Annotated in this window: 54 protein-coding genes (1 of these 54 cut by a window edge); 24 read left to right on the forward strand and 30 right to left on the reverse strand. The window is 67.8% G+C overall.

Annotated elements, in window-relative coordinates:
• A protein-coding gene (locus DWF00_RS07950) for an ABC transporter permease (RefSeq protein WP_114831821.1) crosses the window boundary here: on the reverse strand, positions 1–777 show its start. Its footprint begins 1815 nt before the window's first position; only the first 777 of its 2592 coding nucleotides appear in the window; the start codon lies at positions 775–777; its stop codon lies beyond the left edge, outside the window.
• Positions 778–787: 10 nt separating this feature from the next.
• Positions 788–1489 (reverse strand): ABC transporter ATP-binding protein, encoded by a 702-nt coding sequence (locus DWF00_RS07955; protein ID WP_114831822.1) that lies wholly within the window; start codon positions 1487–1489, stop codon positions 788–790.
• A gap of 177 nt (positions 1490–1666) precedes the next feature.
• Here DWF00_RS07955 and DWF00_RS07960 point away from each other — a divergent pair, with 177 nt between their 5' ends.
• The 4 genes from DWF00_RS07960 (at position 1667) to DWF00_RS07975 (ending at position 4572) form a co-directional block, all read left to right on the forward strand.
• The gene (locus DWF00_RS07960) at positions 1667–2254 is read left to right on the forward strand and encodes an arylesterase (RefSeq protein ID WP_245973790.1); all 588 of its coding nucleotides are present in this window, start codon (positions 1667–1669) and stop codon (positions 2252–2254) included.
• Between the two features lie 219 nt (positions 2255–2473).
• Positions 2474–3529: an aldo/keto reductase gene (locus DWF00_RS07965; protein ID WP_114831824.1), complete on the forward strand. Its 1056-nt coding sequence runs from the start codon at positions 2474–2476 to the stop codon at positions 3527–3529.
• Positions 3530–3703: 174 nt separating this feature from the next.
• A complete protein-coding gene (thpR, locus tag DWF00_RS07970) occupies positions 3704–4282 on the forward strand; it encodes an RNA 2',3'-cyclic phosphodiesterase (protein ID WP_114831825.1) in 579 nt (192 codons plus the stop codon).
• A 5-nt stretch (positions 4283–4287) separates the two neighbouring features.
• A complete protein-coding gene (locus tag DWF00_RS07975; RefSeq protein ID WP_114831875.1) occupies positions 4288–4572 on the forward strand; it encodes a 4a-hydroxytetrahydrobiopterin dehydratase in 285 nt (94 codons plus the stop codon).
• A 6-nt stretch (positions 4573–4578) separates the two neighbouring features.
• Here the strand turns inward: DWF00_RS07975 and DWF00_RS07980 are convergent, their stop codons facing one another.
• From DWF00_RS07980 to DWF00_RS07990, 3 genes are all read right to left on the reverse strand, one after another.
• Positions 4579–5754: a GNAT family N-acetyltransferase gene (locus DWF00_RS07980; protein ID WP_114831826.1), complete on the reverse strand. Its 1176-nt coding sequence runs from the start codon at positions 5752–5754 to the stop codon at positions 4579–4581.
• Between the two features lie 2 nt (positions 5755–5756).
• Positions 5757–6392 (reverse strand): DUF6875 domain-containing protein, encoded by a 636-nt coding sequence (locus DWF00_RS07985; protein WP_114831827.1) that lies wholly within the window; start codon positions 6390–6392, stop codon positions 5757–5759.
• Positions 6393–6499: 107 nt separating this feature from the next.
• On the reverse strand, positions 6500–7213 hold the full coding sequence (locus DWF00_RS07990) for an RluA family pseudouridine synthase (RefSeq protein WP_114831828.1): 714 nt from the start codon (positions 7211–7213) through the stop codon (positions 6500–6502).
• 70 nt (positions 7214–7283) lie between these two features.
• On the opposite strand from DWF00_RS07990, the gene ftsY reads away from it, so the two are divergent.
• The 4 genes from ftsY to DWF00_RS08010 are packed head-to-tail and all read left to right on the forward strand — an operon-like array spanning position 7284 to position 10256.
• Positions 7284–8459, forward strand: a complete 1176-nt coding sequence (ftsY, locus tag DWF00_RS07995) for a signal recognition particle-docking protein FtsY (protein ID WP_181832836.1) — start codon at positions 7284–7286, stop codon at positions 8457–8459.
• A complete protein-coding gene (locus tag DWF00_RS08000; protein WP_114831830.1) occupies positions 8456–9076 on the forward strand; it encodes a septation protein A in 621 nt (206 codons plus the stop codon). The genes ftsY and DWF00_RS08000 overlap by 4 nt, the downstream gene beginning before the upstream one ends.
• Before the next feature lie 56 nt (positions 9077–9132).
• Positions 9133–9546, forward strand: coding sequence for an MbcA/ParS/Xre antitoxin family protein (locus DWF00_RS08005; RefSeq protein ID WP_114831831.1), 414 nt, complete (start codon positions 9133–9135; stop codon positions 9544–9546).
• Positions 9543–10256, forward strand: coding sequence for an RES family NAD+ phosphorylase (locus tag DWF00_RS08010; RefSeq protein ID WP_114831832.1), 714 nt, complete (start codon positions 9543–9545; stop codon positions 10254–10256). Before DWF00_RS08005 ends, DWF00_RS08010 begins: the two co-directional genes overlap by 4 nt.
• A 220-nt stretch (positions 10257–10476) precedes the next feature.
• Here the strand turns inward: DWF00_RS08010 and DWF00_RS08015 are convergent, their stop codons facing one another.
• Positions 10477–11328, reverse strand: a complete 852-nt coding sequence (locus DWF00_RS08015) for an SDR family NAD(P)-dependent oxidoreductase (protein ID WP_114831833.1) — start codon at positions 11326–11328, stop codon at positions 10477–10479.
• Positions 11329–11440: 112 nt separating this feature from the next.
• Between DWF00_RS08015 and DWF00_RS08020 the strand changes: the two genes are divergently transcribed.
• The gene (locus DWF00_RS08020) at positions 11441–12334 is read left to right on the forward strand and encodes a LysR family transcriptional regulator (protein WP_114831834.1); all 894 of its coding nucleotides are present in this window, start codon (positions 11441–11443) and stop codon (positions 12332–12334) included.
• 6 nt (positions 12335–12340) lie between these two features.
• On the opposite strand, the gene DWF00_RS08025 is transcribed toward DWF00_RS08020, so the two are convergent.
• Entirely contained in the window at positions 12341–13126 is a 786-nt protein-coding gene (locus DWF00_RS08025; protein WP_114831835.1) for an SDR family NAD(P)-dependent oxidoreductase, read from the reverse strand.
• 85 nt (positions 13127–13211) lie between these two features.
• Between DWF00_RS08025 and DWF00_RS30045 the strand changes: the two genes are divergently transcribed.
• The gene (locus DWF00_RS30045) at positions 13212–13670 is read left to right on the forward strand and encodes a YkvA family protein (protein WP_342769085.1); all 459 of its coding nucleotides are present in this window, start codon (positions 13212–13214) and stop codon (positions 13668–13670) included.
• A 6-nt stretch (positions 13671–13676) separates the two neighbouring features.
• On the opposite strand, the gene DWF00_RS08035 is transcribed toward DWF00_RS30045, so the two are convergent.
• A complete protein-coding gene (locus DWF00_RS08035; RefSeq protein ID WP_114831837.1) occupies positions 13677–14651 on the reverse strand; it encodes an NADPH:quinone oxidoreductase family protein in 975 nt (324 codons plus the stop codon).
• A 205-nt stretch (positions 14652–14856) separates the two neighbouring features.
• On the opposite strand from DWF00_RS08035, the gene DWF00_RS08040 reads away from it, so the two are divergent.
• The 3 genes from DWF00_RS08040 (at position 14857) to DWF00_RS08050 (ending at position 17433) form a co-directional block, all read left to right on the forward strand.
• Positions 14857–15426, forward strand: coding sequence for an invasion associated locus B family protein (locus DWF00_RS08040; protein ID WP_114831838.1), 570 nt, complete (start codon positions 14857–14859; stop codon positions 15424–15426).
• Positions 15427–15653: 227 nt separating this feature from the next.
• Positions 15654–16880 carry a dual-specificity RNA methyltransferase RlmN gene (rlmN, locus tag DWF00_RS08045; protein ID WP_114831839.1) on the forward strand — a complete coding sequence of 409 codons (1227 nt, stop codon included), beginning with the start codon at positions 15654–15656 and terminating at the stop codon, positions 16878–16880.
• Between the two features lie 61 nt (positions 16881–16941).
• Entirely contained in the window at positions 16942–17433 is a 492-nt protein-coding gene (locus DWF00_RS08050; protein ID WP_114831840.1) for a hypothetical protein, read from the forward strand.
• Between the two features lie 7 nt (positions 17434–17440).
• Here the strand turns inward: DWF00_RS08050 and DWF00_RS08055 are convergent, their stop codons facing one another.
• Together DWF00_RS08055 and ggt are read right to left on the reverse strand one after the other, a co-directional pair.
• Positions 17441–18133 (reverse strand): acid phosphatase, encoded by a 693-nt coding sequence (locus DWF00_RS08055; RefSeq protein ID WP_114831841.1) that lies wholly within the window; start codon positions 18131–18133, stop codon positions 17441–17443.
• Between the two features lie 83 nt (positions 18134–18216).
• A complete protein-coding gene (ggt, locus tag DWF00_RS08060) occupies positions 18217–19989 on the reverse strand; it encodes a gamma-glutamyltransferase (protein WP_114831842.1) in 1773 nt (590 codons plus the stop codon).
• Positions 19990–20341: 352 nt separating this feature from the next.
• On the opposite strand from ggt, the gene DWF00_RS08065 reads away from it, so the two are divergent.
• From DWF00_RS08065 to DWF00_RS08075, 3 genes are read left to right on the forward strand one after another with little or no spacing between them, the layout of a single operon-like run.
• On the forward strand, positions 20342–20950 hold the full coding sequence (locus DWF00_RS08065) for a LemA family protein (RefSeq protein WP_114831843.1): 609 nt from the start codon (positions 20342–20344) through the stop codon (positions 20948–20950).
• Between the two features lie 13 nt (positions 20951–20963).
• On the forward strand, positions 20964–21785 hold the full coding sequence (locus tag DWF00_RS08070; RefSeq protein WP_114831844.1) for a TPM domain-containing protein: 822 nt from the start codon (positions 20964–20966) through the stop codon (positions 21783–21785).
• Entirely contained in the window at positions 21785–22390 is a 606-nt protein-coding gene (locus DWF00_RS08075) for a TPM domain-containing protein (protein ID WP_114831845.1), read from the forward strand. The genes DWF00_RS08070 and DWF00_RS08075 overlap by 1 nt, the downstream gene beginning before the upstream one ends.
• Before the next feature lie 99 nt (positions 22391–22489).
• Here the strand turns inward: DWF00_RS08075 and DWF00_RS08080 are convergent, their stop codons facing one another.
• From DWF00_RS08080 to acnA, 11 genes are all read right to left on the reverse strand, one after another.
• Positions 22490–23245: a DUF1223 domain-containing protein gene (locus DWF00_RS08080; protein ID WP_114831846.1), complete on the reverse strand. Its 756-nt coding sequence runs from the start codon at positions 23243–23245 to the stop codon at positions 22490–22492.
• Positions 23246–23312: 67 nt separating this feature from the next.
• Entirely contained in the window at positions 23313–24248 is a 936-nt protein-coding gene (locus tag DWF00_RS08085; protein WP_114831847.1) for a lipid A biosynthesis lauroyl acyltransferase, read from the reverse strand.
• Between the two features lie 137 nt (positions 24249–24385).
• A complete protein-coding gene (locus DWF00_RS08090; protein WP_114831848.1) occupies positions 24386–25408 on the reverse strand; it encodes a zinc-binding dehydrogenase in 1023 nt (340 codons plus the stop codon).
• Between the two features lie 16 nt (positions 25409–25424).
• The gene (locus DWF00_RS08095; protein ID WP_114831849.1) at positions 25425–25709 is read right to left on the reverse strand and encodes a type II toxin-antitoxin system RelE/ParE family toxin; all 285 of its coding nucleotides are present in this window, start codon (positions 25707–25709) and stop codon (positions 25425–25427) included.
• The gene (locus DWF00_RS08100) at positions 25706–25960 is read right to left on the reverse strand and encodes a CopG family ribbon-helix-helix protein (RefSeq protein ID WP_114831850.1); all 255 of its coding nucleotides are present in this window, start codon (positions 25958–25960) and stop codon (positions 25706–25708) included. The genes DWF00_RS08095 and DWF00_RS08100 overlap by 4 nt, the downstream gene beginning before the upstream one ends.
• A gap of 95 nt (positions 25961–26055) precedes the next feature.
• The gene (locus tag DWF00_RS08105) at positions 26056–26802 is read right to left on the reverse strand and encodes an SDR family oxidoreductase (RefSeq protein WP_114831851.1); all 747 of its coding nucleotides are present in this window, start codon (positions 26800–26802) and stop codon (positions 26056–26058) included.
• The gene (locus DWF00_RS08110) at positions 26799–28079 is read right to left on the reverse strand and encodes a beta-ketoacyl-ACP synthase (RefSeq protein WP_114831852.1); all 1281 of its coding nucleotides are present in this window, start codon (positions 28077–28079) and stop codon (positions 26799–26801) included. The genes DWF00_RS08105 and DWF00_RS08110 overlap by 4 nt, the downstream gene beginning before the upstream one ends.
• Positions 28080–28086: 7 nt before the next feature.
• Positions 28087–29217: a beta-ketoacyl-ACP synthase gene (locus DWF00_RS08115; protein WP_114831853.1), complete on the reverse strand. Its 1131-nt coding sequence runs from the start codon at positions 29215–29217 to the stop codon at positions 28087–28089.
• A gap of 2 nt (positions 29218–29219) precedes the next feature.
• A complete protein-coding gene (locus tag DWF00_RS08120; RefSeq protein ID WP_114831876.1) occupies positions 29220–29687 on the reverse strand; it encodes a 3-hydroxyacyl-ACP dehydratase FabZ family protein in 468 nt (155 codons plus the stop codon).
• A 111-nt stretch (positions 29688–29798) separates the two neighbouring features.
• The gene (locus tag DWF00_RS08125) at positions 29799–30080 is read right to left on the reverse strand and encodes an acyl carrier protein (protein ID WP_114831854.1); all 282 of its coding nucleotides are present in this window, start codon (positions 30078–30080) and stop codon (positions 29799–29801) included.
• 232 nt (positions 30081–30312) lie between these two features.
• Entirely contained in the window at positions 30313–33024 is a 2712-nt protein-coding gene (acnA, locus tag DWF00_RS08130) for an aconitate hydratase AcnA (protein WP_114831855.1), read from the reverse strand.
• 227 nt (positions 33025–33251) lie between these two features.
• On the opposite strand from acnA, the gene ccmA reads away from it, so the two are divergent.
• From ccmA to DWF00_RS08155, 5 genes are all read left to right on the forward strand, one after another.
• Positions 33252–33878, forward strand: a complete 627-nt coding sequence (gene ccmA, locus DWF00_RS08135) for a heme ABC exporter ATP-binding protein CcmA (RefSeq protein WP_245973791.1) — start codon at positions 33252–33254, stop codon at positions 33876–33878.
• A gap of 145 nt (positions 33879–34023) precedes the next feature.
• Entirely contained in the window at positions 34024–34692 is a 669-nt protein-coding gene (ccmB, locus tag DWF00_RS08140; protein WP_114831857.1) for a heme exporter protein CcmB, read from the forward strand.
• Positions 34693–34780: 88 nt separating this feature from the next.
• Positions 34781–35542 (forward strand): heme ABC transporter permease, encoded by a 762-nt coding sequence (locus tag DWF00_RS08145; RefSeq protein ID WP_114831877.1) that lies wholly within the window; start codon positions 34781–34783, stop codon positions 35540–35542.
• Positions 35539–35709 (forward strand): heme exporter protein CcmD, encoded by a 171-nt coding sequence (gene ccmD / locus DWF00_RS08150; RefSeq protein ID WP_114831858.1) that lies wholly within the window; start codon positions 35539–35541, stop codon positions 35707–35709. The genes DWF00_RS08145 and ccmD overlap by 4 nt, the downstream gene beginning before the upstream one ends.
• Positions 35706–36302 (forward strand): DsbE family thiol:disulfide interchange protein, encoded by a 597-nt coding sequence (locus DWF00_RS08155; RefSeq protein WP_114831859.1) that lies wholly within the window; start codon positions 35706–35708, stop codon positions 36300–36302. Before ccmD ends, DWF00_RS08155 begins: the two co-directional genes overlap by 4 nt.
• A 6-nt stretch (positions 36303–36308) precedes the next feature.
• On the opposite strand, the gene DWF00_RS08160 is transcribed toward DWF00_RS08155, so the two are convergent.
• From DWF00_RS08160 to purC, 6 genes are all read right to left on the reverse strand, one after another.
• Positions 36309–36593 carry an addiction module antidote protein gene (locus DWF00_RS08160; protein ID WP_114831860.1) on the reverse strand — a complete coding sequence of 95 codons (285 nt, stop codon included), beginning with the start codon at positions 36591–36593 and terminating at the stop codon, positions 36309–36311.
• 1 nt (position 36594) lies between these two features.
• A complete protein-coding gene (locus DWF00_RS08165; protein WP_114831861.1) occupies positions 36595–36885 on the reverse strand; it encodes a type II toxin-antitoxin system RelE/ParE family toxin in 291 nt (96 codons plus the stop codon).
• A gap of 62 nt (positions 36886–36947) precedes the next feature.
• Positions 36948–37640, reverse strand: a complete 693-nt coding sequence (purQ, locus tag DWF00_RS08170; RefSeq protein ID WP_114831862.1) for a phosphoribosylformylglycinamidine synthase subunit PurQ — start codon at positions 37638–37640, stop codon at positions 36948–36950.
• A gap of 4 nt (positions 37641–37644) precedes the next feature.
• Positions 37645–37887, reverse strand: a complete 243-nt coding sequence (purS, locus tag DWF00_RS08175; RefSeq protein WP_114831863.1) for a phosphoribosylformylglycinamidine synthase subunit PurS — start codon at positions 37885–37887, stop codon at positions 37645–37647.
• Between the two features lie 143 nt (positions 37888–38030).
• Positions 38031–38603: a hypothetical protein gene (locus tag DWF00_RS08180; protein ID WP_114831864.1), complete on the reverse strand. Its 573-nt coding sequence runs from the start codon at positions 38601–38603 to the stop codon at positions 38031–38033.
• Between the two features lie 41 nt (positions 38604–38644).
• A complete protein-coding gene (gene purC, locus DWF00_RS08185) occupies positions 38645–39439 on the reverse strand; it encodes a phosphoribosylaminoimidazolesuccinocarboxamide synthase (RefSeq protein WP_114831865.1) in 795 nt (264 codons plus the stop codon).
• A 330-nt stretch (positions 39440–39769) separates the two neighbouring features.
• Here purC and DWF00_RS08190 point away from each other — a divergent pair, with 330 nt between their 5' ends.
• Both DWF00_RS08190 and DWF00_RS08195 read left to right on the forward strand, forming a co-directional pair.
• Positions 39770–40093: a DUF1476 domain-containing protein gene (locus tag DWF00_RS08190; RefSeq protein WP_114831866.1), complete on the forward strand. Its 324-nt coding sequence runs from the start codon at positions 39770–39772 to the stop codon at positions 40091–40093.
• 267 nt (positions 40094–40360) lie between these two features.
• Positions 40361–41146 carry an HpcH/HpaI aldolase family protein gene (locus DWF00_RS08195; RefSeq protein WP_114831867.1) on the forward strand — a complete coding sequence of 262 codons (786 nt, stop codon included), beginning with the start codon at positions 40361–40363 and terminating at the stop codon, positions 41144–41146.
• Between the two features lie 6 nt (positions 41147–41152).
• Here DWF00_RS08195 and DWF00_RS08200 read toward each other — a convergent pair whose 3' ends face one another.
• Positions 41153–41794: a DNA-3-methyladenine glycosylase family protein gene (locus DWF00_RS08200; protein ID WP_114831868.1), complete on the reverse strand. Its 642-nt coding sequence runs from the start codon at positions 41792–41794 to the stop codon at positions 41153–41155.
• Positions 41795–41908: 114 nt separating this feature from the next.
• Between DWF00_RS08200 and gluQRS the strand changes: the two genes are divergently transcribed.
• Positions 41909–42805 carry a tRNA glutamyl-Q(34) synthetase GluQRS gene (gene gluQRS / locus DWF00_RS08205; protein ID WP_114831869.1) on the forward strand — a complete coding sequence of 299 codons (897 nt, stop codon included), beginning with the start codon at positions 41909–41911 and terminating at the stop codon, positions 42803–42805.
• A gap of 136 nt (positions 42806–42941) precedes the next feature.
• Here the strand turns inward: gluQRS and DWF00_RS08210 are convergent, their stop codons facing one another.
• Positions 42942–43859 carry an AEC family transporter gene (locus DWF00_RS08210; protein WP_114831870.1) on the reverse strand — a complete coding sequence of 306 codons (918 nt, stop codon included), beginning with the start codon at positions 43857–43859 and terminating at the stop codon, positions 42942–42944.
• A 119-nt stretch (positions 43860–43978) separates the two neighbouring features.
• Complete coding sequence (locus DWF00_RS08215; RefSeq protein WP_114831871.1) at positions 43979–46015, reverse strand: M23 family metallopeptidase; 2037 nt, start codon at positions 46013–46015, stop codon at positions 43979–43981.
• Positions 46016–46466 lie beyond the last annotated feature (451 nt).

The raw sequence follows: 46466 nt of genomic DNA on the forward strand, positions 1-46466 counted from the left end.
CTCCCAGCCGGAATCGGGCTGGTCGCGGCCCACAGTGGTGATGAGCCCGTCGAGCGCCGCGTCGCTGGAGGCTGCGGCGGGCAGGATGAGGCGATAGGTCCAACGCACCAGGCTGCCGGGCTGGAGCAGGCCGGTGGCGCGCAGCGCCGCCTCGGAGATCAGCAGGCGCGGGCCGAAGCCGACGCCGGACGCGATCTTGTCGGGCTCGGAGGTCAGGCTGGCGCGCAATTGCACGCGCGCACCGCCGACCATGATGGTGTCGCCGGTCTTGAGGTCGAGCCGGCCGAACAGGACGGGGTCGGCGATCGCGCCGAAGACGCCGTCGCGCTCGACGAGCAGCTCGGCGATCGGGGCCTGCGGCTCGCTCTCGACCTGGCCGATGCTGGGATAGGCCGTGTCGACCGCCTTGATCTCGACCAGCGCCGCGCCCTTGTCGCCGGCATTGGCCATGCCGCGCATGGTGGCGATGGCGGAGACCGCGCCGCGCGCGTCGAGGAAGGCGCGCTCCTCCGGCGTCGCTTCGCGGTGGATCAGGCTGAAGGCGGCGTCGCCGCCGAGGATGCGCCGGCCCTCGCGATTGAGCCCCTCGGTCAGGCCGCGCGAGGCGGAGGCGACGGCGGCGATCGCCATGACGCCGAGCGCCAGGCAGGCGATGAAGACGCCGAAACCTCTGAGACCGCCGCGCAGGTCGCGCCAGGCCAGACGCAAGGCGAGCAGCAGGCCGAGCGGGCGAGGGGGTGAAGCGGGAGCCGCGATGGGCTTGACCGGTGCGTGCATCGGCCGGGCCTCAGGCGCTGACGAGGTCGGCGTCAGCCTCGATCCGCCCGGCGTGCAGGCGCACGGTGCGGTCGCAGACGGCGGCGAGCGAGAGGTCGTGGGTGACGAGCACCAGCGTCGCGCCGCGCTCGCGCCGGAGCGCGAAGATCAGGTCGACGATGGAGCGGCCGGTCGTCTCGTCGAGATTGCCGGTCGGCTCGTCGGCGACGAGGATCGCCGGATCGGGCGCGACGGCCCGCGCGATGGCGACGCGCTGCTGCTCGCCGCCGGAGAGCTGGGCCGGGTAATGGTCCATGCGGTCGCCGAGGCCGACATTGCGGAGTTCCGCCTCGGCGCGGCTGAAGGCGTCGTCGGCGCCGGCAAGTTCAAGCGGCAGGGCGACGTTCTCGCGCGCCGTCATGGTCGGGACGAGATGGAAGGACTGGAAGACGATGCCGATGCGACGGCCGCGGAAGATGGCGAGGTCATCTTCGCCGAGCAGGCCGAGATCCTGGCCGGCGACCTTGACCAGGCCTGAATCCGGGCGCTCCAGACCGGCCATGGTCATCAGCAAGGTCGATTTGCCGGAGCCGGACGGGCCGACCAGGCCGGTCGCCTCGCCCGCGGCCAGTGACAAAGAAACGCCCTTCAGGATATGGACGCGCGCGGCGCCACGCCCCAGACTAAGATGCACATCCTGCAATTCGATCGCCGGGGCGGATACGTCGCTCATCGCCAAATGATCCTGACCTTGCTTCAATCGACCCCGCCCACTCGCATCGCATCGCGGCCCGAGTGGGGCAGAACCCTGCCGCGCCCCGCCGCGGGATATGGGCGCGTGCAACGCTTTGTCCAATCTCTCGCGCCGGCTTTTATGGCCGCGCTCGCGCTCATTTTATCGGCTGGTGGCATGGCCCAGGCGCAAACTCCCGCTCGCACGCTCAAGCTCGTCGTGCTCGGCGACAGCCTCAGCGCCGGCTACAACCTGCCCGGCAATGCAGCTTTTCCGGCCGTGCTGGAGCAAGCCTTGCGCCAGAAGGGCGTGGCGGTCGAGATCGCCAATGCGGGCGTCTCCGGCGATACGGTGCAGGGCGGGCTCGATCGGCTCGACTGGTCGGTGCCTGACGGCACGGACGGCGTCATCGTCGAGCTCGGCGCCAACGACGCGCTGCGCGGCTTCGATCCGGCTGCGACCGAGAAGGCGCTGGAGGAGATCCTCACCCGGCTCAAGGCGCGCAACGTCCCGGTTCTGCTCGCCGGCATGTACGCGCCGCGCAATCTCGGGCCCGACTACACCACCCGCTTCGACGGCATCTTCAAGCGGCTCGCCGACAAGTACGGCCTCGTCTTCTACCCGTTCTTCCTCGACGGCATCGCGGGCGACCGCGTGCTGAACCAGGCCGACCTGCTGCATCCGACCGCCGAGGGGGTCCGCGTCATCGTCGCGCGCATCCTGCCGACGGTCGAGCGCTTCCTGGAGACGCTGCGCAAGCCCTGATTCTGATTTTTGCGAGTTTTTTGAGCCCTCATCCTGAGGAGCCGCGTAGCGGCGTCTCGAAGGATGCTCCAGAGAGCACTGGAGCATCCTTCGAGACGCGGGCTACAGCCCGCTCCTCAGGATGAGGGCTGAGTTTCCAAACCACCGGGCTTCCCGGCCTGACTTTCGCTTTCACCACGTGGCGCCTCTCGGCGCGCCTTCCCCTGGAGTTGTACCGCTATGCACTACCGCCGTCTCGGGCGCACCAATCTCAAGGTCTCCGCCATTTGCCTGGGCACCATGACCTGGGGCCAGCAGAACACCGAAGCCGAAGGCCACGCGCAGATGGACTACGCGCTCGACCATGGCGTGACCTTCTTCGACACGGCCGAGCTCTACTCGATCCCGCCCAAGGCGGAGACGCAAGGCGCGACCGAGCGCTTCATCGGCAACTGGTTCAAGGCGCGCGGCACCCGCGACAAGGTCGTCCTCGCCACCAAGATCGTCGGCCGTGGCAACAACACCTGGTTCCGCGACGATGGCGGGCCGACCCGCGTCAACCGCAAGCAGATCCAGGAAGCCGTCGACAAGAGCCTGAAGCGGCTGCAGACGGATTACATCGACCTCTACCAGCTGCATTTTCCGGAGCGGCCGGTGCCGTGGGGCTCGAATCCGACCCGCTTCAACAAGGCCACCTACGAGCCGCCCGCGGACGAGACGTCGATCGCCGAGCAGCTCGACGCCTTCGGCGAGATCGTCAAGGCCGGCAAGATCCGCCATCTCGGCCTCTCCAACGAGAGCGCCTGGGGCGCGATGAGCTTCATCCGCGATGCGGAGGTTCGCGGCGGCCCGCGCGTCGTCTCGATCCAGAACGCCTATAACCTGCTCAACCGCACCTTCGAGACGGCTTTGGCCGAGGTCGCGATGCGCGAGCAGGTCGGGCTTTTGGCCTATTCGCCGCTGGCGCAGGGCTATCTCACGGGAAAATACCTCGATGGCGCCCGTCCCGCCGGCGCGCGCACGACGCTGTTCGATCGGGCCCAGCGCTACCAGACGGCTGGCACTGATGAGGCAATCAAGCGCTATATCACTGTGGCCAAGGAGGCCGGGCTCGACCCGGCGCAGATGGCGCTCGCCTTCGTGACCTCGCGCCCGTTCGTGACCTCGAACATCATCGGCGCGACCTCGATGGAGCAATTGAAGGTCGCGATCGGTTCGGCCGAGGTGACCATCTCCGCCGAAGTCGAAGCGAAGATCGACGCGATTCATCAGCAGGTGGGCAATCCCTGCCCCTGACCCCGTCATTGCGAGGAGCGTAGCGACGAAGCAATCCAGGGGGTTCACGCAGTCCCCCTGGATTGCTTCGCTACGCTCGCAATGACGGTGCTGCCGAGGGTCTGCGGAACGTGTTTTCCCGGCCCGCGAAACTTTCGTCTCGCCAGAGTCACAAAAACTTGGCACTGATTCGGAATGCCGAGGCTGTTCACAGCTCTGGAGATTCCCGCCGAGGTCGCCTCGGCGCTGACGCTGCACCGGGGCGGGCTCATCGGCGCGCGCTGGATCGAGCCGGCCGATTACCACATCACCCTGCGCTTCCTCGGCGATGTCGACCGGCGCACCGCCAATGACGTCTACAGCTTCCTCAGCGATCTCCAGACCCAGCCCTTCGAGGTGACGCTCGATGCGCTCGGCAGCTTCGGCGGCGACAGGCCGCGCGCCGTCTTTGCGAAGGCCCAGCCCTCACCGCGGCTGACCGAACTGCAGGGCGATCTGGAGCGGCTGCTGCGCCGGCTCGGCCTGCCACCGGAAGCGCGCAAATTCGTGCCGCACGTGACGCTGGCGCGGCTGCGCGACACTTCGCCGGTCGAGGTCGCGCATTACCTGGCGACGCATCCGATCATCCGGCCGATCAGCTTCACGGCGCGGCGATTCGCGCTGATGTCCTCGCGTGATTCGATCGGCGGCGGTCCCTACGTGCTCGAGGCCGCCTACCCGCTCGGGCCGTCCTATCCCAACCGTCTCTATCGCAACGACTTCCAGCGGAGATGATGACCATGCCCAAGCGACTGAGTGCCGAGGCTCGCGACGAGGCGCTGGTGACGCTGACGGGCTGGAAGCTCGCCGAGGGGCGCGAGGCGCTGACGAAGCGCTTCGTCTTCCGCGACTTCAACGAGGCCTTCGGCTGGATGACGCGGGTCGCGCTGATCGCCGAGAAGATGGACCACCATCCGGAATGGTCGAACGTCTACCGCACCGTCGAGGTGGTGCTGGCGACGCATGATGCCGGCGGGTTGACCGAGCTCGACGTCAAGCTCGCCCGCGCGATGGACGCGATCTAGGTCCCGTCACAGCCCGTTCTGGGCGCCCTCGCCCTTATTCCAGGCCGCGACGCGGCGCGCGATGCCGGGCGGCAGGCGCTTCGCCGCGCTCTTCAGCGCGGGGCGCCAATGCTGGATGCCGAGGCCGCAGACCAGCCGCCCCTTCAATGACAGAGGCAGCAGCAGGTCGCTGACGCCGACCCGCCCGTCGGAATGTTCGAGCTTGTAGGCATCGGCCGGCGCGAGTAGGTCGAAGATCGTGTTGCCGCGGGCCCGCGCGCTGGCGAAGGCGTGATGCACCAGGATCTTGCCGACGCCGCCGCGCTCATGGTCGGGGTGAGTGGCGATGACATGGCCGAAGCTGCGACCCTTGCAGTCGAGCGAGAGGTCGATGCCAACAGGCACGCCGTTGCAATGGATCGACGAGATCCGCAGCGAGGTGCCGCCGGCATCGCCGGCGAGATCCCTGAAGAAGGCGCTGAAGCGGGGATCGTCCACGGTCGGGGCGATGATGCCGTGGCGCGCCAGGGAGGCCTGCTTCATCGCCACCGCGGCGCTGGCGAGCAGCGATGCCTCCGGGCCGGGCGGCGGCGTCTGGAAGCCGACCACGCCGCGCTCCTCGAGCCGGCGCAGGCGGCGGCGGTGATTCGAGCGCTCGCGCGAGGGATAGGCCAGGCTCGGGCCCTTCTCGCCGACGCGCCAGGCGAGGTCGGCGAAGGGCGCCTCGACCTGCTCGGTCCGCGTCGCCTCATCGAGCAGGCCGGCGCGCGCCAGGACCGAATCGGTGCGCAGCTTGCGGGCCTCGAACAGATCGCCATGCAGTAGCAGGACCGCGCGCCAGCCGGCCTGGAGCAGGGCTTCGCTATCCTCGTCCTCGACCAGCACGTCGCCGAACTGCGCCACCGGGATGCCCATGAAGCGCAGGGTGTCGAGGCTGCACCGGCGCTGCCGGACCAGCGGCCAGACCATGACGAGCCGGCCGTGGCGGCGCGCGGTGACGATGCTGAGCGTGCCGTGCCGGTCGAGATAATGCGTCGCCCAGTGCCTGAGGAAGACGTGGCTCTGGAAGACCTGCTGCGGCAGGGCGGCGCGGGCAAAGAGCGCGTCCCAGTCCTGGCGCAGGGCGAGGAAGCCGTCGAGATCCGTGACGAGGCCGATCGTTACCGCCCCGTCGGCAACATGCGGGAAGCGCGTTTTCGCCATGCTCAGGCCCCGGCGCGCAGATGCGAGAACAGGCGTTTCGCCCCAGTGAGCGGAAAGCGCGCGAGATAGGGCAGCAGCAGGAGCGGGTGGCGCGCCGCGAAGGGCGCGTCATGTTCGACCATGTGTCTGACGGCGAGCACCGGCAGCGGCGCCCGCAGCGGCCGGAACTCCGGGTTCCACAGGCCGGGCGCGTCGGAATCGAGGTGCATCAGGCCGATCATGCGGTTGCGCCTGAGCGAGTAGAACTTGTGGCGCTTCTGGACGCGCTGGAGCATGGCGACGCCGGCAGGGCTCGCACAAGCCGGGAAGCCGATGATCACCGTGCGAAAGTGCTGCATGGTCGGTTTGGCGGGGATCGCGTCGAGTTCGGCGAAGCTGCGGCGAATCAGCGCAAAGGCGGTTTCCTCGTCCTGCGGGCCGGCGTTGGAGATCGCGAGGCGGGCGGTGTCGAGCTTCGCGGCCTGGCGGGTGAAGGGGCAAACGGCGCCGGTGCGGCCGAGATCGACATGGCCGCTCATCAGGTAGGTTTCGACCCAGTCGAGCAGGGTGGAGAGCGCGGTTTCACGTGAATCAACGCAGCGCGCGCGAGCTTCGGCCAGCGTCAGCAGGTCCGGTTCGATGGTCGCTGTCTCGGCCATGGCTGCACGCTCTGGTTGATCGAGCGCAGGGGATAGCAGGGTGTCGTTAGGGAAGGATTGATGCAGCCAGGAGCGCTCAGGGCTCGGCGTTAGGATTCTGGAAAGATTCAGGCCCAGCCGCAGCTTCGCAGGGCCTCGTGCATGTGGTCCGGCGGCGGCGCCTCGACATGGACCGGGTCGCGCTTGCGGTAGAGCGGCACCGTGATGGCGCGGGCATGGAGCTGGAGGCCGGGCCCGCCCTCGCGCGGTGCGCTGCCATAAATCTCGTCGCCGAGCATCGGCCAGCCCGAGGCGGCGCAATGCACGCGCAATTGATGGGTGCGGCCGGTCAGCGGCTCCAGCTCGAGCCAGGCCAGGCCGGCGCTGCGGCCGCGCACGGTGTAGCGCGTCTGCGAGGGCAGGCCGGCGGGGTCGACCTTCATCCACCAGCCGCGCTCGGGCGACTGCTTGCCGAGCGCAAGGTCGATCAGGCCTTCATCCTCGGCCGGGCCGCCTTCGACGATCGCCCAGTAGCTCTTGCCGATCCTGCCATCGCGGAACAACTGGTTGAGCTCGGTCATGGCGCGCGGATGGCGGCCGAGCACGAGGCAGCCGGAGGTGTCCTTGTCGAGCCGATGAGCCGCTTCCGGCCGGCGCGGCAGGCCGAAGCGCAGCGCGTCGAGATGGTCGGTCAGGACGGGGATGACCCGGCGCTTGGCCTGCGGGCCGCGATGGATCGGCAGGCCGGCCGGCTTGTCGATGACCAGCATCATCGCGTCGCGGTAGAGCAACGGAACAGGCGGCTCCTCGCGTGAATTTGCTGGTTGATCGGCAATGGTCATGGCATTGCGCTAGACAAGGCTGCCCGCCGACGCAACCTCCAAGGCGATGCGCGGGCGAACAGGACGAGTGATGAGCGAGAACGAACCGAAGAAGCGCGGCTTCCTTTCGAGGCTCTTCGGGCTGGAGCAGGAACAGCCGAAACCGGCGCCCGAGAGCGTGGAGAGCACGCCTGCCGCCGTGCCGGACACCGCCAGCGAGGCCCCGCCCGAAGCTGAGCCGGACGCGCCGCTGGCGCCCGAAATCCTGATGGGCGAGGCCGGCCCGCTGCCGATCACCTCGCCCGAGCCGGAGCCGCCAGCGCCAGTCGTCCCCCAGCCGAAGGGGAGCTGGTGGCGGCGGCTGACCGAGGGATTGTCGCGCACCTCCTCGGTGCTGGCGACCGGCATCTCCGACCTGTTCACCAAGCGCAAGCTCGACGCCTCCACGCTCGAGGATCTCGAAGACATCCTGATCCAGGCCGATCTCGGCATCGCCACCTCGGCGCGCATCGCCAAGGCGGTCGGCGAGGGCCGCTACGACAAGCAGATCGAGCCCGAGGAGGTGAAGAGCATCCTGGCGCGCGAGGTCGAGAGCATCCTGATGCCCGTCGCGGTGCCGCTCCGGATCGACGCCACGAAAAAGCCGTTCGTGATCCTGATGGTCGGGGTCAATGGCTCAGGCAAGACCACGACGATCGGCAAGCTCGCGGCAAAATTCCGCACCGAGGGGAAGAGCGTGATGCTGGCGGCGGGCGACACGTTTCGCGCGGCGGCGATCGAGCAGCTCAAGGTGTGGGGCGAGCGCACCGGGGCCGAGGTCGTCTCGGGCCAGCAGGGCGCAGATGCGTCGGGCCTGGCTTTCGAGGCACTGCAGAAGGCCAAGGCTGCCGGCACTGACGTGCTGCTGGTCGACACGGCCGGGCGGCTGCAGAACAAGACCGGGCTGATGGACGAACTCGCCAAGGTGGTCAGGGTCATCCGCAAGCTCGATCCGGAGGCGCCGCATGTCGCGCTGCTCGTGCTCGATGCGACGGTGGGCCAGAACGCGATCTCGCAAGTCGAGGCCTTCCAGGAGACGGCGGGCGTGACCGGACTGGTGATGACCAAGCTCGACGGCACGGCGCGCGGCGGCATTCTCGTTGCATTGGCGGCCAGGTTCGGCCTGCCCGTGCACTTCATCGGCGTCGGCGAGAGCGTCGAGGACCTCGAACCATTTTCGGCCCGCGATTTCGCGCGCGCCGTCGCAGGGCTTGGAGAAGCGGCATGAGCGAAGGCGTTGCGGTGCCGGGCAAGGGCATCAACCCGCTGGTCAAGCTCGCGCTTGAATTCGGGCCGCTGGCGATCTTCTTCTTCGCCAATTCCTATGGCGACCGGCTGTTCCACGTGGCCGAGGACCGACGCATCTTCGTCGCGACCGGCATCTTCATCGCCGCCTCGCTGGTGGCGCTGGTGCTGTCGCGGGTGCTGATGGGCTATCTGCCGCGCATGGCGATTGTCAACGCGGTGGTCGTGACGGTCTTCGGCGGGCTGACGCTGGCGCTGGACGACGCCTTCTTCATCAAGGTCAAGCCGACCATCGTCAACACGCTGTTCGGCTGCGTGCTGCTCGGCGGATTGTTCTTTGGCCGCTCGCTGCTGGCCTTGGTGCTGGAGACGGTGCTGCAGCTGGACGAAGAGGGCTGGCGCAAGCTGACCTTCCGCTGGGGCCTGTTCTTCTTCGTGCTCGCGGCGCTGAACGAGGTGGTCTGGCGCACCCAGACCCAGGATTTCTGGGTCGCCTTCAAGGTCTGGGGCGTGATGCCGCTGACCATGGCCTTCGCGCTGGCGCAGACGCCGCTGATCCTGAAGCACGAGATCAAGCCGGCGGAAACTCCTGCGGAGTAACGCCTCTTGCCATTTGGCATCAATTTTATTATTTGATGCCAAATGGAGATGCATCGATGACGGCCCTGCTGCGAGTCGATACCACCCAGCGCGATTTTACCGCCGCGCCGATCTCGGATGACGAGGCGGCTGCGATGTTCCGCGCGGCGCTCAACCTGTTCCGCCTCTGGGACATCACCGACGAGGACGCGGCGACGCTGCTCGACATGCCGCTGCGGAGCTATCGGCGCTGGAAGGCGGGCGAGATCGGCCGGATCAACCGCGACGGCAAGGCCCGGCTCTCCAACCTGATGGGTATCCACAAGGCGCTCCGGCTGATCTTCCGCGAGCCGCAACGCGGCTATGCCTGGATCAAGGCGCCGAACGAGGCTTTTGCCGGCAAATCGGCGCTCTCGATCATGCTCGGCGGCGAACTCACCGACCTGATGCGGGTGCGGCGCTATCTCGACGCCGAGCGGGGCTCCTGGTGAGCGATGGCGCTGCCGTGCCTGTCGCGGAGATCGAATGGCGCGGGGCGGTCAGGATCATCCGCAGCCTGTTCCCGCCGATCGACCTGTTCGAGGACATCGCCGACCCGGCCGACTGGCCGCTGATCCTCGCCGCCGAGCAGAAGACCAATCCGCGGCTGATGGAGACGATCGGCAATCTCGACCTCGTGCCGGCGGAGCGACGGGTCTCCGGCTCCGGCGCGAGCTGGCTGATGGCGCCCTTCACCCATGTCAGCCCGGACAGGCCGAGCCGTTTCAGCGCTGGCGGTTTTGGCGTGCTCTATGCCGGCAAGGCCTTTGAGGTGGCGCTGTTCGAGACGGTGCACCATCACGGCGGCTTCATGGCCGCGACCAAGGAAGCGCCCGGCTGGACCTCGCAGTTCCGCGAGATCGTGCTGGATGTGAGCGCGCGGCTGCATGATCTGCGTGGAGAGAGCGTAGGTGCGTCGCCGCTGCTCCAGCAGCAGGATTATTCGGCGAGCCAGGCGCTGGGCGCTCAGCTACGGGCGGCAGGCTCGGAGGGCGTGGCTTATCCGAGCGTGCGGTGTGTGGGCGGCGAATGCGTCGGGCTGTTCTATCCGGATTGCGCGTCGCATCCGGTGCAGGGCCGGCATCTCGACTACCATTGGGACGGGGCGCGGGTGGATTTGTATCGGGATTTGAGTTCGGGCGAGGTTTATCGGATCGTTTGAGAATGGCTCCACGCTGCGAATTGGAGCGAGGACGGCGCGGGGAACCCCTCTCCTGTAAGGAGAGGGGCAGGGGTGAGGTGTCGGCTGTTTGACGCTGCTGCCGTGACCTAACAGCGGCCCTGCTTCAGCCTCACTGGTGTTCTGGCCTACACCTCACCCTGCCCTCTCCTTACAGGAGAGGGTTCCCCGCGCCTCTGTCTGCGGGCGGTGACTTCGTGATTTAGGCTAAGCCACCGCCATCGATACCCACCACCTGCCCCGAGATGTATGCCGCCTGCGGGCTCGCCAGGAAGAGCACCAGTTCCGCCACCTCCTGCGTGGTGCCGAAGCGCTTGGCCGGGTAGGCGGCGGCCATCTGCTCGGTCGTGACCTTCCACTGCTCGCGCACGCGCTCGATCATCGCCGTCTCGATCGGGCCGGGCGCGATCGCGTTGACGCGGACGTCGCGGCCATATTCCTGCGCCGCGCTGCGGGTCATGTGGATCACCGCCGCTTTCGCGGCGCCATAGCCGATGATGTTCGGGAAGGCGTGGCGGCCGCCGATCGAGGCGGTGTTGATGATCGCGCCCCTGCTCTGCACCAGATGCGGCAATTCGTGCTTCATGCCGAGGAAGACGCCGCGGAGGTTGGTCGAGATCAGGTCGTCGAAGCTCTCAGCGTCGGTCTCGGCGATCGGCGCTGGCGGCTTGTCGATGCCGGCATTGTTGAAGGCGATGTCGAGCCGGCCGTAGCGGGTCACGGTCGCATCGACGAGGGCCTTGACCTGCTCCTCCTCGCGGACATCGGCGCGCATGTAGAAGGCCTCGCCGCCCGCCTTGCGGATGCCGGCCTCGACCTCGCGGCCGAGCGCCTCGCGCCGGCCGCAGAAGGCGACCCGCGCACCCCGGCTGGCGAAGAGTTCGGCCGTGGTGCGGCCGATGCCCGAGGTCGCGCCGGTGATCAGCACGACCTTCCCGGCGAAGGGGCCGGGGGCGGCGCTTTGCGCGCGGGCGCTGGCGATCGCGCCGATGCTCAGGCCGGCGGCCGTGGCGGTGCGGATGAAGTTGCGGCGGTTGTCGTTGTCGATGGTCATGGTCTTCGCTCCCGTTCGCGGGCTCGGCAAGCCCGATGGGAGGACGCTAAGACAGCGCGACTTCAGGGATAATCCGATGTATTCTGTACGCATCAGTTAGCAGGAGTTACAAATGCGCCGGAACGACCTCGATGGGCTGATCGCGCTGCTGAAGGTGGCGGAGAGGCGCTCGTTCAGCGCGGCGGCGGCCGATCTCGGCGTCACGCCCTCGGCGATCAGCCAGAGCGTGCGGGCGCTGGAGGAGCGGGCTGGGGTCGCGCTGCTGGCACGAACGACGCGCGACGTTGCTCCGACCGAGGCCGGTCGGCGCTTTCTCGAGCGGGCGCGGCCGGCGGTCGACGACATCTTCGACGCCTTCCGCGAGGCCGGCAGTCTCGGCGACCGGCCGAGCGGGCTGTTGCGGCTGAACGTGCCGCGGGTGGCGATGCCGAGCCTGATCGAGCCGATCCTGGCCGATTTCTGCCGGGCCTACCCGGATGTCCAGGTCGAGCTCTTCATCGACGACCGGCTCGCCAATATCGTCGAGGGCGGTTTCGACGCCGGGATCAGGATCGGCGAGCTGATCGAGGCCGACATGGTCGCGGTGCCGCTGACCGGCCCGTTCAAGCTGGCGATCATCGGCTCGCCGGATTATTTTGCGCGGCATGGCCGGCCGCAGCGCCCTGAGGACCTGCGCGACCATCGCTGCATCAACTTCCGGCAGAGTTCGCGTGCGCTCTACCATTGGGAGTTCGAGGAGGATGGGCGCGAGTATGCGCTCGCGGTCGACGGCCAGATCATCGTCAACGAGGGCAGCGTGATGATCTCCGCTGCGGTGATGGGGCTAGGGCTCGCCTATGTGCTGGCGCCGGTGGTCGAGCCGCTCTGCGAGCAGGGGCTGCTGGAGAGCGTACTCCAGCCATTCATGCCGGAGACGCCTGGGTTCTTCCTGTATTTCCCCTCGCGCCATCAGGTCATGCCCAAGCTCAGGGCCTTCATCGATTTCGCGCGGGAGCGGCTGAGATAGCTGCGTTTATTTCGGCGCGAGCCGGATCGCGCCGTCCAGGCGGATCGCGGTGCCGTTGAGCATGTCGTTCTCGATGATGCTCTTGACCAGCGCTGCGTACTCCGCCGGCCGGCCGAGGCGGGACGGATGCGGGATCGAGGCTTCCAGCGTCTTGCGATAGTCGTCCGGCACCGAGGCGAACATCGGCGTCTCGAACAGGCCGGGCATGATCGTCATGACGCGGATGCCGACCTGGGCGAGGTCGCGCGCGATCGGCAGGGTCATGCCGACAACGCCGCCCTTCGAGGCGGAATAGGCGGCCTGGCCGATCTGGCCGTCCTCCGCCGCTACGGATGCGGTGCAGACGAAGACGCCGCGGCCGCCATCCTCCGTCACCGGCGGCTCGGCCGCCAGCGCCAGAGCCGAGCGCGCGATCATGCGGAAGGTGCCGGCGAGGTTGACCGCCAGCACCTTCTCGAAAGTGGCGAGGTCGTGCGCGACCAGCTCGCCGGTGTCGCGCTTCTTCGAGACGACGCGGCGGCCGGGCGCGATGCCGGCGCAATTGACCAGGATGCGCTCGATGCCATGGGCCTTGCGGGCTTCCAGCAGGGCCGCATCGACCGAGGCGTCGTTCGAAACGTCGCAGGAGACGAAGAGCCCGCCGATCTCCTTGGCGACGCGCTCGCCGGCCTCGGCGTTCATGTCGAAAAGCGCGACCTTGACGCCGTTGGTGGCGAGCATGCGCGCCGTGCCTTCGCCGAGGCCGGAGGCGCCGCCGGTGACGATGGCGGCGAGGGACGAATCAAGCTTCATCGCGGATTCCCATTCATAGATGGCGTTTCGCCAGCCTTAATCGGCGCGGCCGGCCGCTCCAAGCCCGATTCTTTGGCCGGCCCTTGTGCAGGGTTTCGGGCGGGGCCACATTTTCGGCGCGGATTTCGAGCTAGCTGTTGGCTCGGCCGTGAGGGAGATCGAAGAGACAATGAGTGAGGGGTTCGCTTCGCGCTTCACCCACGAGGAGATGGACGCGATCCGCAAGAGCCTGCGCGACGAAGAGCGCTTTGGCTCGGATTTCATGCGCCTGCTGAAGAAGGTGGCCAAGCGCGTTCCGTTCGCCGAGGACGGCGTCGCGGCCTTTCTCTGCGCGCGCGATCCGGCGACGCCGCGGCGCGTCAGGTACACGCTGCTCGCCGCGCTCGGCTATTTCGTGCTGCCGATCGATGCGATCCCGGACATCCTGCCGGTCTTGGGCTTCACCGACGATGCGGCGGTGATCGCGGCCGCCATCGCTGCGGTGGCCGGCTCGATCACGCCCGAACATCGCGAGCGGGCGAAGGCGATCCTCGCGGGGCTTTGAGCCACCTCAGGGCACCAGGACGATCTTGCCCTGCGCCTTGCGGTTGCCGATCAGCGCGAAGGCCTCGGCCGCCTGCTCCAGCGGGAAGGCGGCGTGGACATGGGCGCTGATGCGCCCGGCCGCGGCCCATTCGAGCAGCCGCTCCATGTTGCGGCGATGCGCAGCCGGCTCGCGGTTGACGAATTCGCCCCAGAACACGCCGCGCAGGTCGCAGCTCTTCAGCAGCAGCAGGTTGAGCGGGATCCGCGGGATGGCGCCGCCGGCGAAGCCGACGACGAGATAGCGCCCCTCCCAGGCCATGGCGCGCACGGCCGGCTCGGCGAGGTCGCCGCCCACTGTATCGTAGAGCACGTCGACGCCATGGCCCTCGGTCAGGCGGCGCAGGCCCTCCCTGAGGTCCTCGCCGTGATAGTTGAGCTCCTCCTGCGCGCCGTGCTGGCGGGCCAGAGCCAGTTTGGCCGGCGAGGAGGCGCAGGCGATGACATGGGCACCGAGCAGCGAGCCGACCTCGACCGCGGCAAGCCCGGCGCCGCCCGACGCGCCGAGAATGGCGAGCCGTTCGCCGGCCTTCAGCTCGGCGCGCTGCATCAGCCCGTGCATCGCCGTGCCGTAGGTCACGAACAATCCGGCGGCCTGGCGGTCGTCGAGCGTATCGGGCACGCGAATCAGCGTGTTGGCCTTGACCGCGACCTTCTGGCGCGCCGCGCCATAGCCGAGCCAGGCGGCGACGCGCTCGCCGAGGCGCCAGCCGAAGACGTCCTTGCCGATGGCGCTGATCGTGCCGGCGCATTCGCCGGCCGGCGAGAAGGGCAGGGACGGCTTGGTCTGGTAGCGGTTCTGGATGATCAGCGTGTCGAAGAAGTTGAGCGCCGCCGCCTTGACGGTGATCACGACCTCGCCCGGGCCGGGCTGCGGCTCGGGCAGCGTCCGGACGACCAGGCCCTCGGCCGGTCCATGCGCCTCGCAGAGCAGCGCCTTCATCGTCGATCACCCTGCTTCGGCAACTCGTGTCGCGGAGTGATTGTGACACGGCCGAAGCAAGAGCGGAACCGGCGATACGGTACGGAGCCGCGTTCGCATTTTTGCCAGGATCGTGACATTGTATGGTTCAGGCATCCTTGAGTTCCGGAGCAAAAGCCTGCGGAATAGAGATGTCGTTAAGCTTTTTGTTGGTTGATGGCGGTCGATGATTCCAAGCTTTCCCAGAACCGGCGTCACCGCCGCCCGGCAGATCAAACTGGCCCTCGTCCTGGCGGCGCTGAGCTTGTCCGCGGCGGCGATGCCCGCCCATGCGCAGCGCGCCCCGGCCGGACAAGGCCAGGCGATGCTGCTCGAAACCGCGGGCAAATGGCAGGCCTTCTCCTCGCAGCAGGGCCGCTCCAAGATCTGCTACGCGCTGACCAAGGCCGAAGCGCGCATTCCGGCGAATCTCAAGGATGTCGACGGGCTGCTCTTCGTCTCCAGCCGCCCGGCCGAGGGCGTGCGCAACGAGATCAGCTTCGTGCTGAACTTCGACCTCAAGGAAGATGTCGAGCACCAGGCGATCATCGGCAACGAGCGCTTCGCGCTGGTCGCCAAGGGCCAGAACATGTGGCTGAAGAACCCGGCCGAGGAAGGCCGCATGCTCGACGCGCTGCGCCGCGGCGCCGGCCTCGAGATCAAGGGCACCTCGAAGCGCGGCAACCCGACCAGCGACAAGTACTCGCTCTCGGGCATCTCGCAGGCCGTGAAGCGCGCCGAAGACGCCTGTAAATAGGCTTTCAGTTTCGCTTCTCGTCATGGTCGGGCTTGTCCCGACCATCCACGTCTTCGCGGGTCGAGGACCGTGGTCAAGACATGGGTGCTCGGGACAAGCCCGACCATGACGGTGGTGCCAAGCCGCCATTTCGCCGTGGCAGACCGGCCCTGATTTCACGGCGCGGCAATCTTATGCTATGAGCCGCGCATTCCCGGGCGCTTTGGCCCGATGCGATCAGAGTTCCGATGACCGTTTCCGCACTTGCCCCCTCCGCTCCGGCGGCCGAACCTGTTTTGCGGCGCGTTTCGCTGGTCGGCCGCACGCGTGCGGGCCTGGCCGAGGCGCTGGCCGAGATCGACGTTCCCGAGAAGGAGCGGCGCATGCGCGTCGGCCAGCTCTGGAACTGGATCTACCACTACGGCGTGCGCGACTTCGCCGTGATGACCACGATCGGCAAGGGCTTGCGCGCGGCGCTGGCCGAGCGCTTCACGCTCGACCTGCCCGAGGTCACGGCCGAGCAGGTCTCGTCCGATGGCACGCGCAAATGGCTGATCCGGATGGCGCCGACCGGCCCGCATGATCGCGGCGCCGAGATCGAGTGCGTCTACATTCCCGAGGTCGACCGCGGCACGCTCTGCGTCTCCAGCCAGGTCGGCTGCACCTTGACCTGCACCTTCTGCCACACCGGCACGCAGCGCCTGGTGCGCAACCTGACCTCCGAGGAGATCGTGGCGCAGCTGATGGTGGCGCGCGACCGGCTTGGCGATTTCCCCAATCGGAGCGCGCCCGAGGGCGCTTTCGTGCCGAATGATGGCGGGCGCTTCGTCTCCAACATCGTCTTCATGGGCATGGGCGAGCCGCTCTATAATTTCGACGGCGTCCGCGACGCGATCGACGTGATCTCCGACAACGAGGGGCTTTCGCTCGGACGCCGCCGCATCACGGTCTCGACCTCGGGCGTGGTGCCGCAGATCGAGGCGCTGGGCGGCCAGATGGGCACGATGCTGGCGATCTCGCTGCACGCCGTGCGCGACGAGCTGCGCAACGAGCTGGTGCCGCTCAACAAGAAATACCCGATCAAGGATCTCTTGGAGGCCTGCCGGAACTATCCCGGCCTGTCGAACGCCAAGCGCATCACCTTCGAATACGTGATGCTGAAGGGCATCAACGACAGCGATGCCGAGGCGCGCGAGCTGGTGCGGCTGCTCAAGGGCATCCCGGCCAAGATCAACCTGATCCCGTTCAACCCCTGGCCCGGCACGCGCTACGAGTGCTCGGACTGGGACCGGATCGAGCGCTTCTCCGAGATCGTCTTCCGGGCCGGCTATGCCTCGCCGGTGCGCACCCCGCGCGGCCGCGACATCCTCGCCGCCTGCGGCCAGCTCAAGAGCGAGACCGAAAAACTCTCGGCCCGCGCCCGGCTGATGCTGGAGCAGGGCGAGGTCGTCGAGCCGGCTTCGCTCGCCGGATAGTGAGTGGGAGCATGATGATCTCCGAAAACCGGTTCCCACTTTTCGGCATCATGCTCTAGCCATGCTGCGCTGGTTGCTGCTGATCCCGTTTGCGCTGCTGGTGGCGATGGGCGCGGGCCTGTTCGCGCTGCTGATCGCCAGCGTCGTCTCGCCTGATATCGCGCTTTTGATCGGCGGCGGCTTCGAGCGGCTGGTCTGGGCACTGCTCGATCAGGCCGGGAGCGGCTTCGACCCCGGCCCGACGGCCGAGGCCGCCTTCACCCTGCTCGGCCGGCTCGGCTTTGCGATCATGGTTGCGCCGGTGGTGATCGTCGCCGTGGCGAGCGAGCTGTTCCGCCTGCGCAGCGGACTGATCCAGAGCGGGCTGACCGGATTGCTGGCGGCCTTGCTGCCGCTCGCCATGCTACGCCTTGCGCGGACGCCGAGCCCGGCCGAGCTGCAGATCATCGCGGCATTGTTCCTGGTCGGCGCCGCGACGGGGTTCGTCTACTGGCTGATCGCCGGGCGCGGGGCCGGTGGCGAGCGCGCAGCGCCCGCCACCCTACCGCGCTAGAGACGGCTCAGAGGCCCAGAGCCTTGCGCAGCTCGGCCTTGGCGACCGCGTATTCGGCCTGAAACTCCGGCTGGCTCATGAGGTTGTAGGCGATCACGCTGCCGGCGATGCGGCCGCCCTCGATGTCGGCGCGGAAATGGATGCCGCCGATGATGCGGTTCTCGCCATAGGCCCAGGCGCGGGCCATGATCTCGGCGCGCTTCTCCGGAACCATGTTCGACAGGACGATGCCCATCAGCGTGCCGACCGTGGTGTGGCCGGACGGGTAGGCGCCCGAATTCGAGAGCTTCACCGCCGGCTTGACCAGCGGGCTGTACTGATGCGGGCGCGGGCGCTTCCAGACGTCCTTGGCCGGGTCGACAACGGCGCCCTCGGTGGCGACGACGCGATCGAAGAAGGACGAGAAGGCCGGCAGCGCCTCCTGCTTGAACTTCGGGCCCATGACATCGGCGAAGCGCCAGACATCTTCCACCACATCGGCCTGGGCCTGCGCCTCCATCTCCGGGGTGCGCGTGACCTGGAGGGTCAGAACCTCGGCGAGCTCCGCCTTGGTCTGCGCCGAATCGTTCGCCGGGGGCGGCTTCAGCAGCGTCAGCAGGTCGACGGTCTTGGCGGTGGCGAAGGGCTTTGCCTCGTCGGCGTAGACAGGCGAAAACGCGAAGGCGACCGCTGTGACGGCGGCGATGAGGATAGTGCGCATAGGTAGTCTCCGGGGTGAGCGGAGATTTGGCGCCCCGGATATGACGTTATGACGATGGCCTGGATCACGTTTCGCGCCGTGCCCTAATCACCGATCGCCACGCCCTCGCGCCGGCCATCCGCGCCGCCGAGATAGCCCTCGGGGGTCTTCACGATGGCCTGGATGCCGGAATTCAGATCGACCAGCCGAACCTGGTGGCCTTTGGCCTCCAGCGCCGGCTTCCAGCCTTCCGCCTCGGTGCCGGCCTCTATCTCGGTCGGGCCGTTGCGGCTGCCGAAATTGGGGAAGTCGACCGCCCGCTGCGGGTCCATCTTCCAGTCGAGCAGCGCGACCAGCGTCTTGGCGACATAGGGGATGATCTGGCTGCCGCCGGGCGAGCCGGTGACCGCGTAGAGCCGGCCGAAGGCGTCGAAGACCAGGGTGGGCGACATCGAGGAGCGCGGCCGCTTGCCGGGCTCGACGCGGTTGGCGACCGGCTTGCCGTCCTCCTCCGGCACGAAGGAGAAGTCGGTCAGCTCGTTGTTGAGCAGGAAGCCGCTCCTGGTCATCAGCCGCGAGCCGAAGCCGTCCTCGATCGTGGTGGTCATCGCCACGGCATCGCCGCGCTCGTCGACCACCGAGATATGGCTGGTGCCGTGCTCGACGCCGTCGGAGGGCGCGAGCAGCATGGCGCGCTTGTTCGGCGGATCGCCCGGCTTGGCCGTCACCATCGACCTGTCCGGGCTGACGAGCATGGCGCGCGAGCGGATATAGTCACGGTCGATCAGGCCGCTCACGGGCACGCTGAGGAAGGCGGGATCGGCGAGGTAGAGCCCGCGATCGGCGAAGGCGAGGCGGCCGGCCTCGCTGAACCAATGCGCCGCCTCCGCGCCCGGGCCCATGCGGGCGATATCGCGGGTTTCGAGCACCCCGAGCATCTGCTGGATGGCGATGGCGCCCGAACTCGGCGGCCCCATGCCGCAGATGCGCCAGACGCGGTACTGGCCGCAGACCGGCTCGCGCTCCTCGACCTCGTAGGCCTTCAGGTCGGCCAGCGTCATGTCGCCGGGATTGGCGGCGTGGCCGGTGACGGTCGCGACGATGTCCTCGGCGATCTCGCCGGAATAGAAGGCATCGGCTCCCACGGCGGCTATCTTGCGCAGGGTCGCGGCGAAGGCGGGGTTCTGCAGGACGGTGCCGACCGCCTTCGGCTTGCCGTCGGCCTCGTAGAAATAGGCTGCGGCGAGCGGCTCCTTGCCCAGGTTCTTCTCCAGGCCGAGCAGCCCGTTGAGGCGCGGCGAGATGGTGAAGCCGTCCTCGGCCAGCTTGATCGCGGGCGCGAGCAGCTCGGGCCAGGGCAGCTTGCCCCAGCGCTGATGCGCCGCCTCCAGCAGCTTCAGCGTACCGGGCACGCCGACCGAGCGGCCGCCGACCACGGCATCGACGAACTTCATCGGCTTGCCGTCCGGGCCGAGGAAGCGGTTCGGCCTGGCGGCTTGAGGGGCGGTCTCGCGGCCGTCGAGCGTGCTGACGCTCTTCTTCTCCTCGTCCCAATGCACCATGAAGGCGCCGCCGCCGATGCCGGAGCTTTGCGGCTCGACCAGGTTGAGCACGAACTGGATCGCGATCGCGGCATCGACTGCGCTGCCGCCCTTGCGCAGGATGTCGCGGCCGGCCGCGGCGGCGAGCGGGTTGGCGGCGGCTGCCATGTAGCGCTGCGCCGTGCCCATCGTCTTGACGATGCGGCCTGTGGAGGCTTCGGGGGCTGCAGGAAGGGTCGTTTGCGCTGTGGCCGTTGCGGCCAACGCCACTGCCGCCAGCGGAATGAAAGCCGCCAGCCGCGCGAGGCCGGACAAGGTTGAAAGCGAGCGACGCATGGTCCGATCTCCGTGCCGATTCCTGCGAGAGCCCCGTCCGACCGGAGCATGATACGTCCGGGTCGGAACCGCCAGACGGAATAAAGGGCGCGGGGAACCCTCTCCTGTAAGGAGAGGGCAGGGTGAGGTGTCGGCCAGAACACCAGTGAGGCTCAAGCAGGGCCGCTGTTAGGTCACGGCTACAGTGTCAAACGGCCGACACCTCACCCCCACCCCTCTCCTTACAGGAGAGGGGCTCCCGCGCCTCCTTCGGAATCCCCACTTCTATCGGCAGGCGCCATCTGTCTTTGACCTGTCGGGGTGGAGGGCTAAGGTCTCCCGAATCGATCGACCATCGCCAAAGGGGCCCGGCATGTCGTTTGCGCTTTCCACACCTCTTCGCCGCGGCCTCGTGCTGGCAGTGCTCGCCGTCTTCGGCCTCGCGCTCGCCGGCTGCGGCGTCAACAACGTGCCGACGCTGGAGGAGAAGGCCAAGGCTGCCTGGAGCGAGGTGCAGAACCAGTACCAGCGCCGGGCCGACCTCATCCCCAACCTGGTCGAGACCGTGAAGGGCTACGCGACGCAGGAGCGCGAGGTGCTGACCCAGGTCATCGAGGCCCGCGCCAAGGCGACGCAGGTCAAGGTCGACGCCTCCACGATTACCGATCCGGCCAAGTTCAAGGAATATCAGGACGCCCAGAACCAGCTCACCGGCGCGCTCGGGCGGCTGCTGGTCACGGTCGAGCGCTATCCCGAGCTGAAGTCGAACCAGAACTTCCTCGCCCTGCAGTCGCAGCTCGAAGGCACCGAGAACCGCGTCGCGGTCTCCCGGCGCGACTACATCCAGGCCGTGCAGGCCTTCAACACCGAGATCCGCACCTTCCCGGGCGTGATCTGGGCGCGGCTGTTCTGGGGTGCCAAGCCGATGGAGACTTTTACGGCGACGGCGGGGGCCGAGAAGCCGCCGGAGGTGAAGTTCTAGGCGAGTTGATCCAATGCGCCTTGCGGGCCTGTCAGCTGCGATACAAGGCGTATTGGCGGCAATCGTGGTGCTGGCCTTTGCCGGAGTGGCGGCGGCCGAACCGAGCTACCCCGCCCTCACCGGCCGCATCGTCGACAATGCCAACCTGATCAGCGCCGAGGCGCGCGGCCGCATCGAGCAGAAGATCGCGGCGCATGAGGCCAAGACCAGCGACCAGGTCGTGGTCGCGACCCTGCCCTCGCTGCAGGGCGTGACGATCGAGGAGTTCGCCAACGGCTTGTTCCGGCATTGGCAGCTCGGCGCCAAGTCCAAGAATAACGGCGTCCTGCTGCTGGTGGCGCCGAACGAGCGCAAGGTCCGGATCGAGGTCGGCTATGGGCTCGAAGGTGCGCTGACCGACGCGCTCTCCAAGGTGATCATCACCACGGCGGTGGCGCCGAAGTTCAAGAACGGCGACTTCGCCGGCGGCATCGAAGGCGGCGTCGATGCGATCCTGAGCATCCTCGCCGGGGATGCCGAGGAATGGCAGCGCAAGGCCGAGATCCGCGACGACGAGAGCTCATTCAGCGAGAACCTCGCCGTCATCATGGTGATGATCTTCATCGTGATCCTGATCGTCAGCATCCTGCGCGGCTTGAAGCAGGGCGGTGGCGGCAGCCGGATGCACCGGACGCGCGACGGGCGCTGGATCGCCTTGCCGACCGGCTCAAGCTGGAGCACCGGTTCGGGTTCCGGCTGGAGCGGTGGCGGAAGCTGGAGTTCGGGCGGCAGTTCCGGCGGGTTCTCCGGCGGTGGCGGCTCGTCGGGCGGCGGCGGAGCTTCGGGAGACTGGTGATGGACGAGCAGGACCGGGAAGCCGTCGCGGAGGCGGTCAGGCAGGCCGAGACACTGACCTCAGGCGAGATCGTCGTGGTGGTCGACCGCGCCGCCAGCAGCTACCGCACCGTGCCGATGGTGATGGCCCTGGCGCTGGCGCTGTTCGTGCCCTGGCCGCTGCTGCTGCTGACCTTCACCAGCGCGCCGCGCATCTTCCTGATCCAGCTGATCAGCGCGGCCGTGCTGATGGCGGCCCTGCTCTGGTATGGCCGCGGCGGTCGCTTCGTGCCCGGCTTCGTCAAGCGCGGGCGGGCGCATGACGTGGCCTTGCGCGAGTTCACGGCGCGCGGGCTGACCCGCACGCGCGGCCGCACCGGCGTCCTGCTCTATATCGCCGTGCAGGAGCGCTATGCCGAAATCCTCGCCGATAGCGGCATCGACGGAAAGGTCGAGCATGAGACCTGGCGCGGCATCGTCGAGCCGCTGCTGCTGGCGGCGAAGGAGGATCGGCTGCGCGAGGGGCTGATCGCCGCCGTCGCCGATCTCGGCCACGTGCTGGCGCAGCATGCGCCGCCGGCCGCCAATGATGTCGACGAGCTGCCGAACAAGGTCGTGCTGCTCTAAAAGGCTTCTCCGTCATTGCGAGCGTAGCGAAGCAATCCAGACCGCGCGCTCGACGGCCCCTGGATTGCTTCGCTACGCTCGCAATGACGGAAATAGGCCTCAGCGCTTGCTCAACGCCGCGCCCAAAATCGTGCCGGGGATCATGCCGTATTTGCTCGGCTGGTCGGCCTGGACCAGCACGGCATAGCCGTCGGCGCCCTCGGCCTTGGTCGAGGAGATCGGTGCCTGCATGGTGGTCTGCGTGCCCGTCCAGTCGCCGACGCGGACCATGCCGCGCACGACGTTGGCGTAGGAGGCTGAGCGGCCCTTGTTCTCGCCGCGCTCGATCGGGACCATGACCAGCCGCGAGATCGGCAAGACCCAGACGCCGCCGGGCTTGTCGCTGCCGCCGGCCGCGGGCGTGAGCTGGATGCGCAAGGTACCGGCCGCCTCGTCGAGCGAGACCGTGACCGGCAGGGCCGTATCGGCCTGGTCCTTGACCGCCTTCTCGAGGTTGGCCTTGTCCGAGCCGACCATGTGGACGGTGCCGTTGATCACGGCCTGGGGCGTGTAGATCTGGCCGTCGCCGCGGGTCTTGGCATAGAGCTTCTGGCGCTTGGTGAAGGCGTCCTGGGCCAACGTGTCCTTCCAGCCGAGATAATCCCAATAGGTCACCGGCAGGGTCAGCGCGATCAGGCCGGGGTCCTTGGCGAGCTCGACGAAGAGCGCGTCGGCGGCCGGGCAAGAGGAGCAGCCCTGGCTGGTGAAGAGCTCGAGCACCGCCTTCGGCTTCGCCGCCGGCTCGGCATGCGCCATCGTGCCGCCGAAAGCGAGGGCAGCGAAGAGGGGGGCGGCGAGGCGGGCGCGGTGAAGCATGTCTCGAACTCGGCTGCAGTTTAGCTGCGAGGTATTACCAAAGCGCTGAACGGCCCTCACTTGGAAATCACGTTGCCTTGAAGGCGGGCTTTACCGGCCCTCTCTTTTCGTAATCCGCCAGCGCGGCGCTGCCAATCATGTTGGGGCGCCAGCGCCGGTGCATCCAGAGCCACTGCTCGGGATGCTCGCGCACCCAGCCATCGACCACCGCCGTCATCATCGCCATGGCGCCGGCGACGTCGATCTCGCCGGCCGCATCGCGCGGCAGGTCGAGCGGCGGCGTCAGCTCCAGCCGGAAGCGCTGGTTCGGCAGGCGGATGACGCGCACGCCATGGACCGGGCATTCGAAGCGCCGGACGAATTTGCCGAGGATCGGGTTGGTCAGCGCGGGTCGGCCAAGGAAGGGCACCACGACGCCGCGGGTAAAGTGCTGGTCGATCAGCATGCCGAGATGGCCGCCCTTCTCCAGCACGCCCTGCATGGCGAAGGCCGCGCCCTGCTTCGCCGCGGCGAGCCCGCCCATGGCGCCGGAGCGGATCTCGTGGACGACGCTGGCGATGGCCGGGTCGTTCGGGGCGCGGAAGACCGCGGTCGTCTCAAGGTCGTAGGCCGCCGCGCAGATCGCCGGCAGCTCCCAGTTGCCGAGATGGGCCGAGAAGATCAGGCCGGGCTTCTCGTCGTCCTTGAGCGCGATGAAGTGCTCGATGCCGGCGACCTCGACGCGCGAGGGCTTGCCGGGGTTGTGATAGTCATAGTCGAAGAGCGTGTTGAGATGGGCGTATTCGGCGGCGGTGCGGCCGAGATTCTCCCAGGCGCCGCGGGCGATCGCCTTGACCTCGGCCTCGCTCTTCTCGGGGAAGACCGCGCGGATATTGGCGAGCGCGACCTTGTTGACCGGGATCAGCGGGCTGACGCTGCGCAGCAGCCAGCCGCCGAGATCGCTGGAGCGCTCGCGGCCGAGCAGGCGCAGGGCGCCGAACAGCGCCCGGATCAGGCCGATCATCACCGCGGCGAAAAGCCGGGCGGCAAATTGCTTCAGGCGTCTCAACGCGGCAAAGCCCTCTCTGTTGCCGGAAAGGGCCCGGCGTCAGCCGCGCGACTAGCGTCAGGAAGGGATGCGGGTCAAGTCCGCAGCGTCTCTCAGAACGCGACGATGACCTTGCCGAAGACCTTGCGGCCTTCGATGCGGTCGAGGCCCTTCTCGAAATCGGCAAGCGGGAAGACCGAGTCGATCACCGGCTTCATGCCGCCGGCCATCTTCTCCAGCGACTGCGCGATATTCTCCATCCGGCAGCCGAAGGAGCCGGTGATGCGATATTGCTGCTGGAAGAGCTGCATCAGGTTGATCGTCGCGGAGGGGCCGGAGGTGGCGCCGCAGGTGACGAGCCGGCCACCGCGCTTCAGGCAGAGCAGCGAGCCGTTCCAGGTGTCGGCGCCGACATGCTCGAACACGACATCGACGCCCTTGCGGCCGGTGAGCTTGCGAACAACGCCCTCGAAGCGGTCCTCGCGGTAGTTGACGACATGGTCGGCGCCGAGCGCCTTGGCCTTGGCGCCCTTCTCGTCGTCGCCGACGGTGGTGTAGACGGTGCAGCCGATCGCCTTGGCCATCAGGATGGCGGCGGTGCCGATGCCGGAGCCGCCGGCATGGACGAGCACGGACTCACCGGGCTCCAGCTTGGCATTGTCGAAGAGCATGTGCTGCACCGTGCCGAAGCCGATCGGCGCGCAGGCGGCCTCCTCGAAGGAGACGCCCTTCGGCGCCTTGATCACCAGCCGCTCCGGCCGGTTGATCAACTCGCGGGCGAAGCCGTCGATATGGAAGCCCATGATGCCGGCGACGTTCTCGCAGAGATTGTCGCGGCCCTCGCGGCAGGCCTTGCAATGGCCGCAGGTCTCGGCGCCGTACATGGTGACCGTGTCGCCCTCGCGGAAGCGCGAGACGCCCTCGCCGACCGCGACGATCTCACCCGACGCTTCGACGCCGGCCGCCTGCGGCATCTTGCGCTTGGCGAAGGCCATGCCGCGGAAGCCCCAGAGGTCGAGATAGTTCAGCCCGACGGCACGCACGCGGATCTGCACCTCGCCGGCTGCCGGCGGCGGCGGCGGCGCGATCTCCTCGACGCGGAGGTCGCGGTCACCATGGAGCTGAAGGGAGAACATGGAGGGGTTGAGCCTTTCAGAGCCTGTCGGGCCATTGCCGCGAAGCATGCAGCGCCGCCAGAATTTCAACACGCCCGTCGCGGACGCGGTAGGGGAGGATATAGGTGGTGCCGGTTACCACGAGTTCGCGGGTTTCTTCCACCCGCCCGGCGCGACCCATCTCGGGATGATCGCCGAGATGGCTTGCGGCGGCCCTAAGGCGTCGCACCAATGCAAGAGCCGCGCGCGGGTCGAAAGCTCCGATATATTGCGAGATGCCGCGAAGGTCGTCGCGCGCCCTCGGCGTCCAGATGACCCTCACGACTGGGAGGCTTCGATCTTGGCCAGCAGTTCCTGCTCAATCGCGTCCAGTTCTTCTTCGGTCGCGAACTCGCCGCGATCAGCTTGGGCGATACCCTGCTTGATATGGGCGATCTGCCAAGCGTTGAGCTCGACATAGTCCTGAATCGCCTTGGTCGCGAGCCAGCTTCGCGAGCGATCGGTATCGGCTGCCAAAGCGTCGAGCTTGGCGAGCGTCTCATCATCGAGGCGAATGGTGAAGGCTGCGGTCATCGCGGTTCACTCCGGTTCGGAGTGAATATAAGTGGTTTGCCTCGATGCGCCAAGCCGCGCGTCAACCGTGTTTCTCGTGAAGCGTCCGCGGCAGCCTAGCGATGCACGCCCATCTGCGCGGTCAGGCCGCCATCGACCGGCAGCACCGTGCCGGTGATGTAGGCGGCGGGCTCGCTCATCAGGAAGGCGGCGAGGCCGGCGATCTCCGCCGGCTTGGCGAAGCGACCGGCCGGGATCTGGCCTTCCATCTTCTCGCGATAGGCGGCGTAGGGCACCATCATGTCGGTGTCGACGAAACCGGGCGCGATCACGTTGACGGTGACGCCGCGCTTGCCGGTCTCGACCGCGAGCGTCCTGGCATAGGAGATCAGCGCGCCCTTGGAGGCGGCGTAGGCCGCGTTGCCGGGATTGCCGCGAAGCGCCGCGACCGAGCCGATGGCGACGATGCGCCCGGTCCGGGCGCGCAGCATGCCGCGCATCAGGCTCTTGGCGAGGCGGGTGAAGGCCCAGAAATTGACCTGCATGGCAGCCTCGGCCTTGTCCTGCACCATCATCGCCGCGAGCGAATCATAGGGTTGGCCGGCATTGTGAATGAGCCCGAAATAGCTCTCCTCCTCGGCCTCTTCGCAGAAGGCGTCGAGTGCCGCCTTGTCGGCGAGGTCGAGCGGCAGGGGGCGGATGCTGCGGCCGGGATTGGTGGCGTGGACCTCGTCCGCGAGCGCCTGCGCCTGCTCGGCCGAGGCGCGGTAGGTGAAGTCGACGTCGTGGCCGGCAGCCGCCAGCGCGCGGACGATCGCGGCGCCGACGCCCTTGGCGCCGCCGGTGACGAGGACGCGGCTCATGCGGCCTCCGGAGCGGCCGCGAGCACCAGGCAGGTGTTCTGGCCGCCGAAGCCGAAGGAGTTCGAGATCACGGTGCGGACCTTGGCGTCGCGGGCGACGTTCGGCACGACGTCGAGCGGGATCGCCGCGTCGGGCTGAGTGTAGTTGATCGTCGGCGGGATGCGGCCCTTGGCGATGGTCAGGAATGAGAAGACGGCCTCGACCGCGCCGGCGGCGGTGAGGGTATGGCCGATCATCGACTTGTTCGAGGAGATCGGCAGCTCGGCCATGCGCTCGCCGAAGACGGCGGTGCAGCTCATCGCCTCCATCTTGTCGTTCTCCGGCGTCGAGGTGCCGTGGGCGTTGATGTAGTCGATGTCGGCGGGCGTCAGGCCGGCATCGGCCAGCGCGTCCTGCATGGCGAGGATGGCCGGCTTGCCGTCCGGGCTGGAGCGGGTGCGGTGGAAGCCGTCGCCGCGCTCGCCGCAGCCGGCGACGATGCCCAGGATGGTGGCGCCGCGGGCGAGCGCGTGGTCGTAATCCTCCAGCACCAGCGCGCCGGCGCCCTCGCCCATGACGAAGCCGTCGCGGTTCTTCGAGAACGGCTTTGCGGCCGCTTCGGCGGGCTCGTTCTGGGTCGAGAGGGCCGAGAGCAGCGAGAAGCGGATCAGCGCCTCGGCATGGACGGAGCCGTCGGTGCCAATGCAGAGCGCGGCTTGCGTCTCGCCGCGGCGGATCGCCTCGACGCCCATCTGGATCGCGGTCGCACCGGAGGAGCAGGCGGTCGAGAGCGAGATCGGCGAGCCCTTGGTGCCGAAGCGGTCGGCGATGTGGTCGGCGACGCCGCCGAACAGGAAGAGCTCGTGCATCGCCTTGTATTTATGGGTGGCGGCGGCGCGCAGCAGGCCGTCATAGTCGGCGTCGCCCTCGATTTCGCCCGCGAGCTCCTGGCGCTGCGGCCATTCGATCTCGACCGGCGGCACGGCCATGAAGAGCTCGCCGGGGAAAGCGCCGGCTTCACCGAGTCCGCTCTGCGTCACCGCCTCCTCGGCTGCCAGCGTCGCCAGCTTCTCGGAGAGCTCCGGGGCGGTGAAAGGCTCGTCGAACAGGAAATCGACCGTGCCGGCGATGGTGGTGCGCAAGCCGTCGATCGGGAAGCGCTCGATGCGGTGGATGCCGGAGCGGCCGGCGGTCAGGGCCTCCCAGTTGGCATCCTTGCCCTGGCCGAGCGAGGTGACCACGCCGAGGCCGGTGACGGCGACGATCGGGCGGCCCTTGGCGTCACGATGTGTGCTCATGGGTGCCTCACGCTTTCGAGAGATGCGCCGCGCCTTCGCCGCGCCAATGGCCGACGCCGGTGACGATGGCTTCGCTCGCGTGGCCGGCATCGAGCGCGGCGGCGGCGAGGGCGATGGAGGCGGGGAAGGCGGCCTCGACGGCATGGCCGAGCAGGTCGCCGGTGGCGATGCGCCTGGCCTGGTTCAGGCCGGCGATGACATTGGCTTCCTCGGTGGTGATGCCGGCGATGCCGGTCGCGGCCGAGACGGCAAGCGCGAATGGCGCGACCGGGCCGAGCTCGGCGACGAGCTTGCCCAGCGAAGCCTCGACCGCGCCAGCCGCGCGTCGGGGCGAGCGGTCGGCGACGACGTTGTCGAGCCTGGCGAAGACCTTGGCGCCACGGGCGGCGGCGCGCTCGGCCGATTCGAGCACGAGGAAGGCGGCGGCGCTGCCGACGATCAGGCCCGGATTACTATGCCGGCCGAAGACGGGGGCGTAGTCGCCATGGCGCAGGAAGCCGCCAAGCTCGAAGAGCAGCAGCATGTCGCGGCGCTCGGCATTATAGGCGCCGCCGACCAGCATGATCTCGGCCTGGCCGCTGGCGATGCGGGCATGGGCTGTGCGGATCGCGTCGACGCCGGCCTGCTCCTCGCCCATGAAGGTGCGCGAGGCGCCGGTGATGCCGTGGACGATCGAGATGTTGCCGGCGAGCAGGTTGGAGAGCTGCGCCAGGAAGAGCGTCGGCCTGAGATCGCCCATCAGGCGCTCGTTCAGGAAGGCGCCGGTCTCGTTCATGCCGCGCAGGCCGGTCAGGATGGCGCTGTCGACGGCATGGTCGCGCTCGCCGCCGCCGGCGGCGACGATGACCTGCAATTCGCTCTTGGTCTGCGCGTCCTCCTTCAGCCCGGCCGAATCGAGGGCGAGGCCGGCCGTGTAGACGCCGAGGCGCTGCCAGGGCTCCATCTGGCGCTGGTCGGACTTCTTCGGGATCTGGCGGTCGAGTTCGAGCGGCTTCAGCCGGTGCACAGGATAGGGCGCGAAGCTCTCGGTATCGACGATCGGGGCCTGGCCGGCGGCGAGCGCCGCGGCGTGGGGCTCGAGACCTTCGCCCAGGCTGGAGGCAAGGCCGATGCCGGTGATGACGACGTCGCGCTTCATGGTCAGTTCCGTACCGGTTCGAGGCCGATCGCCGCGATCCGGGTCTCCATCAGCTCGCGCATGTCGGCGGGAAAGGGCATCAGCCGGAAGCGCAGATCGGCATCGCAGATCGGCTTGCCGTCGATCGTGACCTTGGCCTTGGTCGCGGCGTAGCCCGAGCCCTCATGGATGAGCTCGGCGCTGACGTCGAGCACGGCGTCGGGCTCGACGAAGGTGCGGAAGCGCGCCTTGTCGACCATCATCAGGAAGGGCATCTGCGTCAGCCCGTTGAGGGCCAGCAGCAGATAGCCGGAGGCCTGCGCCATGGTCTCGGTGAGGAGCACGCCGGGCACCAGCGGGTGGCCGGGGAAGTGGCCTTCGAAGACCGGGCTCGCACCTGCGCTCGGCACCGTCGAGCGGGTGGCGATGCGCTTCTGCGACGGATCGAAGGTCGTGACCGTATCGATCATGTCGAAATATTCGAGGCGCATGCGGTCCTGTCCGGGTAGCGAGCGATGGCGTGTCGGGCCGGAAGCGATGAACCGGCCTGGCAGCGTCATGCTCTATCGGCAGAGGGTGTCCGGCTCAAGGCCGGCCCCGAGTCAGGCCTTTTTGGCGGCGACGAGGTCGTCGATGCGCTGGCACAGGTTCTCGAGCACGAAATACTGCTCGGCCGGCGCCTTGCCCTCGTTGACTTCCTGCGTCCACTGCTCGAGCGGCAGCTTGATGCCGAAGGCCTTGTCGATCGCGAAGGCGATGTCGAGGAAGGCGAGCGAGTCGATGCCGAGGTCGTCGATGGCGTGGCTCTGGGGCGTGATCTTCTCGCGAGGAATGTCGCAGGTCTCGGAAATGATGCCGGCGACAGTCTCGAACGTAGCGGACATGCGGGTGCTCCCGTCGTGATTTGATGTTGGCGGCGGACATCCGGGCGCGCTGGCGCGCGCCTGCCCCAAGCCCCCCGCCAAGGATGGCTGAAACGCCCCATTACACTCACCATTGCGATTGGACAACCGCAGGGGCGAAAAGGGCAGTGATGGCCGGGCTGGACCCGGCCATCACGCGATGATGAGATTCCCGGGTCTGCGTTTCACTTCGCCCGGGAATGGCGTCTGTTGGTTAAGCCGCGATGCCGCGCAGCACGTAGTGCAGGATGCCGGCGTTCTTGAAGTAGTCGAGCTCGTCCAGCGTATCGATGCGGCAGAGGATCGGCACCTTCTTCACCTTGCCGTCGGCCGAGGTGATCTCGGCCTCGAGCATCTGGCGCGGCTTGACGGTGGCGAGGCCCTTGATCGTCACGCTCTCGTCGCCCTTCAGGTCGAGCGAGGCCCAGCTCGTGCCCTCCTGCAGCGTGAAGGGGACGACGCCCATGCCGACCAGGTTCGAGCGGTGGATGCGCTCGAAGCTCTGGGCGATCACGGCCTTGACGCCGAGCAGGTTGGTGCCCTTCGCCGCCCAGTCGCGCGAGGAGCCGTTGCCGTACTCGACCCCGGCGAAGACCACCAGCGGCACCTTCTCGGCCTGGTAGCGCATCGCCGCATCGTAGATCGGCAGCTCTTCCTTGCTGGGATAGTGGATGGTGTAGCCGCCTTCGCGCCCGTTCGGGCCCATCATGTGGTTGCGGATGCGGATGTTGGCGAAGGTGCCGCGCATCATGACCTCATGATTGCCGCGGCGCGTGCCGTACTGGTTGAAGTCGGCGACGGCGACGCCGTGCTCGGTCAGGTAGGCGCCCGCCGGCGAGGCGGCCTTGATCGAGCCGGCCGGGGAGATGTGGTCGGTGGTGATCTTGTCGCCGAACAAGCCGAGGATGCGGGCGCCGACGATCTCGGTGACCGGGTCCGGCGTCTTGCCCATGCCCTGGAAGTAGGGTGGGTTCTGCACGTAGGTCGACTTGTCGTCCCAGGCATAGGTCTGGCCGGTCGGGGCCTTGACCTTCTGCCAGTTGGCGTCGCCCTTGAAGACGTCGGCGTACTTCGCCTTGAAGATCGCCTTGGTGACGTTCTTGGCGATGAAGGTCTGGATCTCCTTGTTGGTTGGCCAGATGTCCTTCAGGAAGACCGGCTTGCCGGCCTTGTCCATGCCGAGCGGCTCGGTGGTCAGGTCGATCTGGACCGAGCCTGCCAGCGCGTAGGCGACGACCAGCGGCGGCGAAGCCAGGTAGTTCGCCTGCACGTCCGGCGAGACGCGGCCCTCGAAGTTGCGGTTTCCGGAGATGACGGCGCCCGCGATCAGGCCCTGCTCGTTGATGGTCTTCGAGATCTCGGCCGGCAGCGGCCCGGAATTGCCGATGCAGGTGGTGCAGCCGAAGCCGACCAGGTTGAAGCCGAGCTTGTCGAGGTCCTTCTGCAGGCCGGCCTTGGCGAGATACTCCGCCACGACCTGCGAGCCAGGGGCGAGCGAGGTCTTGACCCAGGGCTTGACCTTCAGGCCCTTGGCAACCGCGTTGCGGGCGAGCAGGCCGGCCGCCATCAGCACCGAGGGGTTGGAGGTGTTGGTGCAGGAGGTGATGGCGGCGATGACGACGTCGCCATGACCGAGGTCGAAGGGCTTGCCCTCGACCTTGACCCGGCGCGCGAGCTCGACGCCCTTCTTGTACTCGGTGTCCATCGCGGCGGCGAAGCCGCCCTTGATGGCCGAGAGGTCGGCGCGGCCTTCGGGGCGCTTCGGGCCGGCCATCGAGGGCTGGACCGTGGTCAGGTCGAGTTCGAGCGTGTCAGTGAAGACCGGATCGGGCGTCGAGCGCGTGGCGAAGAGGCCCTGCGCCTTGGCGTATTTCTCCACCAGCGCGACGCGCGCCGACTTGCGGCTGGTGGTGGTGAGATAGTCGAGCGTCTCGGTGTCGACCGGGAAGAAGCCGCAGGTCGCGCCGTATTCCGGGCCCATGTTGGCGATGGTGGCGCGGTCGGCCAGCGTCAGGTTGTAGAGGCCGGGGCCGTAGAACTCGACGAACTTGCCGACGACGCCCTTCTTGCGCAGCATCTGGGTGACGGTGAGCACGAGGTCGGTCGCGGTGATGCCTTCCTTGAGCTTGCCCGAGAGCTTGAAGCCGATCACCTCAGGCAGCAGCATCGACTGCGGCTGGCCGAGCATGGCGGCCTCGGCCTCGATGCCGCCGACGCCCCAGCCGAGCACGGAGAGGCCGTTGACCATGGTGGTGTGCGAATCGGTGCCGACGACCGTGTCGGGATAGGCGACCTCGACCGTCACGGTCTTCTTGCCCTGCTTGACCTTCTCCTTCGCCGTCCAGACGGTCTGGGAGAGGTACTCGAGGTTGACCTGGTGGCAGATGCCGGTGCCGGGCGGCACGACGCGGAAATTGTCGAAGGCGCCCTGGCCCCATTTCAGGAAGCGGTAGCGCTCGCCGTTGCGCTGGTATTCGAGGTCGACGTTCTGCTTCAGCGCCTTGGGCGAGCCGAACTCGTCGACGATGACGGAATGGTCGATGACGAGGTCGACCGGAACCAGCGGGTTGATCTTCTTCGGGTCGCCGCCGAGCGCCACGACGCCGTCGCGCATCGCCGCGAGATCGACCACGGCCGGGACGCCGGTGAAGTCCTGCATCAGCACGCGCGCGGGGCGGAAGCCGATCTCCTTGCCGGCCTTGCCCTTGTCGTCGAGCCAGCCGACGAAGGCCTCGATATCGGTCTTGGTGACCGAGCGGCCATCCTCGAAGCGCAGCAGGTTCTCGAGCAGCACCTTCATCGAGAAGGGCAGCTTGGAAATGCCGGGAAGGCCGTTCTTTTCGGCCGCTTTAAGGGAGTAATAAACGTATTTCTTGGTGCCGACGGTCAGCGTCTTCCGGCACTTGAATGAATCGAGCGAAGCCATGCGGGCTAAATCCTGATCAAGGGGTTGCGGTCGCGAGCCGGCAACTCCTTGCGGGATGGCCGGATCGAAGGCCTAATGCGCATGACGCGCGCGCCGCCTCGGGAGTGCCCGAGCCCCGCGCCGGATCGGCGTGCGGCGTAGCCAAGCGTTCTATAGATCAATTCCAAGAAGCCCGCTACATGCATGAATCATGCGCGGCGAGCCTTTTTGGCCTCCGGAACAACGTCTTGACCCTGCGGCATACCTCCTTCCCCAGCCTCGCCCTGACTGCCGAGACCGTCACCTGCCGGCGCGGCGGGCGGCTGGTCTTCGAGGGCCTGAGCTTCTCGCTGGGCAATGGCGAGGCGATCGCCCTCACCGGCCGCAACGGCGCAGGCAAATCGAGCCTGATCGCGATGATCTGCGGGCGGTTGCTGCCGGCTGAAGGGAGCTTGCGAATCGATGGTGCCGGCGATGTGCCGCTGCCGGAGCTGATCCATCTGGTCGGCCATCGCGACGGGCTGAAGACGGCGCTGAGCGCAGGCGAGAACCTCGCCTTCGCCCAGGGGCTGCTCGGCGAGGCGGCGGCGTCGCCCGAGGAGGCCCTTACCGCGGTTGGTCTCGCGCATGTCGCGGCCCTGCCGGTCGGCTATCTCTCGGCCGGGCAGCGGCGGCGGGTGGCGCTGGCGCGGCTGCTGGTGTCGCGGCGGCCGCTCTGGCTGCTCGACGAGCCGGCCTCGGCGCTCGATGCCAGCGCGCAACAGATGCTGATCGGGCTGATGCAGGCGCATCTCGTGCAGGGCGGGGCGATTATCGCCGCGACGCACGGCCCGCTCGGGCTCGATGGCGCGCGCGAACTGAGGATCGGGCTATGAGGCGCGGTTTCCTCTACCGTCATCCTGGGCGACCGAAGGTCGTCCCGGGATCCATCGTAGGGCTCCGGCGCCCTACGATGGATCCCGGAGCTCCGCTTCGCTGCGTCCGGGATGACGGCGTGGGTGGGGGAAGGAAGGCGTATCAATGAGGCGCGCCTTCTTCGCTATCCTCAGGCGGGACCTCGCCCTCGCCACGCGGGCCGGCGGCGGTGGCGAGCTGGCGCTCGTCTTCTTCCTGACGCTGGTCGTGCTGGTGCCCTTCGCGCTCGGGCCCGACCTCAACCTGCTCTCCCGCATCGGCCCGGCGATCCTCTGGCTCGGCGCCCTGCTGGCGACGCTGATCGGGCTCGACCGGCTGTTCCAGGGCGACGAGGAGGATGGCTCGCTCGACCTGATCCGCGCCTCCGTGCTGCCGCTCGAACTTGCCGTACTGGCCAAGGGGCTGGCGCATTGGCTGACGACCGGGTTGCCGCTGGCGCTATGCGCGCCGTTGCTCGGACTGCTCGTCGCCTTGCCGGCCGAGGCGATGCTGCCGGTGGCGGCGACGCTGCTCGCCGGCACGCCGGCGCTCAGCTTCATCGGCGCGACCGGCGCTGCGCTGACCGCCTCGCTCAAGCGCGGCGGGCTGATCGTGCCGGTGCTGGTGGCGCCGCTGACCGTGCCTGTGCTGATCTTCGGCGTTTCCGCTTCGAACAGCGCGCTTGGCGGCACCATCCCGTTCCTGACGCCCTTCCTGATCCTGTGCGCGCTCTCGCTGGCGGCGATCGTGATCGGCACGATTGCCGCCGCGGCCGCGCTCAGGCAGGCCGATTAGGCTGCGACGCCATAGGCCGGCCACGCGGATTGTGGAGAGAGAGGCCGGTTGCTACATCCTGCCTCGTCGAATGAAGAGCAAAGGCCGCATGGCTAGCCTGACCGAACTGGCGAATCCGACGCGCTTCATGCGCTATTCGGCCGTGCTGCTGCCCTGGTTCGCGGGCGCGGCGCTGGTCCTGCTCGCGCTCGGCTTCTACCTCGCCTGGTTCGTCGCGCCGGCCGACTACCAGCAGGGCGAGACGATCCGGATCATGTTCGTGCACGTGCCGGCCGCCTGGCTGGCGCTGATGTTCTACACGATGATGGCGGTCTCGGCGCTCGGCACGCTGGTCTGGCGCCATCCGCTCGCCGACGTGGCGCAGAAGGCCGCGGCCCCGATTGGCGCGGCGTTCTCATTGATCTGCCTGATCACCGGCGCCTTCTGGGGCAAGCCGATGTGGGGCACCTATTGGGTCTGGGATGCGCGACTGACTTCGGTGCTGGTGCTGTTCCTGATCTATCTCGGCATCATCGCACTGTGGCGCACGCTCGACGAGCCGTCGCGGGCCGGCCGGGCAGTCGCGATCCTGACGCTGGTCGGCTTCGTCAACGTTCCCATCATCAAGTTCTCGGTCGATTGGTGGAACACCCTGCACCAGCCGGCCTCGGTCTTCCGCATGGGCGGGCCGACCATCGATGCCTCCATGCTCCAGCCGCTGCTGATCCTGGCCGTCGGCTTCACGCTTCTGGCTCTGGCGCTGCACCTCGTCGCGATGCGGGCCGAGATCATGCGCCGGCGCGTCAGGACGCTGACCATCTTCGAGGCTGAGCGGCTCGATAGGTTGGCGGCGCAGGGAGCGGCGGCATGAGCTCTCTCGGGCCGCATGCCGGCTTCATCCTCGCCGCCTACGGCGCGGTCGCGGTCATCCTCGGCGGGCTGATCGCGGCGATCCTGCTCGACCACCGCGCGCAGAAGCGGGCGCTCGATGCGCTCGAGCAGCGCGGCATCGGCCGCCGTTCGGGCAGCACGTCATGAGCGAGGTCGGGCTCGCGCCGCGGCGGCGCTCGCCGCTGATCTACATCGTGCCGCTGATCCTGTTCGGCGCGCTGTCCTTCGTCTTCCTGATCGGGCTGTTCTCGGGCGATGCCTCGCGCGTGCCCTCGGCGCTGATCGGCAAGCCGGCGCCGGTGATCACGCTGACGGCGCTGGAGGGCCTGCAGAGGAATGGGCAGCCGGTGCCGGCCTTCACGGTCGCCGATCTCGGTAAGGGCAGGGCGACCATCGTCAACGTCTTCGCCAGCTGGTGCGCGCCCTGCCGGGTCGAGCATCCGCAGCTCGTGGCGCTGTCGGAGACACCTGCGGTGCAGCAGGGCAAGGTCGCGCTGGTCGGCTTCAACTACAAGGACGAGGCCGAGAACGCCCGCCGCTTCCTCGGCGCGCTCGGCAATCCGTTCTCGGCCGTGGGCGTCGATCGCCTAGGGCGCGGCGCGATCGAATGGGGCGTCTACGGCGTACCGGAGACCTTCCTGATCGGGGGGGACGGCCGCATCCTCGACAAGCATGTCGGGCCGCTCACGGCTGAGAGCGCGCAGAGATTGCTGGCGAAGGCGCTTGCGGCGGTGAAGTGAGGTTTCCTAAGCGGCGACCAAGGCCAGCTTCAGGCCGAGTGCCTTGGTGACGGCGGAGATCGTCTCCAAGGTCGGGTTACCACCCTGCCGGAAGGTCTTGTAGATCGTCTCGCGGCTGATGCCGGCTTCCTGAGCAAGCTTCGTCACGCCGCGGGCGCGGGCGATGTCGCCGAGCGCGACAGCGATGAAGCTGGGGTCGCCCTCGTCGAGAGCGGCTTCGAGATAGGCGACCTGCTCGTCGCGGCTCTTGAGATGATCCTGGATATCGAAGCGGGTCGTTTCGAGTGCCATGTCAAATCTCCTTCGCCAGTCGCTTGGCGTGGGCGATGTCGGCGGCCTGGGTGCGCTTGTCGCCGCCACAGAGCAGGATAACGATCTCCTGGCCGCGCTGTGTGAAGTACACGCGATATCCTGGCCCGTAATCGATCCGCAATTCGCGGACCCCGTCGCCGACCGGTTTCACGTCACCGAAATTGCCATGCTCGACCCGGCGCAGCCGGGCGGCGATTCTCAGGCGTGCCGTCATGTCGCGCAAATCGCCAAGCCACTTGACGAAAACGGCTGATTGGCGAAGCTCGATCACGTGTATTTTGATACACAGATCGAGCTAGAACGTCAACTTCAATACACAGCTGAACGGCGGGATCAGGCCGCCTTCTTCCCCACCAGGCTCGCGAACATGCCGCGGCCATCAGTGCCACCGGTGAGCGAATCGATCAGGTTCTCGGGGTGGGGCATCAGGCCGAGCACATTCAGCTTTGGCGAATAGATGCCGGCGATGTTGTTGAGCGAGCCGTTGGGGTTGGCTGCGTCCGTGACCTTGCCCGCGGCGTCGGCATAGCGGAAGGCGACGAGCCCTTCGCCTTCGAGCCGCGCGATGGTCTCCTCGTCGGCGATGTAGTTGCCCTCGCCATGGGCGACGCAGACATCGATGACCTCACCCTTGGCATAGGAGCTCGTATAGGGCGTATCGGCGCGCTCGACCGTGAGGTGCTGGCGCCGGCAGATGAATTTCAGGTTGGCGTTGCGGCGGAGAACGCCTGGCAGCAACCCGGCCTCGCAGACGATCTGGAAGCCGTTGCAGATGCCGAGCACATAGCCGCCGCGCTCGGCATGGGCGCGGGTCGCGTCCATGATGTTGGCGCGCGCTGCGATTGCGCCGGTGCGCAGGTAGTCGCCATAGGAGAAGCCGCCGGGCAGCACGACGAGGTCGGTCCCGGCCGGCAGCGCCGTATCGGCGTGCCAGACATGCTCGACCGTGGCGCCGGCCTGCTTCAGCGCCTTGGCGACGTCGCCCTCGCGATTGGAGCCGGGAAAGGTGATGACGGCAGCCTTCATGATCTCAGCCCCCGATTTCGACGCGATAGTTCTCGATCACGGTATTCGCCAGCAGCTTCTCGCAGGCGTCCTTGAGGGCGGTCTCGGCCGCGGCCTTGTCGGCGCTGTTGAGCTCGATGTCGAAAACCTTGCCCTGGCGCACGGAACTGAGCCCGTCGATGCCGAGCGACTTCAGCGCGCCCTCGATGGCCTTGCCCTGCGGGTCGAGCACGCCGGTCTTCAGGGTGACGGTGACGCGGGCTTTCATCGGGCTCTCCGGGGATTGGTGCTTGGGCGTGGCTTAGCGGCGAATCAGTGCCGGCTCAACCATTTGTCGCGGCAGAAAGTGAGAGTATGGCTTTAAGCGAAAAACCGGTTCCCGCTTTTTCGCGCCATGCTCCTGCCGCCGAATCAGCGGCTGTTCCAGGCCGAGCGGGCGTAGCTGCGCGCCCTGTCGGCCTCGTCGCTCACCGCGACGGCGATGGTGAGCTTGCCGGCATCGCGGCCATAGACGATCGCCGTCGCGGCGTGCTTGCCGGCGGCATCCTTCGCGCGGATCTCGACGAGAAGGCCCTTCGCGCCATCCTCGTCATAACGCGAGACGCTGGTCGTGCTTTTGGGAGCCGTATCCTTGGGCGCCGTGCTCTTGGCTTTGGTCTTGTCGGGCTTCGGCGGCGTCGTCGGCTTGGCGAATTCGCGGGCGAGGCGGGCGGGGTCGCTCGCCAGCGCGCGCTCCATCTCGTCGGCCCGCTTGCCGTCGAAGCTGATCAGCGCGGCGATCGCCTGATGCGCGCAATGCTCGCGCGGGCAATAGACGATGGTGCGCGGCTCGATGCCGTCATTCAGCACCCAGTCGCCGATCGGCAGGGGCTGCCAGCCGCGATCCGCGGGGAGTTCGGCGAAGCCGGCGCCGAACTGGTTGGTGCAAGCGGCCAGCAGGCAGAGCCCGGCCAGCAGCGCGACCAAATGCAAACGGGAGCGCATGCGCCCCCGTTGCCGTATCGCTGTCGGCGTTTCGCCTGGTCTCACTGCACCAGACGAGGGCCGGCCGGTCCGGTCTTCTCGTTCTCGCCGAGAATGCCGAGGCGGCGCGCCACTTCGGTATAGGCCTCGATCAGCCCGCCCATGTCGCGGCGGAAGCGGTCCTTGTCCATCTTGTCCTTCGACTTGATGTCCCAGAGCCGGCAGGAATCGGGGCTGATCTCGTCGGCGACGACGATGCGCATCATCTCGCCTTCCCAGAGCCGGCCTGTCTCCATCTTGAAGTCGACGAGGCGGATGCCGGCGCCGAGGAAGAGGCCGGAGAGGAAGTCGTTGACGCGGATGGCGAGCGCCATGATGTCGTCGATCTCCTGGGGCGTCGCCCAGCCGAAGGCGGTGATGTGCTCTTCCGAGACCATCGGGTCGCCCAGCGCGTCGTTCTTGTAGTAGAACTCGATGATCGAGCGCGGCAGCTGGGTGCCTTCCTCGAGCCCGAGCTTGGTCGAGAGCGAGCCGGCGGCGATGTTGCGCACCACGACCTCGAGCGGGATGATCTCGACCTCGCGGATCAGCTGCTCGCGCATGTTGAGCCGGCGGATGAAGTGCGTGGGAACGCCGATATCGTTCAAGTTGCTGAAGATGTGCTCGGAGATCCGGTTGTTGAGGACACCCTTGCCGTCGATCACTTCATGCTTCTTGGCATTGAGGGCCGTCGCGTCGTCCTTGAAATGCTGGATCAGCGTACCCGGCTCGGGACCCTCATAGAGGACCTTCGCCTTGCCTTCGTAGATGCGACGGCGGCGATTCATTGGGATGTACCGTGGCTTGAGGAAATCCAAAGGTCGGCCTTTCTCTAGACGCAGGGTTGCCCCCGCGGCGGGATCGTGGCCCCTGTTCAGCCGGCTCGTCGCAATCCGCGCTGATTCCCGTCCGAACAGGGAATCAGCCTAGACCGCAGTGCCGTCTGGCTCAATGCATAGGCAAACCATGGGACTGCCATTGCGCCCGCTATATGGCCCTTCTGCACTGCAAACGCAATAAAGCGCGGCGGGGGCCAGTGCCGCCCCGGCCATGGCCGCGTCCTTAGTCGTAATCCGTGCTGGCCCTGTGCGCCGCGCCAGCCTATATGGCTGTTCGAGAGACAGCCCCCGCAAGAGGACTTAACCCGCATGTCGACCTTCGATCAGCGCAAGGATGCTTTCGAGAACAAGTTCGCCCATGACGAGGAGCTGCGCTTCAAGGCGACGGCCCGGCGCAACAAGCTTCTCGGCCTGTGGGCGGCGGAGAAGCTGGGCAAGGCCGGGGCCGACGCGGACGCCTATGCCAAGGCGGTCGTGCTGGCCGATTTCGAGGAGGCCGGCGACGAGGACGTGCTGCGCAAGGTCAAGGCCGATTTCGGCTCGGCCAACGTCACGGTCGCCGACGAGGAAATCCGCAGGGTGATGACCGAGCTGCTGATCAAGGCGGCCGAAGAAATCCAGGCCGGCCGCTGAGACCGTTTGATTATCCTGCTGGCGCGGCCGTCCGACGCGGCTGCCTGCGCTTCCGGTGCTCACGGACGAAAAGTCCGCTCCGGTTCTCGAGCCACGCCAGCCGACTCAACGCCGGCGAATTCTCGAACGATCTCCGAGGGCAGGTTTCAAACGCAGGACGCTTCTGAGACGGGCGCATGGGCGCCCGTTTGCTTTTCGGAGCGCCCCCGGTCCAACCTGCGCCACCCGCCGCTAGCCAGGAGCGGGACCAACCGGATGCAAGCGCCCATGTCCTCCGCCAAGCCGACCGTTCTCTCCTCGCTCGCCGATCGCTTCGCCAAGGGCGACACGATCCTGTCCGCCTGGTGCGGCCTGCCCGACCCGAGCGTCTCGGCCATCCTGGCGCAGGAGGATTTCGACGCGATCACGCTCGACATGCAGCACGGTCCGATCACGCTGGCCGAGGTCATCCGCGCCGTGCCGCTGATCAACGCCGCCGGCAAGCCGGTCGTGGCGCGCATCGCCGTCGGCGAGTTCCAGAATGTCTCGAAACTGTTCGACACCGGCGTCTCCGGCGTGATCGCGCCGATGATCAACACGATCGAGGATGCCAAGCGCCTCGCGGCCTATGCCAAGTACCCGCCGCTGGGCGAACGCAGCTGGGGCAGCTATGGCGGGCTCGGCGCCTCCGGCCTCGACCCGAATACCTACCTCAAGGAAGCCAACCGCTTCTCGCTGACCTTCGCGATGATCGAGACGCGCGAGGCGATGGCGATCGTCGACGACATCCTGGCGCTGGAAGGCATCGACGCGCTCTTCGTCGGCCCGTCCGACCTCTCGATCGCGCTCTCGGGCGGCAAGCAGGTCAATGCCTTGGCCAAGGAGGTCGATGACGCCGTCCGCCATATCGTGGCGCGCGCCTCGGCGGTGAACAAGCCGGTGGCGTTCTATGCCGCCACCGCTGAGCGGGCCAAGCAGGGCGTCGAGATGGGCTGCCGCTTCGTGACGGTCATGAGCGATTCGACGCTGTTGCGCACGGCCACCAAGACCGCCCTGAAGACCGTCAGGGGCTGAGGCTCCTCAAGCGTTGATGCCTTCGCGCCGCTTCAGCACGGCGTAATAGGCCCAGAGCAGCCTTGCCGCGACGCCGCGCCAGGGCCGCCAGGCTTCGGCCATCGCCTCAAGCTCGGCCGCCTTCGGGCGGGCGGGCAGGGCGAAGGCGACGCGGGCCGCCTCCTGGATGGCGAGGTCGCCGGCGGCGAAGCCATCGCGATGGCCGAGGCAGAACAGCAGGTAGACATCGGCCGTCCAGGGACCGATGCCGGAGACCGCCGTCATGTGCTGATGGACCAGCTCCGGCGTGAACTGCTCCAGCACATCGAAATCGAGGCTGCCCGAGGCGATCGCGGCGGCAACGGCGCGCAGGGTCTTCTGCTTCGGACGCGACAAGCCCGATAGCCGCATCTCCTCGTCGGTGGCGGCGAGGACGCGCTCCGGCGTCAGTGGCGTCAGCACGCCCTCGACCCGGGCCCAGACGGCGCGCGCGCTGGCGACCGAGAGCTGCTGCGCCACGATGATCCCGGCGAGCCCGACGAAGCCGCCCTCGCGCCGACGCAGCGGCGGCAGGCCGGTTCGCTCGATGATCGCGGTCCAGTCGGGATGGAGCGCGCGCAGCGCCGCCATGCCTTCTTCGAGATCGGCGTCGCAGGTGATGCGGTTCATGTGATGCGGTTCATGGCGTCGTCTTGATCATGGCGTCGTCTTGGCCCGCGCTCGCGGCAGGGATTGTCAGGAGGGCGCTTGGCCTGTTGGGGAGGGGACCATAGACATAAGCTCATGGCGACGTCCTCCCCCGATTCGAGCAAGCCCGTCTTCCGCTTTGCGCCGAGCCCGAATGGCCAGCTGCATCTCGGCCATGCGCTCTCGGCGCTGACGAATGAGCGGATGGCCGAGCGTTTCGGTGGGAGCCTGCTGCTGCGCATCGAGGATATCGACCTGACGCGCTGCCGGCCGGAATTCGAGCAGGCGATCCACGACGACCTCACCTGGCTCGGCATCCGCTTGGACGGCGCGGTGCGGCGGCAATCCGAACATTTCGACGATTATCGCGCAGTGCTCGGCCGCCTGCAGGCGAAGGGGCTGATCTATCCCTGCTTCTGCTCGCGGCAGAAGGTGAAGCAGGCGGTTGCCGCCAAAGAGGCGGAATCGGGCCAGCCCTGGCCGCGCGATCCCGATGGCTCGCCGGTCTATCCCGGCACCTGCCGATCCCTGAGCAGGCAGGAGGCGGAGGCGCGCATCGCCGCTGGCGAAGCGCATGTGCTGCGGCTCGCCATGGACCGCGCGCTGGCAATGATCGGCAGCGATGTCTGGTATCGCCTGTTCGACGAGAGCGGGACTGAAACGGTGATCAAAGCCAGGCCGACCCGCTGGGGCGACGTCGTGCTGGCGCGCAAGGACGTGCCGACGAGCTACCACCTCTCCGTCGTGATCGACGACGCGATCCAGCGCGTCAGCCATGTCGTGCGCGGGCGCGATCTGGAGGCGGCGACCGATATCCATGCCGTGCTGCAGCGCCTGCTCGGCCTGCCGGCGCCGCGCTATCATTTCCACCGCCTGCTGATCGACGAGACCGGCCAGAAGCTGGCCAAGAGCCGGCTATCGGAAAGCCTGGCCGATCTGAGGGCGCGCGGGGTGACGGCCGCGGAGGTCAGGGCGCAGCTAGGCTTTACCTAGGACCCTCGCCGTCATCCCGGACAAGCCGCGTTTGCGGCGCCGCTCCGGGATCCATCGTAGGGCTCAGAGCTTTACGATGGATCCCGGAGCTCCGCTGCGCTGCGTCCGGGATGACGGAGCTCGATTCTGGCAGAGCTCAACCCACCCCGAGCCAGGTCAGCCAGGCGGCAGTGGTGAAGAGCGAGAGCATCGTCGAGAGCGCGATCGCGCTGGAGGCGTCGGCCATGCCCTGCTTGTAGCGCTCGGCGAAGAGATAGGCGTTGATGCCGCAGGGGCAGGCGGCGAAGAGCACGGCGACGCCGGACCAGTGCGAGGGCATCTCGAAGACCCGCGTCGCCAGCAGATAGACGATCAGCGGGTGCAGGAAGAGCTTGAGCGCGCTCAGCACGGCCGGCAGGGCGAGGCCCGATTGCAGGCCGTAGCGCCGCATGGCGATGCCGAGGCTGATCAGGGCGCAGGGCACGGCGGTGTCGGCGATGGCGTCGACGATGATCCAGAGCGGCCGCGGCAGAAAGTCGACGAAGGGCCGCGACAGCGAGCCGAGCAGGATGCCGACGATGATCGGATGCGTGATCAGCCGCCGGGCCAGCGTGGTCAGCGAGGCGGAGCGCCCCTCCGCGAGCAGCGTCGCCAGCACCATGATCACCGGCAGGTGGACGGCGAGCAGCAGGCCGAGCGGCACGGCGCCGGCGGCGCCATAGGCCTTCAGGATCATCGGCACGCCGACGAAGACGGTGTTGGACTGTCCCGCCGCGAAGCCGGAGACGACGAGTTCGGGGCCCTTGCGGTTGAAGACCCGCTTGGCGATCAGCATGGCCAGCGCGCCGACGATCACGAGCCCGCCGAAATAGGCGATCCAGTAGCCCCAGGGCTGACTCGCGGGGATGTCGGCCTTGGCCAGCGTGCGGAAGAGCAGGCAGGGCACGGCCAGCACGAAGACGAAGTCGGAGAGGCCCTCGCCGGTCGTGTCGCGCACGAGCTTGACCCAGCGCGCGGCGAAGCCGAGCGCGATCAGGCCGAAGACGGGCAGGACGATGAGCAGCGAGGAGAGCATCGGCAAGGGCTTGACGATTTAAGGAATTGCCCCGTCGCCGTCGGCCCTCGCGCGCCTTGAGTCAAGCGCAGCCATGCGCAAAAAGCGCGCGGCGCCTGCCAATGCTTTCGGCCATGCGTTCAGCGCAATTGCGCGACGGCCCCGCCGGCCCGGATGATCAGGCCCTGGATCTCGTCGCGCTGGCGCTTGAACTCGGCCAGCGCCTTGCCCTCGAGCTCGCGCCCGCGCGGCACGCGGATCTTCATCGGGTTGACGAAGCTGCCATTGACCAGGACCTCGTAGTGGAGGTGCGGGCCGGTCGAGAGGCCGGTCGAGCCGAGATAGCCGATGACCTGGCCCTGCCGGACCTTGGCGCCGGGCACGATGCCGTTGGCGAAGTTCGACTGGTGCGAATAGGTGGTGACGTAGCCGTTGGCGTGCTGGATCTCGGTGTGCTTGCCATAGCCCGAGGACCAGCCGGCCTTGAGCACGGTGCCGTTGCCGGCGGCCAGGATCGGCGTGCCAATCTTGTTGGCCCAGTCGACGCCGGTATGCATCTTCGAATAGCGCATGATCGGGTGGTAGCGCATGCCGAAGCCCGAGCGCATCTCGCCATCGGCGATCGGCTTGCGCAGCAGGAACTTCTTCAGCGAGCGGCCATCCTCGTCGAAATAGTCGATCAGCCCGTCCTCCGGCGACTGGTAGCGGAAGACGCGGCGCGTCTCGCCGTTGACCGTCAGCGCGGCGGAGAGGATCTCGGCGCGCTCGCCCTCTTCCTCCTCGGTGAAGATCACTTCGAGATTGTCGCTGGCGCGCACGCGCTGCTGGAAGTCGAGGTCGTAGGAGAAGATGCGGACGAGCTCGTCGATCATCGGGCGCGGCAGGTCGTGGCGCAGGCCCGTCTCGTAGAGGCTCTCATAGAGCCTGGCGCCGCCGCTGGCCTCGTCGTCCTCGTCCTCGCCGCCCTCGTCGGCGGTCGTGGCCTTGCGCTGCGGGCCGACGATGTCCTGCTTGGGCAGGGCGACCGACTGGAACACGCCCTTGTCGTTGATCGCGACGGTGGCGTCGGGCTGGCCGTTGGTGAGCAGCGAGACGCGCACGATCTGGCGGGGATCGCCGGGGCTGGGGCCGGGCGCGAACAGGGCCTGCAGCACCTGGCCTTCCGGCAGCGCGGCGACGCGGATCCGGCCGCTGAAGGCCTGGATCATGCTGCGGATCTGGTCGGGCGTCGCGCCGGCCGTGCGCAGCACCTGCTCGAAATTCTCGCCGCGCTTGGTGATCAGCAGCTTGTCCTCGACCAGCGGCTCGCGCGAGGCCGCCATCGGCGTCTTCGGCGCGTTGGTGACGTTCTCCGGCACGACGCGGACCTCGATGCCGGAGAAGCGCGTATCGGTCGCCGGCCCATAGGCGAGCAGGTCGGTGCCGGCACCGCTGGCGCTGGCGCTGCCGAGCGTGCGGCTCAACATCAGCTGCGGCGGGATCGGCAGGGGGCGCTGCCGGCCGGCAGCGGCGAGGTTGTTCCGCTCCTCCTCGATCTGCGAGATCACGTCGGCATCGTCGAGCTGCGACTTGGCTGCGGCGATGACCATGTCGGAGAGGTCGCGCTTGACGATGGTGACGTCGGCATCGGGTACGTCGACGGTCGGCTCGGCATAGCGCTCGGCCGGCTCGGCGCCCTCGGAGAACAGGCGCAAAGGATTGAAGGGCGGGATGTTGGTCGCGTAGACGCCGGTGGTCAGCGAGAGGTTGGTGGCGAGCCGCACGAAGGGCCTGACCTTGATGACCTCGCGATCGCCGACGCGCTGGGACATCGGCGCGCGGGCGCTGTGCCTGGCCGAGATCACCGGCTGATCGGCGACGAGCTTGTCGCCCTTGCGGGCGCCGCCGCCATCGCCTGCGGCCGAGGAGGCGCGGGCCGTGACCATCTCCGGCTGTTCCGGGAAGCTGGTGTCGCCGCGCATCGCGACCAGGATGGCGCCGCCGAGCAGGGCCGCGCCGCAGGAGCCGACGAGCGCGCAGGCGACGAGCCAGCGCAGCGAGACGCCGCGCCGGTCCGCGGCCTGATGCGGCGAACCGTCAGGCTGGATCGGCGGCTCGATGCCGAGGTCGATCAGGAGCGCGGCGGCTTCCGGCGACAACGGCTCGGCTGGCGTGCTGAGCTCGGGATGGGCGTTCATCGTCTGCCGTCTTGAGAACCTTGAAGCCTTCCCGGCCCAGCCGACCCGGCCATGGCCGGGAACGCTGCGCCGTCGCTATCTCTGCGTCGTGCGTGACCATGCCCGCGACGCCGCCCGGAATCAATCGGGACCGCGCCGGGGCGCTGCTCCGCCTGAGCCTGTGGCCTTCGAATGCGGCTGTTTCCGGGCGCCCCCCGCGCACGCGCGTGAACACAAGGTCGGATTTCGGCCTCAGGAGGGTAGCCAGCGAAAAAATCTCGGCTCTGTCGGAAAAACTTCAAGAAGCGTGTTGACACCCGAAAGGGGGTTCCCCTATATACGGCCCATCGAGACGGCGCCGCCGGTGTGCGGGGCCGCTCTACTGCGCTTCATTAGAACGCTGGGCCTTGTAGCCGAGAGATCGGCTTAGAGCACTGTCTGTTTTGTAGAAGCCTCGCTGTTTGACAACTGA

The sequence above is a fragment of the Allobosea caraganae genome (assembly GCF_003351345.1).
Classification (GTDB): domain Bacteria; phylum Pseudomonadota; class Alphaproteobacteria; order Rhizobiales; family Beijerinckiaceae; genus Allobosea; species Allobosea caraganae.

Coding starts and splice junctions, on each gene's coding strand:
- DWF00_RS07955 (WP_114831822.1), bottom strand. CDS start 1,489: ATGAGCGACGTATCCGCCCCGGCGATCGAATTGCAGGATGTGCATCTT.
- DWF00_RS07960 (WP_245973790.1), top strand. CDS start 1,667: ATGGCCCAGGCGCAAACTCCCGCTCGCACGCTCAAGCTCGTCGTGCTC.
- DWF00_RS07965 (WP_114831824.1), top strand. CDS start 2,474: ATGCACTACCGCCGTCTCGGGCGCACCAATCTCAAGGTCTCCGCCATT.
- thpR (WP_114831825.1), top strand. CDS start 3,704: ATGCCGAGGCTGTTCACAGCTCTGGAGATTCCCGCCGAGGTCGCCTCG.
- DWF00_RS07975 (WP_114831875.1), top strand. CDS start 4,288: ATGCCCAAGCGACTGAGTGCCGAGGCTCGCGACGAGGCGCTGGTGACG.
- DWF00_RS07980 (WP_114831826.1), bottom strand. CDS start 5,754: ATGGCGAAAACGCGCTTCCCGCATGTTGCCGACGGGGCGGTAACGATC.
- DWF00_RS07985 (WP_114831827.1), bottom strand. CDS start 6,392: ATGGCCGAGACAGCGACCATCGAACCGGACCTGCTGACGCTGGCCGAA.
- DWF00_RS07990 (WP_114831828.1), bottom strand. CDS start 7,213: ATGACCATTGCCGATCAACCAGCAAATTCACGCGAGGAGCCGCCTGTT.
- ftsY (WP_181832836.1), top strand. CDS start 7,284: ATGAGCGAGAACGAACCGAAGAAGCGCGGCTTCCTTTCGAGGCTCTTC.
- DWF00_RS08000 (WP_114831830.1), top strand. CDS start 8,456: ATGAGCGAAGGCGTTGCGGTGCCGGGCAAGGGCATCAACCCGCTGGTC.
- DWF00_RS08005 (WP_114831831.1), top strand. CDS start 9,133: ATGACGGCCCTGCTGCGAGTCGATACCACCCAGCGCGATTTTACCGCC.
- DWF00_RS08015 (WP_114831833.1), bottom strand. CDS start 11,328: ATGACCATCGACAACGACAACCGCCGCAACTTCATCCGCACCGCCACG.
- DWF00_RS08020 (WP_114831834.1), top strand. CDS start 11,441: ATGCGCCGGAACGACCTCGATGGGCTGATCGCGCTGCTGAAGGTGGCG.
- DWF00_RS08025 (WP_114831835.1), bottom strand. CDS start 13,126: ATGAAGCTTGATTCGTCCCTCGCCGCCATCGTCACCGGCGGCGCCTCC.
- DWF00_RS08035 (WP_114831837.1), bottom strand. CDS start 14,651: ATGAAGGCGCTGCTCTGCGAGGCGCATGGACCGGCCGAGGGCCTGGTC.
- DWF00_RS08040 (WP_114831838.1), top strand. CDS start 14,857: ATGATTCCAAGCTTTCCCAGAACCGGCGTCACCGCCGCCCGGCAGATC.
- rlmN (WP_114831839.1), top strand. CDS start 15,654: ATGACCGTTTCCGCACTTGCCCCCTCCGCTCCGGCGGCCGAACCTGTT.
- DWF00_RS08050 (WP_114831840.1), top strand. CDS start 16,942: ATGCTGCGCTGGTTGCTGCTGATCCCGTTTGCGCTGCTGGTGGCGATG.
- DWF00_RS08055 (WP_114831841.1), bottom strand. CDS start 18,133: ATGCGCACTATCCTCATCGCCGCCGTCACAGCGGTCGCCTTCGCGTTT.
- ggt (WP_114831842.1), bottom strand. CDS start 19,989: ATGCGTCGCTCGCTTTCAACCTTGTCCGGCCTCGCGCGGCTGGCGGCT.
- DWF00_RS08065 (WP_114831843.1), top strand. CDS start 20,342: ATGTCGTTTGCGCTTTCCACACCTCTTCGCCGCGGCCTCGTGCTGGCA.
- DWF00_RS08070 (WP_114831844.1), top strand. CDS start 20,964: ATGCGCCTTGCGGGCCTGTCAGCTGCGATACAAGGCGTATTGGCGGCA.
- DWF00_RS08075 (WP_114831845.1), top strand. CDS start 21,785: ATGGACGAGCAGGACCGGGAAGCCGTCGCGGAGGCGGTCAGGCAGGCC.
- DWF00_RS08080 (WP_114831846.1), bottom strand. CDS start 23,245: ATGCTTCACCGCGCCCGCCTCGCCGCCCCCCTCTTCGCTGCCCTCGCT.
- DWF00_RS08085 (WP_114831847.1), bottom strand. CDS start 24,248: ATGATCGGCCTGATCCGGGCGCTGTTCGGCGCCCTGCGCCTGCTCGGC.
- DWF00_RS08090 (WP_114831848.1), bottom strand. CDS start 25,408: ATGTTCTCCCTTCAGCTCCATGGTGACCGCGACCTCCGCGTCGAGGAG.
- DWF00_RS08100 (WP_114831850.1), bottom strand. CDS start 25,960: ATGACCGCAGCCTTCACCATTCGCCTCGATGATGAGACGCTCGCCAAG.
- DWF00_RS08105 (WP_114831851.1), bottom strand. CDS start 26,802: ATGAGCCGCGTCCTCGTCACCGGCGGCGCCAAGGGCGTCGGCGCCGCG.
- DWF00_RS08110 (WP_114831852.1), bottom strand. CDS start 28,079: ATGAGCACACATCGTGACGCCAAGGGCCGCCCGATCGTCGCCGTCACC.
- DWF00_RS08115 (WP_114831853.1), bottom strand. CDS start 29,217: ATGAAGCGCGACGTCGTCATCACCGGCATCGGCCTTGCCTCCAGCCTG.
- DWF00_RS08120 (WP_114831876.1), bottom strand. CDS start 29,687: ATGCGCCTCGAATATTTCGACATGATCGATACGGTCACGACCTTCGAT.
- DWF00_RS08125 (WP_114831854.1), bottom strand. CDS start 30,080: ATGTCCGCTACGTTCGAGACTGTCGCCGGCATCATTTCCGAGACCTGC.
- acnA (WP_114831855.1), bottom strand. CDS start 33,024: ATGGCTTCGCTCGATTCATTCAAGTGCCGGAAGACGCTGACCGTCGGC.
- ccmB (WP_114831857.1), top strand. CDS start 34,024: ATGAGGCGCGCCTTCTTCGCTATCCTCAGGCGGGACCTCGCCCTCGCC.
- DWF00_RS08145 (WP_114831877.1), top strand. CDS start 34,781: ATGGCTAGCCTGACCGAACTGGCGAATCCGACGCGCTTCATGCGCTAT.
- ccmD (WP_114831858.1), top strand. CDS start 35,539: ATGAGCTCTCTCGGGCCGCATGCCGGCTTCATCCTCGCCGCCTACGGC.
- DWF00_RS08155 (WP_114831859.1), top strand. CDS start 35,706: ATGAGCGAGGTCGGGCTCGCGCCGCGGCGGCGCTCGCCGCTGATCTAC.
- DWF00_RS08160 (WP_114831860.1), bottom strand. CDS start 36,593: ATGGCACTCGAAACGACCCGCTTCGATATCCAGGATCATCTCAAGAGC.
- purQ (WP_114831862.1), bottom strand. CDS start 37,640: ATGAAGGCTGCCGTCATCACCTTTCCCGGCTCCAATCGCGAGGGCGAC.
- purS (WP_114831863.1), bottom strand. CDS start 37,887: ATGAAAGCCCGCGTCACCGTCACCCTGAAGACCGGCGTGCTCGACCCG.
- DWF00_RS08180 (WP_114831864.1), bottom strand. CDS start 38,603: ATGCGCTCCCGTTTGCATTTGGTCGCGCTGCTGGCCGGGCTCTGCCTG.
- DWF00_RS08190 (WP_114831866.1), top strand. CDS start 39,770: ATGTCGACCTTCGATCAGCGCAAGGATGCTTTCGAGAACAAGTTCGCC.
- DWF00_RS08195 (WP_114831867.1), top strand. CDS start 40,361: ATGTCCTCCGCCAAGCCGACCGTTCTCTCCTCGCTCGCCGATCGCTTC.
- DWF00_RS08200 (WP_114831868.1), bottom strand. CDS start 41,794: ATGAACCGCATCACCTGCGACGCCGATCTCGAAGAAGGCATGGCGGCG.
- gluQRS (WP_114831869.1), top strand. CDS start 41,909: ATGGCGACGTCCTCCCCCGATTCGAGCAAGCCCGTCTTCCGCTTTGCG.
- DWF00_RS08210 (WP_114831870.1), bottom strand. CDS start 43,859: ATGCTCTCCTCGCTGCTCATCGTCCTGCCCGTCTTCGGCCTGATCGCG.
- DWF00_RS08215 (WP_114831871.1), bottom strand. CDS start 46,015: ATGAACGCCCATCCCGAGCTCAGCACGCCAGCCGAGCCGTTGTCGCCG.